Origin of the sequence: Burkholderia sp. LAS2 (assembly GCF_018417615.1) — a bacterium.
Classification (GTDB): Bacteria; Pseudomonadota; Gammaproteobacteria; order Burkholderiales; family Burkholderiaceae; genus Burkholderia; species Burkholderia sola.
Genome location: NZ_CP071054.1, coordinates 918,690 through 976,360 on the forward strand (window position 1 = coordinate 918,690; position 57,671 = coordinate 976,360).

Sequence of the window (57,671 nt, forward strand, 5' to 3'; positions counted from 1 at the left end):
GGCGCCGGTTGCGGCTTCGGCTGCTTCGGCTGCTTCGTCCGCGCAGGCCGCGCAACCGGCGCCCGCGACCGGTGCGCGCGACGTGCCGCCGCTGCGCGCGGCCGGCGTCGCACGCGCTGCTTCAACGCCCGCTCCGGCGCCCGCCCGCGGCTAACCCATCGACGACCACCCACGAGATGCCTGCCATGCGCCTTCTTCATCCGCTCCCGTTCGCTCGCCGCATCGTCGCGCTCGGCGCCGTCGCCACATTGACCGCCTGCTCGACGCTGCCGCCCTATTCGCCGCCCGCCGTCGCGGTGCCCGCGCACCGCGGGCGCGCCGGCCGCACCGGCCGCGCAAGCCGGCTGGCACGTCGCGATGCCCGCGGACGCCGCCGCGCGCGGCGCGTGGTGGACCGTGTTCGGCGATGCCGACCTGAACACGCTCGAAGCCCGCGTCGACGTGTCGAACCAGACGGTGAAGAAAGCCGTCGCCGATCTGCAGCAGGCACGCGCGATGGTCGACTATCAGCACGCCGGGTTCCTGCCGACGATCACGGCGGGCGTCGCGCAAAGCCGCTCGCGCGTGTCGCAGAACCGGCTCGGTTCGTCGCTCGCCGGCAAGACGACGCCCGACTACCAGGCCGGCGTGGCCGCGAGCTGGGAACCGGACGTATTCGGCCGCGTGCGCGACGCGGTGACCGGCGCGCAGGCGAATGCCGCCGCGAGCGCGGCCGACCTGCAGGCCGTGAAGCTGTCGGTCACGGCCGAACTCGCGACCGACTATTTCGCGCTGCGCTCGCTCGACACGCAGAAGCAGTTGCTCGATGACACGGTGCACGCGTACGCGGACGCGCTGACGCTGCTCAAGCAGCAACTCGCGGCCGGTGCGATCGACGCGTCGGCGGTTGCGCAAGCCGACACGCAGCTCGAATCGACGCGCACGCAGGACACCGACATCGACGCGTCGCGTGCGCAGTTGCAGCACGCGATCGCGACGCTCGTCGGCGAGAGCGCATCGACGTTCGCGCTGCCGCCGCGCGTGCAGGCGTTCCACGTGCCGGCCATTCCGGCCGGCGTGCCGTCGCAACTGCTCGAGCGGCGGCCCGACATCGCGGCGGCCGAGCGCCGTGTCGCGGCCGCGAACGCGCAGATCGGCGAGGCGCGCGCCGCGTTCTTTCCCGATCTGGTGCTGTCGGCGAGCGCCGGCCTCGAGAGTTCGTTCTTCGCGCCGTGGCTCGCCGCGCCGAGCCTGTTCTGGTCGCTCGGCCCGCAACTCGCCGGCACGCTGTTCGACGGCGGCCGCCGCAGCGCGTCGCTGCGCGGCGCGCATGCGCAATACGACGGCGCGGTCGCCGATTACCGGCAAACCGTGCTCGTCGCGTTCCAGCAGGTCGAGGATCAGTTGTCCGCGATCGGTGCGCTCGCATCCGAAGCCGGCAGCCAGCAACGCGCGACCGACGCAGCCGACCTGTCGCTGCGGCTGACGACGAATCGCTTCAATGCGGGCGCCGTCAGCTATCTGGACGTGGTGACCGCGCAGACGATCGCGCTGACGAACCGGCGCACGGCCGATCAGATCGACGCGCGGCGGATCGAGGCGGAAGTCGGGTTGCTGAAGGCATTGGGTGGTGGCTGGCAGACAGGGGCGAACGCAGGCTCTGGTGCGGAATCGAACACCGGCGTGAAGGAACACGCCGGGGCCGCGCAACCCGAACCCGCCGTCACGCCGCCGGCGGCTGGTTGAACCTGCAAGGAACGCGTGCCGCGCGCTATGCCCGCAAAAATCCTTTCGCGGCGCACTTGCGATGCTGTCTAGGGGAAACAAGCACTAGAGTCGCCCCACGGGGCTTCGGATGATGGTTATATTGTTGTGCACGCACCAATTTGTTGATCATCCGTTACGTGCACGCTATGCTTTTGTCACGAGTAGCGTTCCTCATTACGCCGCTCATGAACCAAATCCGACATTGCAAGCGCTTGAAGGCGCATTAGCAAAATCTTCGCGCATAAGTCCCCCGTTTTTTGCATGAGCGCAACGCGTGCAGACACAAAAAGAACGTCGCTCTCAGCCTTTGCTGACGGCACTACCACAAGTTTTCCCATTAGCCGTATCTGTGGTGACCGTTAGCAGAAACTTCGAACGGCAACAGCGATGGACCACGCTGTTGCTCGCCCCCGTTCAACCGGGCGCGACCGTCTGATGTGCGGCTTGGCTGGGCTGATTCGCTACGACGGCCAGGCGCCCGCACAGGTCGAGCGGGTGCTCGCCATGCGCGAGCGACAACGGCACCGTGGGCCAGACGGCCGGGGCTTATGGCATGACCAACACGCCGTGCTTGCTCACGACCGTTTGGCGCTACTCGACGCCGAGCATGGCGCGCAGCCGATGTGCAGTGCCGACCATCGTTACGTGCTGGTCTACAACGGTGAAATCTACAACTACGCTGAGCTTCGCCGCGAACTGAGCGCGCACTGGTCGTTCCGTACGAACACCGACACCGAGGTGGTGCTAGCCGCGTATGCGGTTTGGGGCGAAGTGTGTCTTCGGCGCTTCAACGGCATGTTCGCGTTCCTGGTGTGGGACACCCATCGTCAACGCGCCTTTGCCGCGCGCGACCGGCTGGGCGTCAAGCCGTTCGTTTACCTGCAACAGGGGCCGGAATTCCTGTTTGCGTCGGAGGCCAAAGGACTGCTGCCCGCGATGCAAGCGCCGCGTGCGAATATCGACGCCGTGCTGGAATACCTGGTGGCGCCGTTCTTCAGCGGCGTGGCGCAACCCATGTTCGAAGGCATGGCGTACCTGCCGCCCGGGCATCTGCTGCGCGTGGATCGCGATGGCTTGCAGCTGTCGCGCTGGGCGCCGGAGATTGCCGAAAACCCGGCCACCCGGGCCGACGATATCGCTCCCGCGCTGCGCGAGCGCCTCGCCGCAGCCGTCCAGCGCAGCTTGATCGCCGATACACCGGTCGGCCTGTTTTTCAGCGGTGGCCTCGACTCCACGCTGATCGGCGGCCTAGCGCGAGCGGCAGGTGCGACACCGCCCTGCTTCACCATTCGCTTTGAAGATCACCATCGCTACGACTACGCGCGTTCGCTGATCGTGGCTTCCGACGATCAACCTTTCGCCGAGCAGGCCGCCGATGAATTGGGTTTGCCACGTGAAGACGTCACACCGACGCGCTCGACACTCGCCCAGGATCTGCTGCAATTGGCCACGCAGAACGATGCACTGCCCGCGTGGGAACAGGAGCTGGCGCAACATTACCTGGCGCGAGCCGCCAGCACGCGCCTCAAGGCGGTATTGGTCGGCGATGCCGCCGATGAAACGCACTACGGCTATCACTTCTTGCTCGACCCGCACGCCACCCGTGACCCGACCCATATCCTGCAACGCTTGACCGCCGATCCCTATCTACGGCCCGGCCTGCTGGCGCAACCGTTGCAACACTACGGCGAGGTCTATCGCCAACTGGCGATCGCCGCCGGACACGATTGGCATACGCCCGCCTCACGTCTGCGCGCCACGCAATGGCTGGTGCGCCATCGTTGGTTGCAGCGGCTGTTGCATAACGGCGATATCCATGGGATGGCACATGGACTGGAAGCGCGCATCCCCTTCAGCGATACCGAAGTTCTGGACCTGGCTGCCACCATTCCGGCCGAACTGGCGCTACGTGATGGCGTGGAAAAGGCCATGTTGCGTGAAGCGTCGCGCGGTGCGTTGCCGGAAGCCGTGCGCCTGCGCAGGAAATCGGCCTTACCCAAGGATCAAGGCAACGGCGAGGCATTGCGCCAGCACACCCGCGAAATACTGGCTACGGACGCCGACCGCATCGCCGGCTTGCTCGACGTACCGCGGCTGCAGCGCCGCTGCGCCGATCCATCGCCGCTGAATGAGCAAGAACGCGCCATCATGTTTCGGGCGTGCTCGTTGGCTCACTGGTCGCGGGTTCACGGCGTGAGCATGCCATGAGGCGAGCCTCGTTTTGCGTGGTGCCCGAGAAGGAGCATCTCAATCTTTGTGTCGAACCCGCCGTCACGCTGCCGGCGGCCGGTTGAACGTGAGCACGAACCGCGTGTCGCGCGCGTCGCTTTCGACCTGCGCGGTGCCGCCGTGGAGTTCCATCACCGAGCGCACGATCGCAAGGCCGAGCCCGGCCGTGCCGCCCGGCACACCGCCGCTGCGCGCGGGGTCGCCGCGCACGAACCGGTCGAAGATCCGCGGCAGCAGCGCGGGATCGATCGGCTCGCCCGGATTCGCGACGACGACGCGCACCGCGTCCGGCGTTTCGTCGACAGCGAGCGTGATGACGCCACCGGCCGGCGTGTAACGCAGCGCGTTCGCGAGCAGGTTGCCCACCGCGCGACGAAACAGCTCGACGTCGGCGGTCAGTTGCCCGTGCCCGTCGACGCGCAGCGTCGAGCCCGCTTCGTCGGCGAGCCCCTCGAAATACTCGGCGATGCGCTCGAGTTCCTCGCGCACGTCGAATGCGCGCTGCCGCGTGACGAAGCTCGGGTGCTCGGCGCGCGCGAGAAACAGCACGTTCTCGATCATCCGCGCGAGACGGTCGTATTCCTCGAGATTCGATTCGAGCAGCGTCTGGTACTCGTCGACCGAACGCGGTCGCGCGAGCGCGACTTCGGTCGCGCCGCGCATGTTGTTCAGCGGCGTGCGCAAGTCGTGCGCGAGATCGGCGCTGAATTGCGACAGATGCGCGAACGCCTGCTGCAGGCGGCCGAGCATCGCGTTCTGCGCATCGACGAGCGCGCGCAGTTCGGGCGGCGCGCGCGACGCATCGAGCCGCGTGTCGAGCTTGTCGACCGTGATCCGGCCGGTGTCGTCGACGATCTCGCGCAGCGGCGCGAGCGCCTTGCGAATCAGCCAGTACCCGAGCAGCAGCGCGAACAGCGCGCCGAGCGCGCCGGCAAGCTTGAGCCGGTCGCGGTAGCCTTCGAGCAGATCGGCCCGGTCGTGCATGTTGCGCGCGATCGCGATGCGGATCGGCGTGCGGTCGCCGAGTGCGGCCTCGATCAGGACGCCGCGCATCGGCGTGCCGCCGCCGGCGGTCCATGTGACGAGCCGGTCGGCCGTGATCCGGTCGTTCGACGAAACCGGCACCGCGTGCGGCGCGAACAGCTGCGCGTCCGCCAGCGGAACGGATGCGGCCGCAGGCGCGTCGTCGAGCGCCGCGAGCCGGACGTTGTGGCGCGCGAGCACGTCGCCCTGCGCATCGACGACGACCATCGACAGCGCCTCGTTGCCCAGCACCTGGCTCGTGAGCCGCTCCGCGTGCGCGCGAACCGCGTCGAGCGACTCGAGTTCGCCCGCGAGCCGGCGCGTGTGACGCGCGGCCAGCACGATGTCGAGATCGTCCTGCGTGTTGACCTGTCGCTCGAGGCCCGCATACACGTATGCGCCGACGAGCGCGAACGCGGCGAGCGTGGTTGCGGCGAACGCGAGCGCGAGCGTCGCCGCAAGCGAGCGCGGGCGCGTCATGCGTCGTCCTTCGGTTCGAGCACGTAGCCCACGCCGCGCACGGTATGGATCAGCTTGACCGGGAACGCATCGTCGATCTTCGCGCGCAGGCGCCGGATCGCGACCTCGACGACGTTGGTGTCACTGTCGAAATTCATGTCCCACACGTACGACGCGATCTGCGTGCGGCTCAGCACCTCGCCCTGCCGGCGCGCGAGCAGCTGCAGCAGCGAGAATTCGCGCGGCGTCAGGTCGATCCGCGTGGCGCCGCGCTTCACGCGGCGGCGCACCACGTCGATTTCCAGATCGCCGACCACCAGGTGTTCGGTCTCGCGCGGCGGCCCGCGACGCGCGAGCGTGCGGATGCGGGCGAGCAGTTCGACGAACGCGAACGGCTTCACGAGGTAGTCGTCGGCGCCGAGTTCGAGGCCGTGCACACGGTCCTGCACGTCGTCGCGCGCGGTCAGGAACAGCACCGGCGTCGTGTGCGTTTCGCGCAGCCGCTTGAGCACGCCCCAGCCGTCGAGCACGGGCAGCATCACGTCGAGCACGATCACGTCGTAACGCTCTTCCTGCGCGAGCATCAGCCCTTCAGCGCCGTCCTTCGCGAGATCGACACTGAAGCCCGATTCCTCGAGCCCCTTCTTCAGGTACGCGCCCGTCTTCGGTTCGTCTTCGACTATCAGGATGCGCATCGCGGCTCCGTCGCATTCGTGGGGACATCCGGCGATGTTACCCGGAAACGGCGACACGGCTTCGCTCCGTGCAGGCGCGAACGGCGTAGATGACAAAACGGTAATCGGACGGTCAGCCTGGCGTGCGGTCGCGGCGCCAGACGGCAGATTCCCGCGCCGTCGGTCCTGACGCGCAACTTTTTCGACCAATTGCCGTGCGGTCGGCTATCGCAGGCGGTGCATCGCGCCCGTTCTCCGGCATTGAAAGGACTCGAGGAGATCCGGAAGGCCGCATGCCGAAGCAAGACCATTTTGATCGTATTAATAGATCAACATGTTCTCGGCGATCGCGTGCTTCAACTCCTTCAGAACAAGTGTGAGAAGACGAGATACCTGTATTTCGACATCGTCGCCGTCGAAAGTAACGAGCGCACTCACCCTGTTCCCTTCGATGCCGCCGAGCCAGTCGAGGTCTTGCGGGCGTGTCGACCACACCAGCAACGGCACGCCTCGCGGCAATCGACCCGATCGGCACTCCGCGCTCGTCTTCGCCGCATCGGGACCGTTACCCGGCATGAGCGACGCGCTCCATGCACGGTGTGCATCGACCGGATCGTCAATCTGGAGAAGCGCGACTTCCGGCATCGCCGTGAAGCACGCTACGGTCGCCAAAACCGCGGCAACGCCGAGGCTCGGATCAATGACGACACACACGCGGGCCCTCCCCGAAGGCGGCAACAGCCAATTCCACGTCGACGCGGCCGACGATACCGTGTCCAGTTTCCTTGCACTCATCCCGATCTCTCCTCGCATGTCGTCGAAACAGTCTCGGACCGCACCGGGCGAAGCAATCGCTCGACTGTGCGGGATTCTCTCGATGCGCCGCCTTATCGGAGATTCAATATTGATCGACAGCCGCGCAACGCCATCAAGCTCAGCACGCCGAGCAACATCAGGTAAAGCGCCGGCGATGCCAAATTGCCTGTCTGATGGATCAACGATGCGACGATCAGCGGCGCGAAACCGCCAAAAAGCGTGACGCCGATGTTGTAGCTGATGGCCATGCCCGTCGCTCGGGTTTCTGTCGGAAATACTTCCGCCATCAGCGCCGGCAGCGCGCCGAAATAGACCGCCTTCAGCGTCCCGATCCAGGCCATCATCGCAATGAGCCTTCCCAGATCGGGATGCGCGCCAAGCAATTTGAAAACCGGATAAATGGTCAGAATGAATGCCATCCCGGCCCAGATCATCAGCCTGACGCGGCCGATCCCGTCCGACAGATAGCCGACGAACGGCGTCACGAACGTCAGGATGGCGCCGGTCAACGTCGTTGCGATGAAGCCGAAACTGGCGGGCAGATGAAGCTCACGTACCGCGTAGGTCGGAATGTAAAGAATGACGTAGCTGGCGCCGGTGGAAAGGACGAGCGTACCGATCGCCAACAACATCCTGGCTTTCTGGTTGACGAACACTTCCCTTACCGGGAACGATTCGCGCTTTTCACGCGTTGCGCCGTCGGCCTCATGCACGTGCTTTCGCAGGTACAGGCCGACGGGGCCGATCAACACGCCAAAGAGAAACGGTATGCGCCAGCCCCATGCGTCGATGGCGTCTGCATCGAGCGTCAAGGTCAGGAGAACGCCGAAACCGGCCGCGAGCATATAGCTCAATCCCTGACTCGCGAACTGGAAGCTGGCGAACAATCCCTTGCGTTCGGGACACTGTTCCACCAGAAATGCAGTGGTACTGCCGAACTCGCCGCCCGCGGAAAAGCCCTGAAGCAGTCGAGCGCAGATGACCAGAATCGGTGCGATCACGCCGATCGACGCGTAACTCGGCGTCAGTGCGATCGTCGTCGTGCCGATCATCATCGTCACAATCGACACCATCATCGATGCCTTGCGACCGCGGCGATCCGCATACGAACCCAGCACGAGCGCGCCGATCGGCCTGGCCAAATACGAGATCGCGAACGTCCCGAACGTCAGAAGAAGGGAGACCCCGCTACTCGACGCCGGAAAGAAAGCCTTTGAAATCGAGATCGCGAAGAATCCATAAATCAGTATGTCGAACCACTCCAAGGCATTGCCGACCGTTGCGGCGGACACCAGTCGCAACACGTTTGGAGCCTGTTCTCTTGTGGGCGCGGCATCCACCATTTCCATCGTACGCATCTCATTCTCCGGTAACCTACGATAACAAGTGCATTAAAAATTGGCGTCTTATGCCTGGGCGACAAGCACTCCTTCCTTGCGCCGATCCCGGACGGCGGATGCCGACTCCCCGAGATCCCAAAATATGCCGGCCATGATCTGAAGCGCCTCACGCGCGACACTTCCAAGCAGGTGTTCGTTCGGTGCATGCTGCGAGCAGGCGCCGTATGAGTGCGGAATCCAGACCGTCGGAAGGCCCAGCACCTCGGAAAAGACGTCGTTGGGCAGCGACCCGCCAAGATTGGGCAGCAAATCCGGCTGCTTGCCGGTCGTCCGCTCGATCGAATCGAGCGCCCATGCGACCCACGGATCTTCCGGCGGCAGGCGCGTGGCGCCCATCCGCTCGCCGATGGCCACCTCGACCCGATCGAACCCGCATGCGTCGAGGCGATGCCGCAAGACTTCTTCGATACGCTCGCAATCCGTACCGACGACGTATCTGAGTTGGCAATGCGCGTGCGCAACGGGCGGAATCGCGCCGATCGGGCTGGTCGGGTTACCGGTGGTAAAGGCCAGTACTTCCAGCGCGTTCCATGCATAGACGCGCTCCTGGGCGGTCAAGCCAGGTTCGCCCCAATCGGCATCGACGTGAGGATCGTTGGGCCCGCCGCCGACGGCAATATGCTTCAGCGCAGTCCGCACCGCATCCGGAATATGCGTCGGCAACAGCGCGTCAACGAGGATCCGCCCCCGCCCGTCGACCAGCGACGAGATCGCGTTGGCGAGGACGGTGCCGGCATTGCCGAGCGCCCCGCCCCAATTTCCGGAATGATGTGCGCCCGACCGGAGCCGGACGGAAAGCGTGAAGTTGACGAACCCGCGCGACCCGAGAAAAACGCAAGGGACGTTCGATCTGGCCCGGGGGCCGTCCGAAGCGATCAGAATGTCGGCGGCGAGAAGGTCCTGGTTCTGCTCGCAGACCGCACGCAGCCCGGGCGATCCGGTCTCTTCCCCCATCTCGAGCAGCAGCGTCGCATTGAAACCCAGGCGTCGATGCCTGGCCGCGACGACTTGCTCCAGCGCGGCCAGGTTGATCGTGTGTTGCCCTTTGTTGTCCGCGGTGCCCCGCCCAAACCATCGGTCTCCTTCAACCGTGACGTTCCATGGCGACATCTGGTCCTTCCACTGTCCGTCATGGCCACGGACGACATCACCGTGCCCGTACATCAGGATCGTCGGAAGCGAGGGATCCTCGATACGCGTCGCAATCAAGAACGGCGCGCTCCCCGCAACCGGGTTCTCGACGATACGAGACTCGAAACCCATACGGTCGATCGACGGGACGATCTCGTCGGCGAGGTAGGCTCTGAGATCGTCGGCCCTTCCGGAATCCTGACTTTCCGTCATCATGTGGACGCGTCGCGCGAGATCTTTCAGGAAGCCCCCCGAATCGAAATATGTTGTGGCAGAGTCGATTGCTTGGCGGCGCGTCATGACGATCCTCGCGTGTATTGTGGAAGAGCGGTTTGTTCAAGCCTGATGGATCAAGCGTACGGAGCCAAAACGCGCACTACAATTGACTTTTTTGCGTGCCCTGCTTTCCAATAACGCAAACTTGGCGGCCGTCATGCACAACGCTGCACTCCGATACTTCCTTGCCGTTGCCAATACCGGTTCGCTGAGCGAGGCGTCCGAGAAGCTGCACGTTTCGATCTCGGCGATCAGCCGTCAGATGACGAAGCTCGAGGAGGAGGTCGGCTGCCCGCTGTTCGAGCGTCAGGCGCGGGGCATGGTCCCCAACAAGGCCGGGGAACTGTTGGCTGCGCATGTCCGACGAACCCTGCTCGAAGGTCAGCAGGTGATCGAGGAGATCAAGGCGCTGAACTCATTCGATCGGAGCACGATCCGCGTCTCGACGTCGGAGGCGTTTGCCCGGGATGTTCTCCCTCGCGCCATCACGCAATTTCTGGAAAAGTCGCCCGGTACCCGTTTCGAGGTGGCAGTGACAGCGCCGAAAGAGGTGACGGCACACGTCCGCACCGGCGAAGCCGATATCGGCCTGACGTTCGGTGTCGTACGAGAGCCGGAGATCAACGTCGAGTACACGCAGAGCGCACCCATTTGCGCGGTCATGCCCCGTTCTCACGCGCTGGCCGGGCGTGCGACGGTATCGATGGCGGAGTTGCGGAATTTCCCGATTGCGCTGCTTGACCGCGGCACGACGATCCGTCAGCTTTTCGATACGACGGCGAGCCTGGAGAATCTTCTCTTCGAGCCTGTCCTGACCTGCAACAACTCCAACATGCTGTATGCATTCACTCAAATGTCGGGGGTCGTGTCCCTGACGAGCCGCCTGACGGTGCAGGCGCGTCTGGCGACGGACGGTCTGGTAGCGATACCGATCGATCATCCGGGCATGTCGTTGCGTGCGATCCAGATCCAGACCTTGACCGGAAGAGTGTTGTCGACCGTATTGATCGACTTCGTTGGCGAATTGGTGAAGCAACTGCAAACGGCCGATTAGGTACACGGCGACGTCGCACTGTTGTCACGCCCAGTCCGAATCCCACGAACTGGGACAACAAAGAAACCACGACCCTGAGCAGGACCTCCTTTGCCGTCCGCCCAAGGACGCGCCTTTCTTTTGGTTACTTTTCTTTGGAAGACAAAGAAAAGTGACCGCCGCCCCGCGCAGGGGCGACGCTAGCAGACCGATAGCAAACAAATCCGCGGCGGAAGCATAGCTTGCAATGTGTCCGCCCAGTTCACCCTGCGCACGGTTGGCGCGAACCACCATCGCGAGCGCGTTCCACCGTATCAACGCCGCGATCCGCCGCTCGAGGTGCAGATCGCCCGGATAGGCCGGCTGCTCGTCGGGCGCCACGGTATTGACGTACGGCGTGACCAGCGGCGGCCGCCACGCGACGCGACGGGTGTGTGCATGCGCCAACAACGAGTCGAGAAGATGGCGTGCACGTGCGTTGCCTTGATCGCCGCCCCACGCATGCAACACGCCATCGAGCGCGTCGCACCATTCCCTGAGTTCCTCCGGGTCGGGATCCGTCATCGTGCTGGTCGGAAGTCGATTCTGCATGTCCATACTTGGCGCCCCGAATTGGCGATATGCACGCCGCGTTCCGACTTCACTTGCAGTCGTAACGCGGCCAAAGCCTCAACCGTTCTTGAACAGGAAGCTGTATGCGTTCAATGCGGGGACACCGCCGAGGTGCGCATACAAGACCCGGGACCCTTCCGGAAACTCGCCGCGGCGCACCCTATCGATCATTCCGTGCATCGACTTGCCTTCATAAACCGGGTCGGTCAGCATTCCCTCGGTCTTCGCGCACAGTCGAATCGCTTCGAGCGTCCCTTCCGACGGCAGGCCGTATTCAGGGCCGCCGTAGCGCGTATCGAGCACCACGTCCGCGTCCTCGATCGGCCGCTCGAGTTCCACGAGATCGGCGGTCTGGCGTGCGATGCGAAGAATCTGCTCGCGCGTCTGCTCGGGTTTGGCCGACGCATCGATACCGATCACGCGATCCGCGCGTCCATCCGCCGCGAACCCGACGACCATGCCGGCCTGCGTGCTTCCGGTCACCGAACACACGACGATGTAGTCGAACTTGAATCCGAGTTCAGCTTCCTGGGCGCGCACTTCCTCCGCGAAACCGACGAACCCGAGGCCGCCAAGCCGATGCTCGGAACAACCGGCGGGGATCGGATACGGCTTCCCGCCCGCGTTGCGGACACTCTCCAGCGCCTCTTCCCAACTCGGGCGAATGCCGATGTCGAAGCCGTCGCTGACCAGCCGAACGTCGGCGCCCATCATGCGGGACATCTGAATGTTGCCGACGCGGTCATACACAGCATCCGAGTAGTTGACCCAGTTTTCTTGAACCAGCACGCATTTCAGGCCAAGATGAGCCGCGACTGCCGCGACCTGACGCGTCTGGTTCGACTGGATGCCACCAATCGATACCAGCGTGTCGGCGCCGCTCGCCAGCACGTCCGGCACGATGTACTCGAGCTTGCGGGTCTTGTTGCCGCCGAACGCCAGGCCGCTGTTGCAGTCTTCGCGTTTTGCATAGAGCTGCACTTTGCCGCCCAGCGCCTTGCCGAGGCGCGGCAACTCATGAATGGGGGTGGGTCCGAAGGTCAGCTTGTGGCGGGGAAAGCGATCGAGGTTCACGGAGGTTCTCCGAAAGATGGGCGGTGGGTTCGGACGCCTGTCGTCAGGGCGACCGGGCATGAAGAAATTCTAGTGAAATACCCTCGAAACGTGGTTGCAAACATATTTCCTCCTCCGTGCTTTGAAATACAATTTTCCCCATCCCGACGAACGCAAATTTTTTCGAATCGATGAAATCGACAACAAAATTTCTCGACAAATCGCACCCGGCGGACGCGAGCCACGTCGAACTTGACCGTACGGACAAAGCGATCCTGCGCGCCCTTCAGAAGGACGCGTCGATCTCGAACGTCGCGCTGGCGGCGAAGGTGAATTTGAGTGCGCCGGCCTGTTTGCGCCGCGTCGAACGGCTCAAGAGCCTCGGTTTGATCCGAGGAATCGTCGCGTTGCTCAACGCGCCTGCCCTCGACGCGGGCATGGTCGTCATCATCGGGGTCGTGCTGGATCGATCGACGCCCGAATCCTTTGCCGCGTTTGAAAAAGCGGCACAGAACGTATCCGGCTGCATGGAATGCCATGTGGTGACCGGCGAGTTCGACTACTTCATGATGCTGCGCACCCGCGACAGCGAAAGCTTCAACCGGCTCCATGCCGAGCAACTGCTTTATCTGCCCGGCGTGCGTCAGATTCGGACTTTCATGGTGCTCAAGCAGGTTTTTTCTTCGACGCAGATCGCCATATAGCGGCTGAGACAGGCGGGCCCTTTCCTGTACACGCTGGAACGCACCGGCGACAATCGCGCGGAAGCGGGTCCGGCCGACTCGCGGCACGCGAAGGCGACACGCGGTCGCTCAGTGCGCCGCGGTTCGCGAGCGCCGGACGAAGCGGCGCGACCGACACCGGGCCGGCCAGCGCCGCCAACTCATGCGTTACCGCTCGCTCGAGCCGACGCGGTCGACCCACCCGCGGTAGAACGCGCGGTACTTGAGCACGAGCTTGTCGTACTTGCTGTAAGCGCCGCCGCCGTCCGGCTTCATCCCGTTCCAGATCTTGACGTCGTACCCCGCGGCCTGCCGGGTCTGGAGCCCGAACAGCACGTAGTCGGTCGCGCGGCGCAGGACGCCGCCCACCTTCCTGATCGAGATCAGCATGTGCATGACGTTCTTGCCGTCGCTCACCGGCGTCACGCACTGGAGCAGCTTGTACTTGACGTCTCCGTCCAGCGCGACGGTCATCACGCACCCGCCGGGGTAGCCGTCGAAGTGCAGGTTCATCTGCGACATGTTCAGGCCCAGCGCGCGCGACAGCATGCCGAGGGGCCCGAAGTACCGGTTTACGGTGAAGTCGATCCCGGCGCCGAACCACGCACCGGCCCTTGCCAGCGGCTCGACCTCCGGCCACGCGCGCCAATCGTCGAAGAGCTTGAGCTCGAAAGCCGAGATGGGGAGCGCGTGGACGGGGGTCGCGTGCTGCGCGTCGTAGAAGTTCTCGACGATCCGCAACACCGCCGTGGTCGTCTCGAACGCGAAGTGCACGTGCATGAAGTCGCCGTTGTCGACGTCGGCCGCGGCGATTTCAGGCAGCGGGTGCTGCGGCTGCGGAGAGCCGTACCAGACCCACACGTAGCCGTACCGCTCGACGGCGACCCACGTCGGCTGGCGCGCCCCGCGCGGCACCGGCTCCAGGCGCTGCACCGCCGCACTGTGGCCGGGAATGTGCGCGCACTGGCCGTGCTCGTCGTACCGCCAGTGGTGAAACGGGCACTGGATGCACCCATCCTTGATCTGCCCGTCGGCCAGGTTCGCGCCAAGATGCGCGCAGTGGCGGTCCATCACCACGGCGCGGCCCGTCGTGCCGCGCCACGCGACACATGGCCGACCGAAGAGCGTCAACGCGGTCGGCTTGTCCTTGAGGTCGTCCGAGCGCATCGCGACGTACCAGCTCGCGGCCACGCGCGTGGTCGCGTCATACGCCGCCGACGGATGCTCGCTGGCGCGCACTTGATTCAATTGAACGTCGTCTATCATTTTCATTCCGGGGTCGGTCGACTACTTCAGCGCCAGGCCGATGCGGGTCGTGACGTACGCCCTGAGCAGCGCGAACATCGGGTTGTAGTCGAAGTACCGCTTCACCTCCGCCGGCGCGCTGGTCTGCGTCCAGTGCAGCAGCTTCATCGCCGGCAGCAGGCTGTACTTCGAGTTGTTGAGCTGCGGTTTGGCGCCGGTGATGCAGTATCCGAAGCCGAACATCGGCTTCGCGAATTCACGTTCGTCGATGAGGGCGTGAATCCGCGCCGCGGCCTCCCCGGCCGGCTTCAGCCCCGCGCTCACGGCCTCGACCTCGGCTTTGGCGTCGTTGAACAACTGGTAGTACCCCTCCATGTCCGCGCACAGGTACCCGAGGTACGGGGGATCGTCGTCGAGATGATCGAGGGCGCGCTCGTCGCGCGACGCGCGGAACCTCGCGTGCGCCTGCACGAGCCGGAACTGCCCGAGGATCGTGCCGACCGCCCACAGCCGGTGGAACGCGTCCCACAGGCGGAAGTCCGAGAACGCCGTGTAGCAGCAGCTGACGAAGTCGTCGTTGTGGTCCAGCAGCTTCTGCTGCAGGCGCTCGATGTACTCGAAGCGTTCGGGGGAGAAGTCGTCGTCGCGCAGCGCCTTGATCAGGCGTGCCGCGAGCGCGTGGATGGTCACCGCGGTGTTCTCGAGTCCGCGGGAGAACAGCGGATCGATGAACCCGTTCGCGTGCAGCATCAGGCAGTAGCGGTCGCCGACGCACGCGCGCGACGAGAACTGCAGGCGGTCGGTCTTGACCCAGTCGCGCACCGGCACGGCATCCCGGAACTGCGCCGCGATGCTAGGGAACCGCGCGAGGAATTCGTCGAATTCCTGCTGCGCGGGGATGTCCGTTTTCGGGTAGACGCGCGGGTCGAGCTGCAGGCCGACGCTCACCAGGTTGTTGGTCGATCGCGGGTGGTTGTTGAACGGGATCACCCAGAGCCAGCCGCCCTCGAACATGTGGTGCAAGGTCCCCTCGTGCCAGCGCCAGCGCTGCCCCTTTACCTTGAAGATGTCGTCGAACGGCTTGACCCCGAGCATGTGCGTGTAGAGGCTGCGCGAGTGCGTCTTGAAACGGCACGGCTCTTCGCGCAGCCCGAACTTGGTCGCGAGCGGCGCGCGCGGCCCGCCGCAGTCGATCATGTAGCGGCCGGTGAAGCGTTCGCCCTGGGCGGTGGCCACCGCGACGCCGTCCTGGTCGGCGTGGTATTCGGTCACGCTCGTCTTCTGGCGAACCGTGCAGCCGTACTTGATGGCGGCTTGCAACAGGTACGCGTCGACGTCCTGCCGGTAATAGTGGCTCTCGGGCCCCCATGGCAGCTCGGGAATCACGCACTGCGTGAACTCCTTCGGGTCGTGCTCCTCGCCGGGCTTGTGGAACACGAAGCCGAAGTTGCGCTTGATGCCCGTGCTCGACGCGACGTAACGCTGCGTCGCATAGAACGACGTGATGTGGTCGAGCTCCGGAATGCCGTAGCGATCGGCGATGATGCGGTTCATCAGCGACGTCTCGGGGATCGACGATTCGCCGATCGTGAAGCGCGGATGCGACGATTCCTCGATGATCAACACGCGAAACCGTTGCTTGGCCAGGATGGCCCCCATCTGGGTGCCCGACATGCCCGAGCCGAGAATGATCACGTCGTAGTGGTTGCTGTCGCGCCCGTTCGCGGGGCTCTGCTGAGTCATGGGGCAAACTCTCCTGGTGAGATGGAACACATGGCCGCCGCCCGCGTCGCGCCGTCAGCGCGCGTCGAGCGCGGCGCGAACGCGTGACCGTGCCGCGCGCGTGAGCGTGAGCAGATCGCCGAGCATGCTCGGTGCGTACCCGCCGCTGCCGATCGTGGGGCCGCTTCGCCCGACTTCGTATGCACGCTCGGCCAATTTGCCGTGCGGCGCGCGAAAGCGCAGCAGGACCTCGAATACGCGGTCGAGGGCCGCCAACCCGACCTCGACCGGCTCGCCGCGCGCACGGGCCGCTTGCGCTTCGCCGAGCACGCGGTCGACGAGCGCCGGCCGCCCGGCGAACCGCGCGTAGACCGCCCTGAACGCGGGAAGCACGTAGGGCAGGTACGTCTCCTTGAATTCCCGATAACCCTGGTGGTCCGATTGCGCGCCCCACAGCACGTGCTCCAACACGAAGAGGGGCATTTCCACGGCACCGGGGCCGAGGTAGCTTTGGCCGTCGACTCGAATCGGTTCGTAGTACGGACGAAGCTCGTCGTAGAACACCTGCACCGAGATGAAGCGATACGCATAGACGATCGAGTCGACCATTTTTTGCAGATAGTCCGCCAGCGCGTCGCACCCTTGCGCGAACGCGGGCGAACGCAGCGGCACGTCGGTCAGCTCGACGGTCAACGCGATGGCCGCCTCGAGCGCGGCCATCGAGATGCGCACGCTCTCGAGCAGGTGCGCTTCGTCGCGCAGCCCCGTGTAGCTGCGCTGCGCGTCGGCCGCCGCGGGGTTCCAGACCGTCACGTGCAACAGCGTCTCGCGCGGCGGCAGGCCGGTCGCGCGCGCCAGGTCGAGCAACACCGGCTCGAGCCCGGGCACCGCGTCCACGGGCTCGTGTCCGTGCCGCTTGAGCGATCCCAGAAAGAACCCGATGTCCCGCATCGCGGCGGCGGCTTCGACGAAGCCCCAGCCCGAGGGCATGCCGCGCGCCGGGAGGAACTCGCGCAACAGCCCGACGATGCCCGGCACATCCTGTCGACGGTTCAGGCCCGGCAGCCGCAGGACGAGCGCGCGCGCCTGCAGCGGGTCGCAGGCCGCCACGGCAGCGTGCGTGGCCGCGATCGCGCGTACCCGGTCCGGGGCGCGGTCCACTACAGGATCTCCGGCGTCGCGAGCGTCGGCCCGGGCTGGCTGCGGGACAGTCCCGCATCGCCCGCGCGCAGCGAGCGCAGGTAATCGTAGTTCGTCGGCAGGGTCGCTCGCAGACGCTCCGCCTCGCGCCGGATCCGCGCGAACATCGCGTCGGCCTTGTCGATCGACTCCGGCCGGTGCCGCAAGAGCGGCAGCGACTGGTCGGGCAGCAGTCCCAGGCCGGCAAAAATGCAGTAGTAGTTTCCGTTCAACCAGAAGTTCTTGAATTCGTAATCGAAGGTGTCGTAGTACGTGGAATCGTCGAACGACGTGGTGGTCAGCGGCAGCCCCGCCTTGTAGCGTTCGACCTTCTCCTTGATCGCGTCCGACAGCCGCAGGTCGTGCCGGTTCGCGCGCCAGAACGCGGTGTCGTCGCGCGACGTGGTGAAATAGTGCGCCTGCACGAAATCCCGGCAGTCATCGAACATGTAGACGATTTCGGCGTTGAATGCGTCGGCCAACCGCGGGTCGAACGACGTATCGGGGAAGTGCTTCACGAGCTGGTAAAGCGCCGCGTAGATGAAGTAGATGCCCGTCGATTCCAGCGGCTCCAGAAAGCACGACGACAGCCCGATCGCGACGCAGTTGTTGACCCACGCGCGCCGGTTGCGCCCGACCCGGAACTTGATCTGGTTGAGCGGCTGCTTGTCCGAGAGCCCCCAAAGGTCGAGGAAGTCGGCGGTGGCCTGATCGCGCGACGTGAACTTGCTCGAGAACACATAGCCGCTGCCGAACCGGCCGAGCATCGGGATCTTCCAGGTCCACCCCGAGTTCATCGCGATCGCCGACGTGTACGGCTCGATCCCGTCGCGCGCGTCGTCGGCGGGCACGGCGCTGGCGACCGCGCTGTCGCACAGCAGGTGGTCTGACATGTCGATGAAGGGCTCCTTCAGCGCCTGGTTGATCAGGAGCCCGCGCATGCCGGAGCAGTCGATGAACAGGTCCGCTTCCAGCGTGCGCCCTTCCTTGGTGGACAGGCTGGCGATGTAGCCGCGATCGTTCAGGTGAACCTGCTCGACCTCGTCGACCACGCGCTTCACCCCGCGTTCGGTGGCCCAGCGCTTCAGGAAGTCGGCCACCAGGTGCGCATCGAAGTGCCACGCGTGGGACATCTGGCGGGTGCCGTCGGCCAGGCACGGCGCCAGCTTCGCGTCGAGCGCCTCGGTCTGCGGATAGCACGCGTACGCCATCGGCTGCTGGAAGCCCTGTTCGCGCTTGCGCAGCCAGTAGTGGGTCAGCGGCACGCCGTCGCAGTTCGGCACGTTGCCGAACAAATGGTAGAAGTGATCGCCGCGCGAACCATCGGGCGACTTCCGCCAGTTCACGAACCTGATCGCGGATTTGAACGCGCCGTTCACCTGGGGCATCCACTCCCGCTCCGGTATCCCGAGGAAGTCGAAGAACACCTTCTGCAAACTCGGGATGGTCGCCTCGCCCACGCCGATCCGGGGGATCGCCGCGGATTCGACGAGCGTGATGTTCGCGTGGTGCTGGAGCGCCCGGACGAGGTACGACGCGGACATCCAGCCCGCCGTGCCGCCGCCCACGATGACGATATTCTTGATCGGATTACTCATGAACGCTTCCCATGGGATTTGAAACCTGAATGGATAGTGCCGCCTTGTCGAATTGAACCAGCCACTCGTCCGGTAACGCGTAATGACGCGCCCGGTCCATCACGACAAATGACACCGAAAAGGCGTAGTGAATCGCAGCGAAGTCAGGCGACAACGCGAAGCCTCCATCGCACGCGGAGGCGCACCGCGTAATGGATTCTGCTTCGACAAATTGAATTTACGATACGGTGATTGCCATTAGTGCATTTACAAATTAAGTTTACCTAATTGTTTCCGGGATCGTCGTACCGCGCGCTTGACTGTCCGACACACAATAGCAGCGTTCATGATGGCACATCTCGAAAAATTTCATATCAATCCCCGGCTTTTCAGAGAAATTCTAAATACCTGAAAATATCGACCAAATACCTCACAACGACCGATTCAATTTTTTCGAAACAACAAAATTAATTTTTTCATTTTGCGCGCATGACTCGAGAATCATTTCTTCAAAAAATATGCGAAATGAAAGACGTAATTCACATGAAAGAAACAAATAATTCACCACTTCAAATATAAAGCTTCCGACCTTTTCGCATTTCGACGATCGTGATCTCGACCCAAAAATAATCCGACTCGTCGGCAGAGAAATTCGTCATCATGTGCCCGGGCGGACACGAAGGCCATGCGATGAAAACGGGCAAGTTCACGGAAGCGCAGATCGAACGGTCTGTGCATGAAGGTCAACCGCTATTTCAGCGGCGCGCCGCTTCGGCCGGACGCGAACCGCGACACTGACGAATCGAGGAGGCCGCGTGCCCATCCAGGAAGCGTTGCTGAAAATGTCGATGTACGTCTCGCTGGTGCTGATCGTGCCGGGGCCGACCAATACGCTGCTGCTGTCGTCCGGGTTGAAGGTCGGCCTGCGCGGCACGTGGCCGCTGGTCGTCGCGGAGGCGCTCGGCTATGCGATCGCGATTGCCGTATGGGGATTCTTTCTGTCCACGTTCGCTGCCGGCCGGCCCTGGCTGTATGACGTGGTCAAGCTCGCGAGTTCCGTCTACATCTTTTTCCTCGCGCTCAGGATGTGGACGCATAGCCGCGTGCTGCAGGACGTATCGGTCGCGCCGGTGCGCTTTCGCGACGTGTTCGTCGCGACGATGATGAACCCGAAGGCGCTGCTGTTCTCGAGCACGCTGTTTCCGCTGGAGGCGTTCAGGTCCGCACACTATTTCGCGTGGGCGCTCGTCGTATTTCTGGTCGTGCTCGCGCCGATCGGGGTGGGCTGGTCGTCGCTCGGCGGGCTGCTCACGTCGCAACGCGCGTGGGCCGCCCGTACGTCGACGCTGCTGCGCGGCGCGTCGCTCGTGCTGTTGATGTTCTCCGGCACGCTCGTGTACTCGGTCGTGAACCGCTGATCGACGCGGCGCTTCGCGGCGAAAACGCATTTCGCTCCGCAAGCGAGTTATTCAAGCGCTTGCTTGCCGCGTATTTAGGTTGTCACTATCCACCGCGTTGCGAAGACCGGCGTCGACTCTTTCGCGATACCGTTGTAGCGCTGGCCGTCGCGGCCGTGCGTTGTTCGAGAGCCGTTCAATTCCCCCCGGCGGTGGTCGGCACTCGCACGTTCAGTCCCGGCAGGTCCGCGAAATCCGCCACGTTCAGCGTCATCAGTGCGTAGCCGTGCTCGATCGCCTGCGCCGCGATCCATAGATCGTTGTAGCGCGGGCGCGGCGAGCGGCCGGCCTGCTTGACCGCGGCGGCCAGCACGCCGAACGCGGCCGCGGTGTGGCGCGTGACCTCGAGCACGGGGCGCAGCTCGAGCTGACGCAGATGGGCTCCCCGCCGCGCCCGCTCGGCGGCATCGGCACAGGACTGCACGCCGAACGCCAGTTCGCCCAGCGAGATCGTCGAGATGAACACGGGCGCGTCGCCGGCGGTATCGATCACGGCGCGCGCGTCGACGGTGCCGCCGGCGAGACCGACCCAGACGCAGCTGTCGATGATCACGCCCACGGGTCACGCACTCCGTCGTCGAAGCCGGCGCGGCTGTCGCGCAACCAGCGGGCCGCATCGTCGGCGCCGAGGCTCTGCGGCAGGCCCTCGAGCGCCTGCACGGCGTTCATGACGGGGTCGGCGGGCACCAGGCGCGCGATCACGGTCTGATTGCGCTCGACCACGACGGTCTCGCGGCGCTGGGCGACTTGATCGAGGATCTGGCGGGTGTGACGCGCCAGCTCGGTGGCGGTAATGGTGGGCATGGTGGCCTCCTCGGAGCAACGAATACGTATTATACGTATTTTACGCATTCGAACACAGATCGGGGCTTCGCCCCTGACGATGAAGTCGGTGACGCGCCGCGCGTTACGCTCGCCCGGGCGCGGCACCACGCGGTAGCAGTGGGAATCTCGGTAACCGCGGAATCCTGCCGCCCCCTAATCCTCTCCGCACCGCGGAGAGAATTCAGCCACCTTCCCGGCGAGGCTCTCGCCTCTCCCCGCGCTCGATCTGAGCGCTCGCAATTGTGCATCAGCACCGCCTGACGTGAAGCCGTCTCTCCGGCACGCATGGGGGAATTCCCACTCTCCCGCCAGCCCTAAAGTGACCATCCCAACATCATAGGATTGCATTTTCACAATCTATGTTATTTTATTATCACCTATCGCGACCCGCCGCCGCCCACGCGCGCGGTCGCACCCCATACCAAGGAAGAGACCCAGATGGAGACAATCGCCGTCATCGGCAGCAACATGGTCGACCTCGTGACCTACGTCGCGCGCATGCCCGCCCGGGGCGAAACGCTCGAGGCGCCGAACTTCGAGCTCGGCTGCGGCGGCAAGGGCGCGAACCAGGCCGTCGCGGCCGCACGCCTCGGCGCGCGCGTCGTGATGGTCACCAAGGTCGGCGACGACGTGTTCGCCGACAACACGATTCGCAACTTCGAGCGCGAAGGGATCGACACCACGCACGTGCGCAAGGTCGCCGGCGTGCCGAGCGGCGTCGCGCCGATCTTCGTCGAGCCCGATTCGAGCAACAGCATCCTGATCGTCAAGGGCGCGAACCGCCACCTGCGGCCGGCCGACGTCGACGCGGCCGCGCCGATGCTCGCCGAATGCGCGCTGATCGTGCTGCAGCTCGAGATCGAACTCGACACCGTCTATCACGCGATCGAATTCGGCGCGCGGCACGGCATTCCCGTGTTGCTGAACCCCGCGCCTGCCGTCGCCGATCTCGATTTCGAACGCATCCGTTCCGTCGAATTCTTCGTGCCGAACGAAACCGAGCTCGCGATCGTGTCGGGCATGCCGGTCGATTCGCGCGAGAGCGCTACGCGCGCCGCCCAAGCGCTGGTCGCACGCGGGCTCCAGCACGTGCTCGTCACGCTCGGCAGCAACGGTTCGCTGCTGGTGTCGCGCGACGGCGTGCACCACGTGCCGGGCGTCCCCGTCGACCCACGCGACACGACGGGCGCCGGCGACGCCTATATCGGCTGCTTCGCACGCTGCTACGCGGCGGCGCACGACGCGGTCGACGCGATGCGCTACGCGTCCGCGTACGCCGCGCATTCGGTCACGGGCCGCGGCACGCAGAAGTCGTACGCCGACGCCGCGACGTTCGAACGCTTCCTCCGCGACGCCGGCATCTGACCGGCGCCTTCATCGACGAGACATTGGGAAGGAGACACCCATGAGCCGAACCCGGATCGAACACACACCCGACGGCTATTACCTGAATCGCACGCCGCTTTTCGCGTTCACGCTGCTGTGCTGCCTGTTCGCGCTGTGGGGCACCGCCGCGAACCTGAACGACGTGCTGATCGCGCAGTTCAAGAAATCGTTCTTCCTGTCCGATTTCGAATCGGCGTTCGTGCAGTCCGCGTTCTATCTCGGCTACTTCTTCCTCGCGATTCCGGCCGCGACCGTCGTGAAGAAGTTCAGCTACAAGACGACGATCCTCGTCGGCCTGCTGCTCTACACGACCGGCTGCCTGCTGTTCTTCCCGGCCGCGTCGATGGCGAAGTACGGGATGTTCCTCGTCGCGCTGTTCGTGATCGCCGCCGGCCTGTCGTTTCTCGAAACGGCGTCGAACTCGTATTCGACGCTGATGGGCCCGCGCGACACCAGCACGCGGCGGCTGAACATCTCGCAGACGTTCTACCCGTTCGGCGCGATGGCCGGCGTCTACATGGGCAGCTTCCTGATCTTCAAGGAAGGCGATGCGTCGCATGCGCAACTCGCGGCGATGTCGGCCGCCGACGCGCATACGCACCAGCTCGCGATGATCCAGGCCACGCTCGAGCCGTACAAATGGCTGATCGTCGTGCTCGTCGCCGTGTTCATCGTGTTCGCGCTCACGCCGTATCCGGCCTGCAAGGGCAACGGCGCGAGTACAGTCACGCACCGGATCGACGCGCGCGGCACGCTCGCGCGGCTGTTCGGCAACCGGCGCTTCGTCGCGGGCGTCGTCGCGCAATTTCTGTATGTGGGCGCGCAGGTCGGCGTGTGGAGCTTCACGATCCGGCTCGCGATGCAGATCGGCGGCCTCACCGAGCGCGGCGCATCGCGCTACCTGCTCGCGACGTTCTTCGCGTTCTTCGTCGGCAAGCTGGTCGCGACGCTCGTGATGAAACGCGTCGGCCCGGCCAAGGTGCTGATCGTGTACGGCATCCTGTGCATCGCGCTGCTCGCGTACACGATCAGCGTGCACAACATCACCGCCGTGTATGCGGCCGTGTGCGTGAGCATCTTCCTCGGCCCGTGCTGGCCGACGATCTACGGGCTGACGATCGACGGCCTCGGCAAGGACACCGAATACGGCGGCTCGATCCTCGTGATGAGCATCGTCGGCGGCGCGGTCGTGCCGCTGATCCAGGGGCTGATCTCCGATCACACCGGCGGCAACATGCAGCTCGCGTTCGTCGTGCCGCTGCTGTGCTTCGTCGTGATCGTGTACTACGGCTTCTACTGCCTGCGTCACCTGCCGGCAGCGACGCCCGACGCTGCGACCGACGGTCATGCGTCCGCGCGCTACGCCGCGACGCGCAACACGTCGGGAGCCTGACCATGCGCGGCGAGATCGAACTGCGGCGCGACGACTTCCGCGAAGCGCCGCGCACGCTGTACCGCAGCGACAGCCTCACCGTCACCGCGTTCGCGTATCCGTCCGGCGTCGAGGCGCTGAAGCTCGAGAACCGCCGCGGTCATCTGGTCGTGCTGCCGTATCTCGGTCAGATGATCTGGGCCGCCGAATTCGACGGCCGCGACCTGACGATGAAGCACATGTTCCGGCAGCCGAAGCGCGCGGCGTCGATCATCGATACCTACGGCTGCTTCATGTTCCATAGCGGGTTGCTGCGCAACGGCTGCCCGGGGCCGGACGACACGCACGCGCTGCACGGCGAGATGCCCTGCGCGCCGATGGACCGCGCGAGCCTCGTCGTCGGCATGGACGCGCGCGGCGCGACGGTCGAAGTGACCGGCGAATACGAATACGTGCAAGGCTTCGGCAGCCACTACGTCGCGCGGCCGTCGGTGCGGCTGGCCGAGCACGAGGCGCGGATGACGATCGCGATGGACGTGACGAACCTCGGCGGCGCGCCGATGGACCTGATGTACATGGCCCACCTGAACTACGCATACGTGCCGGGCGGCCGCTTCGTGCAGTCGCTGCCGCGCGGCGGCATGCGGCTGCGCGACAGCGTGCCCGCGCACGTGAAGCCCACCGCCGCATGGCGCGACTACACGGCCATGCTCGCGCACGAACCGGCCCGGCTCGCGACGCTCGATGCGCCCGCGCTGTACGACCCCGAGATCGTGTTCTTCATGAACGACGCGGCAACGGACGCCGACGGCGTCGCGCATTTCCGGCTCGCGCATCCGGACGGCGGCGCGTTCCACACCGCGTATCGCCCCGCGCAATTCCCGCATGCGACGCGCTGGATCCTGCACAACGCGGATCAGCAGGTGGCCGCGTTCGCGTTGCCGTCGACCTGCGAGCCGGAGGGTTACGAAGCGGAACGCCGCAAGGGCCACGTCGCGGCGCTGGCGCCCGGCGCATCGCGCCGCTTCGAGGTGCTTACCGGCTACCTCAGCGCGGCGGAAGCGCGCGATGCGTGACGTGCCGAAAAGCGCGATGCACGGCGCCGCATCAGGTCACGAGCGCGATCCCGTGCTCGCGGATCGCCGTCTCGTAGCGGCGGCTCAGTTGCCCGTCGGAGATCACGTAGTTGAAATCGGTCAATTCGGCGAAATAGGCTGCGCGCACTTCGTCGAACTTCGTGTGGTCGACCAGCAGGAAGCGGTTCTGCGCGCGCGCCATCACCTTCTTCTTCGCATCGACTTCGTGGAAGTTGAAGCACGTGACGCCGCAGCGCTCGCTCACGCCGGCCGCCGAGATGAACGCCTTCGACACGCGTACCGAATCGAGAATGCCCGTTTCGGCGACCGATTCGAACACCATGTTCTGCCGGTGATACGCGCCGCCGCACAGGATCACGTTGCAATGCGGCTTCTGCTGCAACTTCGCGAACACGTTCAGCGAATTGCAGACCGCGGTGAATTCGAGGTCGTCGGCAATGAAGTCGACGATGAACGGCGTGGTCGACCCGCAGTCGACGAAGATCGTGTCGCCGGTCGTCACGAACTGCGCGGCCAGCTTGCCGATGCGGCGCTTTTCCTCGGTCTGCCGGTTGTTCTCGGCACTGATCAGATATTCGCCGATGTCGCTGCGCTGCGCGGCGAAATGGCGCGTCACGTAGCCGCCGATCAGGCTGAGGCCGTGCGGGTTGTCCGCGAGATCGCGGCGGATCGTCATTTCGGACACGCCGAACAGCTCGGCGACTTCCCTCAGATGAATCGCGTTCTGCCCTTGCAGCACGTTCATCAATGTCTTGATCCGTTCGCCCTTCTTTGTTTCCATGCCTGTATCCTGCGTGACCGCCGCGTGAGTCGCTCGTCGTGCCGGGCCCGCGGGCCCGGCCGGAATGTCGTATTTGTAACAAACCGATGTGAAAACATCAACTTTCCGTGTGCCCTTTCCGCACACGATCCGTGGAGCCCTGACACATGCCGCTTTCCAACGCCCAACTCGCCCAAACCATCGATCACACGCTGCTCGCGCCCGACGCGAGCGACGCGCAGATCCGCGAACTCTGCCGCCAGGCGGCCGAGCATCGCTTTTACTCGGTCTGCGTGAATTCGGCGAACGTGCCGCTCGCCGCGCGCGAGCTGGTCGATACCGGCGTGCTCGTCTGCGCCGTGGTCGGCTTCCCGCTCGGCGCGGGGCTGTCCGCCGCGAAGGCGTTCGAAGCCACCGCCGCGATCGCGGCGGGCGCCGGCGAGATCGACATGGTGATCAACATCGGCGCGCTGAAAAGCGGCCGCACCGACGACGTGAAGGCCGACATCGACGCCGTACATCGCGCTTGCGGCCCGGTGCCGCTCAAGGTGATCCTCGAAACGGGGCTGCTGACCGACGACGAGAAGGTGCGCGTGTGCGAGATGTGCCGCGATCTCGGCGTCGCGTTCGTGAAGACGTCGACCGGATTCGGCCACGGCGGCGCGACGCTGGCCGATGTCGCGCTGATGCGGCGTACGGTCGGGCCGACGCTCGGCGTGAAGGCGTCGGGCGGCGTGCGCGACCGCGCAGCCGCGCTCGCGATGCTCGAAGCCGGCGCGACGCGGCTCGGGACGAGTTCGGGGGTGGCGATCGTCAGCGATCAGGGCGGCGGCGGGTCGGGGTATTGACGCACGAAGCCCGGCCGTCGCCATGCGTCGCGCGAGCAGCACCGCGCGGGGTCGCCGGCGGATGTGCGCCCGCTCGGCTCAAGACACTTGCCGCGCATCTTCCCCGTATGCGACAACCCCGGCACAATGCCGCCCATGCGCCACGACAACGCCTTCGTCCATCCGTCCTCCGGCATCGCCGGCCGACTCGCCAACCGGATCGTCGCGAGCGGCCCGCTGCTGCGCGCACGTCGCGCGCTGCTGTCGCGGCTACCGTTCCTGCAGCTCGCAAGCGACGTCGAGCACGTCGTGTATTGCACGTGGGTCGTCGATGTCGCGGCCGTCGCGCACCTCGTGCCGCGCGGCGTCACGCTCGCGAGCCGCGGCGGCCGCACGCCGTTCACGACGCTCACCTACCGGCACCGGCATTTCGGCCCGCGTCTCGCCGGCCCGCTGCGGCGCGCGTTTCCGTCGCCGCTGCAAAGCAACTGGCGGCTCTACGTCGATGCGCTGCCGGGCGGCGCGCCGGCCGAGCGCACCGTGCTGTTCGTGAAGAACGTGTTCGATCACCCGCTCTATGCGCTCGGCAGCCGGCTGTTCAGCGACGCGCTGCCGTCGCATCTCGCGCGGCCCTTTACGCACGAGGCACACGACGGACGCTATGACACGCGGCTGGCTGGCAGCGGCGGCAGCGCGCCCGACTTCCGCTGCACGGCCGAAGCGTCGCACGACCGGACGTTGCCCGACGCATTCGCGCCGTTTTTCGACGACTGGCGCGCGGCCGTCGCCGCGCTGTCGCTGCAGCACGCGGCCGTCGCCCATGTCGAGGACTGCGACCGCCTCGCATATGCGTCGATCGACTTGCCGATCGACGTCGATGCGGTGCGGCCGCTGAAGACGGTCGGGCCCGCGGGCGGCGACTTCCTCGCCCGCATCGGCGCGACCGGCGAACCGCTGTGCTTCGTCGTGCCCGACGTCGCATTCCGCGTACTGTCCGAGCGGCTGCTGTAGCGCGATGTTCAAGCACGCGTTGCCGCGCAACCTGACGGTACTCGACGCGTAATCCCGCCGCACAAAACACACGGCCGCCCGAAGGCGGCCGCGCGAAACACCGTGGACGACCGGCTTACTTGCTGTAGTCGTACACCCCACGCCCGGTCTTGCGCCCGAGCCTGCCTGCCGACACCATCTCGCGCAGCAGCGGGCACGCACGATACTTCGGGTCACCGAAGTCCTTCAGGAACACGTCCATCACCGCGAGGCACACGTCGAGGCCCACGAGGTCGGCCAGCGCGAGCGGCCCGATCGGGTGGTTCGCGCCGAGCTTCATCCCCGCGTCGATTTCCTCGGCCGACGCGATGCCTTCAGCCAGCACGAAGAACGCCTCGTTGATCATCGGCACCAGGATCCGGTTCACGACGAAGCCCGGCGAGTTGCGCACGCCGATCGGCGACTTGTCGAAACGCTCGGTCAGCGCGCGCACGGCCGACGCGGTCGCGTCGCTCGTCTGCAGCCCGCGGATGATCTCGACGAGCGGCATCAGCGGCACCGGGTTGAAGAAGTGCATGCCGAGAAAACGCGACGGATCGGCGAGCGGCGCGGCGAGCGCCGTGATCGAGATCGACGACGTGTTGGTCGCGATGATCGCGTCCGGGCGCGCGACGGCCTCGATCTGCTTCAGGATGCGGCCCTTCAGCTCGACGTTCTCGGTCGCGGCTTCGATCACGATGTCGACCGCGGCAAGCTTCGCGTAATCGGTCGACGTCGTGATGCGCGCGAGCGCCGCATCGCGGGCGTCGGCCGCGAGCTTGTCCTTCGACACGAGCCGCTCGAGGCTGCCCTTCAACGTCGCGAGGCCCTTGTCGAGCGCGGCGTCGCTGACGTCGATCATCACGACGTTCAGTCCTGCAACGGCGGCGGTTTGCGCAATGCCGTTACCCATGGTTCCGGCGCCCACGACGCCGACGGTTTCGATGGCCATGACGATTCCTGTGTATTCGGAGGCTGAGCGGTCGATTATCAGATGTTCTCGAAGATCGCGGCAATCCCCTGGCCGCCGCCGATACACATCGTCACGAGCGCGTAACGCCCGCCGATGCGCTTCAGCTCGTACAGCGCCTTCACCGTGATCAGCGCGCCGGTCGCGCCGATCGGGTGACCGAGCGAGATGCCGGAGCCGTTCGGGTTGACCTTGGCCGGATCGAGGCCGAGCTCCTGCGTGACCGCGCACGCCTGCGCGGCGAACGCTTCGTTCGCTTCGATCACGTCGAGATCGGTGATCTTCAGGCCCGCGCGTTCGAGCGCCTTCTGCGTGGCCGGCACCGGGCCGATGCCCATGTACGCCGGATCGACGCCCGCATGCGCATACGCGACGAGGCGCGCGAGCGGCTTCACGCCCTGCGCGCGTGCGGTGTCCGCGCTCATCATCAGCACGGCGGCGGCCGCATCGTTGATGCCCGATGCGTTGCCGGCCGTCACGGTGCCGTTCTCCTTCGCGAACACCGGCTTCAGCTTCGAGAAGTCGTCCGGGCCCGCGTCGTGCCGCACGTGCTCGTCGGTGTCGAACGCGACTTCGCCCTTCTTCGTGCGGATCGAGATCGGCAGGATCTGGTCCTTGAAGCGGCCTTCGGCGATCGCGCGCGCCGCGCGACGATGCGATTCGAGCGCCAGCGCATCCTGCGCGTCACGCGAGATGTCGTATTTCTTCGCGACGTTCTCGGCCGTCACGCCCATGTGGATCGTCTGGAACGGGTCGTGCAGCGCGCCGAGCATCATGTCGACGAGCTTCGCGTCACCCATGCGCTGGCCGAAGCGCGCGGCCGGCACCGTGTACGGCGCGCGGCTCATGCTCTCCGAGCCGCCGCCGATCGCGATGTCGGCATCGCCGAGCATGATCGTCTGCGCGGCCGACACGATCGCCTGCAGACCCGAGCCGCACAGGCGGTTCACGGTCAGCGCCGGCGTGTGCTGCGCGACGCCGCCGTTGATCGCCGCGACGCGTGCGAGATACATGTCCTTCGGCTCGGTGTTCACGACGTGGCCGAACACGACGTGCCCGACCGCATCGCCCGGCACGTTCGCGCGCGACAGCACTTCGGCGACCACCTTCGCGCCGAGGTCGGTCGGCGAGAAATCCTTCAGGCTGCCGCCGAAATCACCGATCGCGGTACGGACACCGCTCACCACCACGACTTCCTTCGCTGCATTGCTCATCGTCTCACTCCGGTTCGTTCGCGCCCGCGGGCGCGGGGATGCGTTGCGTTACATGTTCGGGTAGTTCGGCCCGCCGCCGCCTTCGGGCGTGACCCACACGATGTTCTGCGTCGGATCCTTGATGTCGCACGTCTTGCAGTGCACGCAGTTCTGCGCGTTGATCACGAGCCGATCGCCGCCGTCGTCGTTCTTCACGAACTCGTACACGGCCGCGGGGCAGAAGCGCGCCTCCGGCCCCGCGTACGTGCGCAGGTTCACGTTCACCGGCACGCTCGCATCCTTCAGCGTCAGGTGCGCCGGCTGGTTCTCCTCGTGGTTCGTGTTCGAGATGAACACCGACGACAGCCGGTCGAACGTCAGCTTGCCGTCCGGCTTCGGATACGCGATCGGCTCGCACTGCGACGCCGGCTTCAGCATCTCGTGGTCCGCGTGCTGGTGATGCAGCGTCCACGGCACGTTGCCGCCCATCACCTTCTGCTCGAGCCCGACCATCAGCGTGCCCAGGTACAGGCCCTTCGCCATCCACTGCTTGAAGTTGCGCGCGCGGTACAGCTCCGTGTACAGCCACGATTGCTTGAACGCATCGGGGTACGCGTTCAGCTCGTCCGACTGACGGCCGGCCTGCACCGCGTCGAATGCGGCGTCGGCCGCCAGCATGCCCGTCTTGATCGCCGCGTGGCTGCCCTTGATCCGCGACGCGTTCAGGAAGCCCGCATCGTCGCCGATCAGCGCGCCGCCGGGGAACACCGTCTTCGGCAGCGACAGCAGGCCGCCGGCCGTGATCGCCCGCGCGCCGTACGACACGCGCTTGCCACCTTCCAGGAACGCGCGGATCGACGGGTGCGTCTTGTAGCGCTGGAATTCCTCGAACGGCGACAGGTACGGGTTCGTGTAGCCCAGGCCCACCACGAAGCCGACCACGACCTGGTTGTTGTCCATGTGATACAGGAACGAGCCGCCGTACGTGTCGGACTTCAGCGGCCAGCCGGCCGTGTGGATCACGAGGCCCGGCTTGTGCTTCGCGGGATCGATTTCCCACAGTTCCTTGATGCCGATCCCGTACGCCTGCGGATCGGCGTTCGCGTCGAGCTTGAACGTCGAGATCAGCTGACGGCCGAGGTGGCCGCGGCAGCCTTCGGCAAACAGCGTGTACTTCGCGTGCAATTCCATGCCGAGCTGGAAGTTCTCGGTCGGCTCGCCGTCCTTGCCCACTCCCATGTTGCCGGTGGCGACGCCCTTCACCGAGCCGTCGTCGTTATAGAGAATCTCTGCAGCCGGGAAGCCGGGGAAGATCTCGACGCCCAGCGCCTCGGCCTGCTGGCCGAGCCAGCGCGTGACGTTGCCCAGCGAAATCACGTAGTTGCCGTGATTCTTGAAGTTGTCCGGCAGCGCCCAGTTCGGCGTCGTGACGGCGCTCTTCTCGGACAGGAACAGGAAGCGGTCTTCGCTCACCTCGACGTCGAGTGGCGCACCGCGTTCCTTCCAGTCGGGAAACAGCTCGGTGATCGCGCGCGGGTCCATCACCGCGCCCGACAGGATGTGCGCGCCGATCTCGGAACCCTTCTCGAGCACGCACACGCCGATCTCGGTGCCTTTCTCGGCGGCCAGCTGCTTGAGCCGGATCGCGGCAGACAGCCCGGCGGGGCCGCCGCCGACGATCACGACGTCGTATTCCATCGATTCGCGCGGGCCGTATTGCGCGAGCAAGTCCTGTGTGGTCAAAATCCTGTCTCCTGCTGCGTCCCGACCGTCAGCGGTCAGAACTGGTCTTCCGTCAACGCGAGCACGCTCTCGTTGCCCTTCGCGCCGACGATCGACGCTTCGAGCGCACTCGCCTGCACGAGCACGTGCTCCGCATAGCATTGCGCGATCGCGATCTTCGCGTCGAAGAACGCGACGTCGCTCGCGCGGTTCGCGTGCGCAGCCAGCAGTGCGCGCGCCATCTGCCAGCCACACAGCACGACGCCCGCGAGCTTCAGGTACGGCACGCTGCCCGCGAACACCGCGTTCGGGTCCTGTTTCGCGTTCGCCAGCACGTAGTCGACCACCGCCGACAACGCGCGCGCCCCCTTCTCCAGTTGCGCCTTCATCGATGCGGCCGCCGCGCCGTCGAGCTTGCCGAGCGCCGCGACCGTGTCGCCGATCTCGGCGATCAGCGCCTTCGCGACCGCGCCGCCGTCGCGCAGCGTCTTGCGGCCGACGAGGTCGTTCGCCTGGATCGCGGTCGTGCCTTCGTAGATCGCGAGGATCCGCGCGTCGCGGTAGTACTGCGCGGCGCCGGTTTCCTCGATGAAGCCCATCCCGCCGTGCACCTGCACGCCGAGGCTCGCCACGTCGTTCACCATCTCGGTGCTCCAGCCCTTCACGACCGGCACCAGATATTCGTAGATCGCCTGATGACGCGCGCGCGTCGCCTCGTCCGAATGGCGGTGCGCCATGTCGCTGTGCGCGGCGGCCACGTAGGCGAGCGCGCGCGCGCCTTCGGTCAGCGCACGCATCGTGCCGAGCATCCGGCGCACGTCCGGGTGATGGATGATCGTCACCGACTGCTTCGCCGAGCCGTCCACCGGGCGGCTCTGCACGCGTTCCTTCGCGAATGCGGCGGCCTTCTGGTACGCGCGGTCGGCCACGCCGATCCCCTGCATCCCGACGCCGAAGCGCGCCGCGTTCATCATGATGAACATGTATTCGAGGCCGCGATTCTCTTCGCCGACCAGGTAACCGATCGCGCCGCCGTGATCGCCGTATTGCAGCACCGCGGTCGGGCTCGCCTTGATCCCGAGCTTGTGCTCGATCGACACGCAGTGCACGTCGTTGCGCGCGCCGAGCGAACCGTCTTCGTTGACCATGAACTTCGGCACGATGAACAGCGAGATGCCCTTCACGCCTTCCGGTGCGTTCGGCGTGCGCGCCAGCACCAGGTGGACGATGTTGTCCGCCATGTCGTGCTCGCCCCACGTGATGAAGATCTTCGTGCCGAACACCTTGTACGTGCCGTCGCCCTGCGGCTCCGCGCGCGAGCGCACCAGCGCGAGATCCGACCCGGCTTGCGGCTCGGTCAGGTTCATCGTGCCGGTCCATTCGCCGGAGATCAGCTTCGGCACGTAGCGCTGCTTCTGCTCGTCGGTGCCGGCCGTCAGCAGCGCCTCGATCGCGCCGTCGGTGAGCAGCGGACACAACGCGAACGACAGGTTCGATGCGTTCAGCATCTCGATGCACGGCGTCGCGATCAGCTTCGGCAGGCCCTGGCCGTCGTATTCGGCCGGATGCTGCAGCCCCTGCCAGCCGCCCTCGACGAACTGACGGAACGCTGCGCCGAAGCCCGGCGTCGCGGTCACGACGCCATCCTTCCAGCTGCTCGGGTTGCGGTCGCCTTCGACGTTCAGCGGCGCCAGCACCTCGCCGCAGAATTTCGCGGATTCGTCGAGCACGGCCTGCGCCGTGTCGACACCCGCATCCTCGAAGCCCGGCAACTGCGCGACGGCGTCGATGCCTGCGAGTTCCTTCAGCACGAACAGCATGTCCTTGACGGGGGCGTTATAGCTCATGGTCGATGTTCCATTCAGGCGGTGAATAGGGGCGCCACGGGGGCCGGTACGGCAAAACCGGCCAGTGCCGGGCGACGCGATGGGCCATCCTAACGCCGGGGATCCCGATTCCCATTGTCATATCCGGCCCACATGGTGACAAAACCGGCCACGTCGCACGCCGCACGCGGCCCTTGCGCGCGGCGGTGAAGCCCGCCGGGCGGGCGTCGGCGCCCGATCCGTCCGTCTCGACAATGGCGGCAACGCGCGCCAAAAAACGGCCCGTTGCACGCGCGGCTCCCCGGCTCGAAGCGGCAAAGGGAGCCGGTTATGGGAGTGTCCTCTGAAAAACCGGCCATGAATACCGCCAAGGAGCCGGTTATGGGATGCGATCCGTGAACCCGTGAAACCGCGAATCAGCGACACCCGGCCCCACTCCGGCGTCACGCGCGGCGCCGATACGTCCCCGGCGTACTGCCCGTCCAGTGCCGGAACGCGCGATGAAACGCGCTCGGATCGTCGAAGCCGATATCGGCGCCGATCGCCGCGATCGTGTCGGGCGTATCGGTCAGCCGCTGGATCGCGACATCGCGCCGCAGCTCGTCCTTCAGCACCTGGAACGTCGTCCCTTCGGCGGCCAGATGGCGGCTCAGCGTGCGCACCGAGCAATGCAGGTGCTCGGCCGCCTGATCGATCACGGGCAGATCCGGCAGCGCCGCCGACAGGTATTGCCGCACGCGATGGCACACGAGCTGTTCGCTGAACGATTCGAAGATCCAGTCGCCGGGCGCGCGCGCGAGGAACTTGCGCAGGTTGCGTTTGCTCTGCCGGATCGGCGCGTCGAGGTAATCGGCGCTGAAGCGCATCAGCGTGCGCGCGCAGTCGAACTGCACGGCCCCGGTGAAGAAGTACAGGTGATCGACCGCATGGCGCGGCCGCGGGCACGCGAACTCGATCTGCAGCAGCGGAATTTTCTGCCCGATCAGCCAGGAGCACACGCCGTGCACGAGCTTGAGCATCAGCTCCTGGCCGAGCGCGCCGATCGGTCCGATGGCGTCGTTCGGACGCAGCAGCACCTGCGCGACGAGCTCGTCGCGCTTCGATTCGACAAAGAAATCGTCGAGCAGGATATGGAAGAATTGCCCGAAACGATGCAGCGCCGTTTCGAGGTTGCGCGCATCGAGCAGGCTCAGGCACAGGTACTTCAGCGTGCCGCCGCGCAACGGGCGCGAGAAGATGCCGGGCATCTCGTCGTCGAGGTCGATCGCGAGCGTGCGGTACAGCGTCGAGAACTGCTCCTCCGTCACCCGCGCATGCGGCTCGCCGAGCAGCTCGATCGGAATGCCGGCGCCGCGCAGGTAGCGCTCGACCACGTCGCGCTGCACGCCCGCGCTCGCGAGAAAACCGTTGACGAGCGAGATCGGCACCGTCGCGCTCGGCGACGGCAGCGCACGCCCGGGCTGGGCGGAAAGTGAATCTGAGCCGGTCATCGCGTCCCCGTCGATCGAACCGACCGCATTGTACTTGAGCGGCCCGCGCGCCACCTTCGGGGCTTTCCACGCACACCGCGCCGCGCAGCCGCGGCCGCGCGGCGGGTCGCGGCGCCGTCATCAGTCGGTGCGGCTGAGTTCCCGGCGCAGGATCTTGCCGACCGTCGACTTCGGCAGCCGGTCGACGAAGCGCACGAGCTTCGGCACCTTGTACGCGGCCAGGCTCGCGCGGCAATGCGCGACGAGATGCGCTTCGGTCACGTCGGCGTCCGGCGCCAGCACCACGAACAGCTTGACGGCCTCGCCCGTACGCGGGTCCGGCACGCCGATGCACGCGCATTCGGCGACGCCCGGCAGCGCGGTCGCGACCGCCTCCACCTCGTTCGGATACACGTTGAAGCCGGACACGATGATCATGTCCTTCTTGCGGTCGACGATCCGCAGGAAGCCGGCCGCGTCGAACACGCCGACATCGCCGGTGCGGAAATAGCCGTCCGCGGTGAACGCGGCCGCATTCGCGTCCGGCTTCTGCCAGTAGCCGCTCATCACCTGCGGCCCCTTCACGCAGATCTCGCCCGCTTCGCCGATCGCCACCTCGCGATCCTGGTCGTCGAGCAGCTTCACGTCGGTTGACGGCAGCGGCAGGCCCGTGGTGCCCGTGAACCGGTCGATCGACTGCGGGTTGAACGACACGACCGGCGACGTTTCCGACAGCCCGTAGCCTTCGCGGATGAAATTACCCGTCACCGCCTTCCAGCGCGACGAGATCACGTCGATCACCGCCGCGCCGCCGCCGGCCGACAGCTTCAGCCGCGACCAGTCGACCTCCTTCAGCCGCGGATGGCCGGCAAGCCCCGCGTACAGCGTGTTCACGCCGACGAACACGGTCGGCCGCGCGGCCTTCAGCACGTCGACGAACCCGTCCATGTCGCGCGGGTTCGCGACGAGCCAGTTCTGCGCGCCGATCGCGAAGTAGGACAGGAAGTTCACCGTCAGCGCGAAGATGTGATAGAGCGGGATCGCCGTGACGATGACCTCTTCGCCCGGCTGGCGCGCATCCGGCACGATCGCCGCGAACTGCGCGACGTTCGCGACGAGGTTGCGATGCGACAGCGCCGCGCCCTTCGACAGGCCGGTCGTGCCGCCCGTGTATTGCAGCAGCAACAGGTCCGCGCCGCTTTGCGCAACCGGCTCGCACGCGAGCGATTCGCCGGCGGCGATGGCGTGCGCGAGCGCGGTCGAACCGGGCGGCAGCGCGTCGCACGCGCCGGCCGGCGCATCGACGACGCCGAGATCGTCGCGCCCCACGCTCAGCACGGTGCGCACGCGCGTGCCGCCGACCACGTCCGCGAACGTGCCCATCGACCCGCCGCAGACGATCGCCACCTCGACCCCCGCGTCGTTGAGCTGATGCTCGAGCTCGCGCGCGGTGTAGTGCGGATTCACGTTGACCTGGACCGCGCCGATCTTCGCGACGGCGACGAACACGACCGGAAACGCGAGCACGTTGGGCAGCATCACGGCCACGCGATCGCCCTTGCGCACGCCGACGACCTGCTGCAGATACGCGGCCAGCGCGCTCGACAGGCGCTCGACATCGGCATAGGTGAGCGTGCGGCCGAACGCATGGAACGCCGGACGGTCGGCGAAGCGGCGCATCGCGTCGTCCAGCAGCGCGCTGACGGAGGGATGGCGGTCGGCGTCGATCTCGGCGGGGATCGGGCCATACGACCCGGTCCAGTGTCTGTTCGTCATGTCTCACTCCTCTGGGGACGGCACGCCAGCCTGCGTGCCGTTCGCACGGCGGCCTGCACGCCGGAAGGACGCGGGCCGCCGCCTGATCGGCGACTATCGCGCGCACGACGCGCTTTGCAAATGATCCGGGCGGCCGAAAACATGATCGAAACGGACAGGCGAGGCGCGTGCCTGCGCAACATCGCACGGCGAACGCCTGTCCGCCCGGGCAGCTCCGTCGGCGCCTCAGGGTGAACCCGGTGGCGAATGGGACCGTTCCCGAGCAGAATTGCGTGCCGTCAACGATATCGATTCGGACGCAGGATCCCCGTCATGCCGCGCAGTGCGCTCTCGAAACCTCCCCATGCCCAGCCTACCGGGCTGCCGGACGCCGCCGCCGCCCACGCGTTGCGCGAGCAGCGCTTCACGCCGGCCAAGCTTGCCGTGCTCGTCGACGTGGCCGCGCAAGCCGGCCTCGACCCGGCGACGGTGCTCGCCGGCACCGGCCTCGCGCCGGCCGACGTCGCGGACCCGTTCACGCTCACGTCGCCGCTGCAGTTCCTGACGGCCGCGCGCAATGCGGTCGGCCGGTACGACGGCACCGACCTCGGCGTACGCGTCGGCCGCCTGCTGCGCGCGTCGAGCTACGGCATGTACGGCTACGCGATGCTGTGCTCGGAATCGCTCGCGCGCGCGTTCGATTCGGCCGTCAAATATCACCGGCTCGCGAACGGCATGCTGCCGATCCGCTGGGTCGAACAGGGCGATACCGCATCGTGGCTGTTTCCGGACCGCCACGAAGTCGCGCTGCCCGATCTCGATGAGCCGCTGTACCGTTTCCTGATCGACATGCAGTTCGCGCTGCACGTGACGATCATCAAGGACGTGATGGGTGCGTGGTGCGTGCCCGCGCGCGCGCAGTTCGCGCAGCCGCGGCCGCCGCACGGGGCGCTGCTGACCGACGCGCTCGAATGCCCGATCGCGTTCGACCAGCCGCATCACGTGCTCAGCTATCCGGCGGCATGGCTCGCGCGCGCGCCGCAGCTCGCGAATCCGATCACGGCCGCGCAGGTGTCGTCGCACTGCGCGCAATTGCTCGACGCATTACGCAGCCAGTCGGGCATTACGCGACGCGTGTACGAGGAGCTCACCCGCACGCCGGGACAATTCCCGGACATCGACGCGATCGCCGAGAGCCTGTGCATGACGTCGCGCACGCTGCGCCGCAAGCTCGAAGCCGAAGGCACGTCGTACAGCGAACTGCTGACGAGCGTGCGCAAGGCGCTCGCGATCGACTATCTCGGCACGACCACGCTCAGCACCGAGGATATCGCGCTGACGCTGGGCTTCAGCGATGCAGTGGGATTCCGCCACGCGTTCAAGCGCTGGACCGGCACGACGCCGAGCGACGTGCGGCGCAAGCGCGGCAAGTAGCGCCTGCCGAGCGCGGTCAGCGCGTACCGTCGCCCGCCGCCGGCGACGCGACCGCCAGCGCGAACTCGAACACCGCACCGCGCCCTTCCCGGTCGACGAGCCGGATGCCGCTGCCGTTGAGCGCCAGCATCCGGTGCACGATCAGCAGGCCCAGCCCGCCGCTCGTCGCGGTGCCGCCGCTCATCGGCCGCTGCGGCCGCTGGAACAGCCCTTCGCGCCGTGCGGCCGGAATCCCTTCCCCGGTATCCGACACGGTCACGATCACGCGATCGCCGTGCGTCTCCAGCGCGATCTCGACCTCGCCGTGCGAAGGCGTGTGCCGCAGCGCGTTGTCGAGCAGGTTGGTCAGCACGCGCTCGATCATCCCGAGATCGGCCGATACGACCGGCACGCGCGGCGGAATCCGCGCATGCAGCGCGACGCCGCGCGATTGCGCGGCCAGCTCGAATTTCTGGAACACGTCCTGCACGAGATCGACGAGCGAGAACGGCTCGCGCTCGGCCTGCACGCCGCCCGATTCGAGCCGCGCGAGTTCGAACAGCGCCTGCGCGAGCCGCCCGACCTTCGCGCTCTGCGCGAGCGCGATCGACAGGTAGCGCCGCCGCTCGGGCTCGGGCAGCGTGTCGGCCTTCAGCGACAGCGTCTCCAGATAGCCGTGCAGCGACGTCAGCGGCGTGCGCAGGTCGTGCGAGATGTTCGTGATCAGTTCGCGCCGCTGCTGGTCCTGACGCGTCAGCGCGCGCCACTGGTCGCCGATCCGGTCGGCCATTTGCGCGAACGCGGATTCGAGCACCGCGATGTCGTCGCCGCGGCGGCCCGGCGGCAAGTGCAGCACCGGCGGCGGCGTGTCGGGCGTGTTGAGCGTGTCGGCCCCACCCGGCGCGCGGGGCGCACCGTTCGCGTCGAAGTCGCGCATCGCGGCCGTCAGCCGGCGCAGCGGGCGCGTGATGAAGCCGAATGCGACGAGGCCCGCGAGCAGGCCGAGCAGCGCGACGATCGCCATCGACCACAGCGTCGTGCGCAGCACGTTGCCGGCGTCGACGCGCGCGGCGAGCCGGTCATGCGCCTCGCCGAGCAGCACCACGTAGATGTAGCCGGACGGCGGCTGCCCCGCGCGCTGCAGCGGCGCGGCGCTGAACACCTTGCGCGCGTCCGGGCTGCGCGGATCGTCGCCGAGGATCGGCAGCGGCTCGCCCGCGATGAAGCGCTGCACGGGCGCGAGATCGACGCGGTCGCGCTTCACGTGGCCGGGCGGCGCGTCGTCGCCCTTGATGCGCCCCGCGTTGTCGAGCAGGTACACCTCGACGCTCGGGTTCACGCCCATCAACTGGCCGAACAGCGTGCGCACGGCGTCGGGGCGCAGCCCGTTCGCGTCCATCAGCGGCGCACTGTTGGCGATGTTGGCGGCCAGGTCGCGCGACAGCGCCTGCACGACTTCCTTCTCGCGCATGTCGTTCGCGCGGATCTGCAGCCACGCCGACGCGCCCGAGCACGCGAGCAGCAGGATCGAGAACACGAGCGACAGCCGCCGGGTGAGCGTGAGCTTCATCATGCGTCCCGCTGGCCCGGCGCGGCGAGCTTGTAGCCGCGCCCCCACACGGTGAGGATCCGCACGGGCTCGGCCGGATCGGCCTCGATCTTCGCGCGCAGGCGGTTGATGTGGGTGTTGACCGTGTGTTCGTAGCCTTCGTGCTGGTAGCCCCACACGGCGTTCAGCAGATCCATCCGCGAGAACACCTTGCCCGGGTGCCGCGCGAAGAAATACAGCAGGTCGAATTCGCGCGGCGTGAGGTCGATGCGTGCGCCGTCGACGCTCGCCTCGCGCGCGATCGGGTCGATCGCGAGCCCCGCGACGTCGAGCGTGCCCGCGTCGATCCGCGAATCGCGCGCGAGCGCATCGACGCGCCGCAGCAGCGCCTTCACGCGCGCGACGAGTTCGAGCACCGAGAACGGCTTCGCGAGGTAGTCGTCGGCGCCGAGTTCGAGGCCGAGGATCCGGTGCACCTCGCTCGACCGCGCGCTCGTGATGATGATCGGCGTATAGCGCGTCATCGCCCGCGCGCGCCGGCAGATCTCGAGGCCGTCGACGCCCGGCAGCATCAGGTCGAGGATCAGCGCGTCCCAGTTGCCCTGTTCGAGCAGGCGCAGCCCTTCGGCGCCGTCCGCGCTGTGCACGACCTCGTAGCGCTCGTCGCGCAGGTGCAGGCTCAGCACGTCGGCGATGTCGGCGTCGTCCTCGACGATCAGGATGCGTTTCGGTTGGTCCATGGCGGTGGGCGGCGGCACGTAGGAGCGGGGCTCAATAACGGTGATCGGCGGGCGATCGGCCCGGATCGAAGCGCGGCGGGAGGCCGCGCTGCCGTCATTGTGCAAAATTTTGCGGCGGCGAGGGATCACATTTCGTTTAAGTTTGGATCGTGCGCGTGATGTGAGCCCCTATCCGCGAGGCTTCCCGCTCCGGCCCCTCAAACTCGATTCCACGCCCCCCCGCAATAGACACGAAAAAAGTGCGTGAGATGCCCCGTGCCGCCCTTTCCCTCGGCGCGGCGCGCGGCCGGCATCCGTGCGGCCGCCGCTGCAAGAACGAGCGCGGCGCCGAATGCCAGCCTGACCGAGCCGCTATCGGTCGATGATCGAAAAGGCGACCTCCGTCAGCCGGCCGCCCTGCCCCGCGTTACGCCGCGGCCGCTTCGGCCCAGGGCGGCCGGAAATCCAGACCGAGATGCTGGCTGATCGCCGCATCGAGCCGCTCGACCGCGTCCCGCTCGATCCGCGTGATGCCCGGATGCCAGATATCGACCAGCAGGCAAACCCGCGGCTCGTCGCTGTCGTTCCAGCTCTCATGTTCGAACGTATCGTCGAAAATGATCGCGCGCCGGTCCGGCCACTCGCGCGTCTCGTCGCCGACGCGCAGTCGCGAGCCATGCGGCACGATCAGCGGAAGCTGGCAGGTCAGCTTGAGATTGGTCGTGTCCGAATGCGGCGGAATCCGCGTGCCGCCCTGGATCACCGAAAAGATGAACGCGCCGCTCGGGCTGAGGAAATCCTGCACCTCGCGCATCAGCGCCGCGGTGCGCGGGCAACGGCGGCAATTCTCCTCGACCTCCGGCTCGCCCTTGCGCCTGAAATAGAACGACCCCCAGTCGTTGCGCCGGATCGACTCGAACCGTCCCGCCACCTGTTCTTCGTACGGCAGCAGCATCGACGTGGTGACCTGCGCGAGGAACTCCTCGCGCAGCACGTCGACCGACGCCTCGAGCGTCGACGTGAACGCCTCGAGCTCCGGATAATCGGACGCGTCGTACCACGGCTTCCCGTCGAGCCCCGGGAAATAGAACAGCAGCGGCCGCTGATGTTTCGGCAGCGCGGGCAACGGAACCCGCCCCGTATTGATGTCGACGAACGCGATCACGCGTTCGAGCGCCGCCCTCCCGTACTGCGACACGAGCGCATCCAGCGTGTCGTGAATCGCATTGCTCATCTCCTGTTTCAAAGTCGCTCTCCTTGGCTATCGTGGGGTGACAAACGAAAAAGATTGCCGCTACCGCATGACGCATCGCACCTGCATCGAACCGGCGCGCCCGGCCCTACACGCGCGCCGTCGCCTTTGCTTCTTCCACCGGGTCGGCGGCCCAGCCGCCGATCGTCGCGCCGTATCCGGACGCCGCCGCGACCAGCACGCCGACGCCGCACCACACCGCCTGCACGCCCCACTGGCTGACCAGGTAGCCGAGCAGGACCGACGCGATCATGCTGCCGAGCTGGAACACCAGCGAAAAGAACGAGACGGCGCGCGATCGCAGCGCATCGGGCGTGCGGTGATGCAGCACCGCGTTGACCACCGCGCCGGCGATGCCGAGGCACAGCGCGACCCCGCTCAGCACGATGCCGAACGCGACGACGTGATTCGCCCAGCGCGTCAGCACGAGGCTCACGGCGAGCCCGGCGAACGGCAGCGTCACGGCGAGCGCTGGCCGCGCGGCGCATTGCTTCATCACGCGATACGACACCCAGCCGCCCGCGCCCTTCACGACCAGCATCAGCGTGAGGAACAGGCCGAACGCCCAGGTCGCGCCATGCATCGGCACGAGCGTCTTCAACACGACCGGCCAGTAGCTCTCCAGCACCGACACGACGCCGCCGAGCAGCATGCAGAGCAGGATCAGCGGCCGCACCGCGCCGCCGTGCCACGTGAACCGGACCAGTTCCCGAAGATCGTCGAGGATCCTGCCGGCGGGCACCGCCTCGTGCGGCGCCTGCTCCGCCTCGGCGAAAAACCACGACGTGAGACCCAGCAGCACGACGAACAAGCCGCATGCGAGCGCGAGGCCGATCTTGTACGGGTTGTCGAACAGCCGGCTGCCGATCAGGTCCGGGAGCACGCCGCCGACCAGCGACATGCTCGCCAGCCCGAGCGCGGAAGCCAGCTCCGCGCGGCCGAGAAAATACGGAATCCGCTTCGTTTCGCCGTGCTCGCGCAGCAGGCCGACATACCACGCGTCGACGGTCCCGGAACTCATCGCGCGCGCGATGCCGAAGCTCGCCGCCGCGAGGTACAGCATCGGCTTCTGGCTGAAGCACAGCATCAGCGCGCAGCCGACGCTGTTCATCAGCAGCGATACGCGATAGGTCCGGATGCGGCCCACGCGGTCGGCCATCGCGCCGAACGGCAGCTCCAGCGCGATGGTCGACAGGCTGAACAGCGCCGCGTAAAGCCCGATCTCGAACAGCGTGAAATGGTTGTGCAGCAGGAACAGCGTGACGACCGGCAGCACGAGGCCGAAGGTGCCCCACAACGCCGCCTGCTGCAGGCAGTACCGCAGGTGGACGGTCATCGGCTGTCCTTGTCGCCGGACTCGAGCAGCAGGTACTCGCCGTCTTCCGCGCTGCCGGCGCCGATTTCGGCGAAGCCGCACGCCGCATAGAACGCCAGCGCCGGCGCGTTGGCGCGCAGGCACTTGAGCCGATAGCGGGTGGCCGGCCAGCCCGGCAGCGCGCGCAGCAGCGCGCGGCCGACGCCGCTGCGGTGGTGCGGCCGGGACACGTGCAGGTGGTGGATGAAATGGTCGGGTTCCCAGACCGACACGAAGCCGGCGAGTCGCCCGCTTGCGTCCTCGGCGACCCTCAGCCGCTCGCCTTCCGTCTGGGCGTCGAAGTCGGCCGGCTGGAACGCGCCGGCCGGCACCCAGACGAAGGTCTCGCGGCGCGAGTGCAGGAACAGCTCGCGCAGGGCCGGCGTATCGGCGGCCACTGCGTCACGTACGATGATCTTCATGATTCGCTTCCCTTGCAGCGGACGTGGTTGCCGGGTCGGCGCAGCCCGGCAGGCTCGCCATCACGTCGGCGACGAAGCGTTCGGTGTCCCAGCTGTGGTCCACCGTCGCGCCCAGCCGCGTGATGACCACGCGGCACGACGGCACGATCACCACCAGCTGGTGATTGAAGCCGTCCATCATCACCAGGTCCTCGGGCAGCGACGGAAACCGGCGCGCGCCGCCGGCGCCGGCATTCAGCCAAAGATGCGCACCGAGCCGGCCGTCGTGCCGGGTCGCCTCGGGCGTCGCCATGAAACGCACCCAGTCCTCATCGACGATGCGCGCGCCGCGCCACACGCCGTGCTGCAGGATCAACTGGCCGAGCTTCGACCAGTCCCGCGCCGATGCCAGCATGTAGCTGCTGCCGACCAGCGTGCCCGACGCGTCGGGCTCCATCATCGCGGTGCGGATGCCGAGCGGCTCGAACAGCCGCGCCCGTGCGAACGGCACGATGTCGAGCGGCCGCGGCGAGACCGCGCGCGCGATGATCTTCGCGACCAGCACGCTGCCGCCGCTCTGGTAGTCCACCTCGCGGCCGGGCGCGATCTTCAGCGGCCGGCTCGCGACGAAGCGCGCCATGTCGGTCGACTGGTACAGCATCTTCGTCGTGTCCGAGCCGGGCAGATAGCCTTCCCGGTAGTCCAGCCCGCTCGTCCATTGCAGCAAGTCGCGCAACCGGATCGCCTGGCGCGGGTCGCCGGACGACGCCCAGTCGTCCAGCAGGCGATCCTGCGCGAGCGTCAGTTTGCCGTCGCGGGCCAATACGCCCGCCAGCAATGCGGTGACGGTCTTCGTCATCGACCAGCCGAGCAACGGGGTATCGGCCGTGACGCCCGGCGCGTACCGCTCGCCGACGAGCTTGCCGTCCTGCCGCACGACCACCGCCAGCGTGTTGCGCAGCGATCCGGGCGCCGGCTCCGCCACCGCGCGATCCAGCACGGCGCCCAGCGCCGGCGGCGGATCGGACGGTATGACATCGTCGAGGTTGTCGGCCTCGGCCGACGCGCCCGGCAGCGCGAGGCCATCGCCCTCCACGCGCAACGCGTCGATCGCGTCGGCCGGCGCGATCGTGCAGCCGAGGCCCGGCCGGTACAACGCGACCGTCGAGCGCAGCACGCCGAGCCCTGCGGCCTCGACGGTCTGTCGCGCACGGTCGATCCGGTACGTGACGAAGTCGAACAACGGATTGATCGGCTGCACCTCGCGCGCGAACACGGCGCGCGCATCGCCGTCGCTACCGTCGCTACCGTCGCCGCCGGCGAGCACGCGCGCGCACAGGTAATGCGACGCATAGCCGGTCGCGGCGGGCAGCGCCCAATACAGCAGGCCCACGGCAGCGGCCAGCAACAGCATGACCGTGACGGCGAGAATCTTGACGGCGGTAGCGACACGGGACGGAGGACGATCCGGCATGGGGAGTGTTTTCCTCGTTCGACGATTCGACGAGACGATGCGGGCCGCCCCGCGGCCGCCCGCGCTCAAAGGACGATTTCCTTCTTCAGGTACAGCCGCTCGGACTGGATGTCGCGTGCGTGGCAGCGGGCGATCAGCTTGTCCGATTCGACGATCGGCAGCGAGGTCGGCGCGTATTCGATGCTGGAGATGAACTTGAGCCACGGCTCCGCGCCCATCGCATAGACGAACACCTGGCGCGGCGCGAAGCACTCGACCAGCGGCCACGCGCGCTCGCAGTCGGAGCCGTTCAGGCGGCGGTTCTGGTCGAACTGGCGCCCGAGCGGCTCGTTCAGGAGCGCGCCGTACAGCCAGGACATCGGCGCGCCTTCGCATTCCATGCCGATGAACAGCGTGCCGATCCGGCCGATGCGCTGCGCGATGCGCTGGTACAGCTCCGGCTGGAGATTGTTCGAGTCGGCCGCGAACAGCATGCTCTTGCCGTCCACCTTCAGCGCGAACGCCATCTTCGCCGCGATATGCAGATCGCCGTGCTCGCCGAGGAACGGCAGCGCGACGATCTCGCCGCCCGGCACGGGCACGCTGTCCAGTTCGCCGACCTCGATCACCCGCTCGAACCCGCATGCTTCGAGCGCGAGCCGGATCGACGGATCTTGCAGGAACCCGCCGTGGCTGCGCGGCACGACCAGCGTGCCGATCCGGTGCCGTAGCTGCAGCAGGCTCTCGAGCACGATGTGATCCTGGTGGTTGTGGGTCAGCAGCACGTAATCGATGCGCTCGGGCAGATCCGCGAACGTGAACGGATCGTCGCCCTGGCCGAGCGGATAGCCGACGATCGGATCGGTCAGCAGCGAGAATTTCGCGGTTTCGACCAGCACCGTCGCATGGTTGAAGTAGCGCACCCGCACCGGCGGCCCCGCGCGCGCCGGCGCCGCGGGGGGGCGCGGCGGCGGTGCGTCGGTGAACCAGGTTTCGAGCGCCGTGCGCCGCGCGGCGCCGCCCTCCGCGTGCGCGAGCAGGCGGTCGATCAGGTCCGGCGCGGCGCCCGTGTGGCGGGCCGCGAACAGCTCGTCGTACAGCGCGTCGCGGAACGGCAGGCGAATCTGCACCATGTGCTCGTCCGGAAAGCGCGGCGTGCTCAGCATGAAGCTCCGGTCGTCGCTGGTGGCGAGGAAGCCGTTCACGCTCTGCAGCGCGTCGAGATAGCCGGCGCTGTCGTACAACAGCCGCTCGAACAGCCGGTACGACGCGTGGCCGCGCAGGTCGTAGCCCAGCTCGACGAATCCCTTCAACGGCTCGGGCACCCGCGCATACAGCGGCGACAGCGTATCGCCGCCTCCTTCCCGCTCGAGCAGTTCGTCGAGCTCGCGCAGCGCGTCCGCCAGCGCCAGCAGCGGCGCGGCGCGCGTGCGGGTGTCGCGGATCAGCGCGTCGACCGCCGGCACGAGCTCCCGGCCGCCGTTGAGAAACGGGCCGCCGGCCATCTTCGCGGCGGAACGCCGATGCAGCTCCGGCGCGCGGATGAAGGATTCCATGATGCGCAGATGCACCTGCTTCATCACCAGCGCGCAGGTCGCCGGCTGCAGCAGGAAAGTCCACGCATACCATTGATTGATCAGCGGTTCGAAGACGACGTTGGGTTTCAGGTAGATCTGGGTCATGTCAGGAATGATCGTGTTCGACTACGGGAACGGCTGCGTCGGCGACATGCGCGAGCGCGGCCTCCATGTGTTCGCGCCACCGACGCAGCAACTGTTCGGCGGTGGCGCGCGTGTGGACGGCGTCGCTGTAGCGGCACTCGAACGCGAGTTCGCCGTCGCCCGCGACGCAGACGAGGTTCAGCAGATGGGAACGTTCGTCGGTTGCCGCGCGGTCCGTGCCCACCGCCTCGGTGGCGGCGGAGAACCACGCGGACGGACGCGCGGCGGCCGCCGACACGAAATCGATGCTGACCTGCGGCTGCACGCAGCGCCGCCACGCGTCGGGATCGACGCCGGCGGGCGGCGGCAGGTCCGCACCGCCCAGCGCCGCCAGCGGCAGCGCGGCCAGCGTCGCCTCCCACTCGCGCAGCGCGGCGACGCCCGGCACGCCGGCGCGATGCGGCAACAGCAGCGGCACGTCGCAGACGAAGCAGCCGACCGCGCGCTCGACCGCCGGCCCGTCGTCGAGCCAGTCGCGGCCGTGCCGGCCGAGATCGGCGACGACCGCGCCGCCCGCCCAGTCGGTGAGCGCGCGCGCCGCCGCCGCGATCGCGACGGTGGCGGCTTTCACGCGCAGGCGCTGCGGCACGACGGCCAGCAACCGTCGCGCCGCCTCGCCGGTCAGCCGGTCGCGCACGACCTGCTGGCTCGCCTCGGCGTTCGCGCCGGCTTCCGCGTGCCGATCCCGCGGCAGCGCGACGTTGGCCGCCATCGGCGCAAAGTACGCGGCGGTTTCGCCCGCCTGCCGCGCGGCCGCCATGCGTGCGTCGAGCGCGCGAAGATAGGCCGGGTACGCCAGCGTCGGCGCGGCCACTGCCGGCGTCCGGCCGTCCGCATGCGCCGCATACGCATTGGCGAGGTCGTCCAGCAGCACCGCCCAGCCATGGCTGTCCGCGACGAGACCGTGCACGACGAGCAGCAGCCGGTCGCCGGCCGCGCCGCATCGGTAGTGCGCGATCCGCACCAGCGGCCCGTGCGCGAGATCGAAGCCCTGCTGCAGCGTCGTGCTGTGCGCGACGATGAAGCGCGCCGCATCGTCCGCCACCAGGTCGTGGCTGCTGAAGCAGCGCTGCACGGCGTCCGTGTCCGCCGGCGCGACGCGGCCCGACAGCGCGCCGCGATCGAATACGCAGCGCAGCCCCGGATGCGCGTCGAGCAGCGAACGGAGCGCGGCCCGCAGCGCGTCGGCGTCGAGCGGTTGCGCCGCCCGAACGAGCAACGCGCGGTTCCAGTGGTGCGCGTGCGGGCGCTGCAGCACGCGCCTTTGATACGGCGTCAGCGGGAACGCGGACACATCGTGCGCGTCCGGTCGCGCCGCCAGCGGCCGCAGGCAATCGGCCAGGTCCCCGAGGGTCGGGCTCGCGAAGAAATCCTGCGGGTCGACCGTCCAGCCGGCCCGGTTCAGCTGCGCGACGGCGCGCAGCACCAGGATGGAGTCGCCGCCCAGCCCGAAGTAGTTGTCGTCGCGGCCGATCCGCTCCAGCCGCAGCACGTCGCGCAGCACCGTCAGCAGCGCGCGCAGCGGCGGCGTGTCGTCGCCGTCCGCGGCCGCGTCCGGCAGCACCGCCGTCGATACCCACTGGCGATCGATCTTGTCGCCGGACGTCTTCGGCAGCGACGGCACGATTGCCAGCGCATGCGGCACCAGATGCGCGGGCGCGACGCGGCGCAGCGCGCGCAGCCGCTCGCGCGCCGCCTCGCGTGACGTGTCCGCCGCGCCCGATGCGTCGGCGCCCACGACGATGAACGCCTCCAGGCGCGGCGCCGGCGCGTCGGGTCCGCCCGACAGCCGCACTGCGGCCTCGCGCACGCCGTCCTGTTCGAGCAGCAGCGCTTCCACTTCGGCCAGATCGACACGAACGCCGCGCACCTTGATCTGGCGATCGCTGCGGCCGAGGTAGATCAGCGCGCCCGCCCCGTCGCGACGCACGAGGTCGCCGGTGCGATACATGCGCGCGCCCGGCTGTCCGGCGAACGGATCGGGCAGGAACGCGGCGGCCGTCTGGCCGGGCCGGCCCGGGTAGCCGCTCGCGAGTGCGCCGCCGCCGAGATAGAGCTCGCCGCGGCACAGCGGCGGCACCGGTTGCAGGTGCGCGTCGAGCACATAGGCCGTGGTGCCGGGCAGCGGCGCGCCGATCGGCACGTCGCGTTCATCCGCGCGCGCGTCGGCCGGCACGTCGTGCACGACGGACGTGATCACGCTCTCCGTCAGCCCGTACGCGTTCATCAGCGCCACGCGGCCGCCCGTCACGGCGCGCCATGTCTGCACGGCCGCGAGCGGCACCGTCTCGCTGCCCGTCACGACCAGCCGCAGCCGCGCCGGCAGCGCGGCCTCGCCGAGCCCGATCGCACGCACCCATTCGCGCCAGAACGACGCGGGCAGGTTGAGCACGGTCGCACGCTGTGCGTCGAGCAGGCCGCTGAACGCGCCGAGCGTCGGCCACGCCGTGCGCTCGAGCAGCAGCAGACAGGCGCCGGCGGACAGCGTCGTGAAGATTTCCTCGATCGACACGTCGAACACGAGCGACGAGAACTGCACGACCCGGTCGTCGGCCGTCATGCGATACGCGGCGCACAGTGCCTGGATCTTCTGCGCGACCGCCCGATGGCTGACGTCGACGCCCTTCGGCACGCCGGTCGAACCGGACGTGAACAGCGTATAGGCGGCCCGTTGCGGATCGATACGTGCGGGCGGCGCGCCGGCGGACGCGTCGCCAAGCGCGGCGAACGCGATCGCCGCGCATCCGGGCCACGTCGGCGGCGGCGCCGTCGCGTCGTGCACGAGCAGCACCGGCGCCGCTTGCGACAGGATCGCGTGCTGCCGCGCGGCCGGCGCGGCGGGATCGAGCGGCAGGTACGTCGCCCCGATGCGCAGCACGCCGAGCAGCGCCACCAGTGCGTCGAGCCCCATCGGCAAGCACAGCGCGACGCGCTCGCCGGCGCGGACGCCGCGCGCGTGCAGCGCGCCCGCAACCTGCTCCACCCGGGCCCGCAGCGCCGCGTAACTGAGCGTCTCGTGCGCGGTGGCGACCGCCGGCGCGGCGTTGCCGTCCGTCAGCGTGCCCGACAGCAGCGACACGAGGTCGGACGCCGCCCACGACGACACGTCGGCCACCCCGGACGCCGCCTGCCAGGCCTGCCGCTGTGCGGCCGACAGCACGCCCGCGTCGCCGAGCGGCGCATCGTCCGGCAGCGTCAGCAGCAGGTCCAGCGCGGCCTGGAACTGTTCGATCACCTCGTCGGCCTCGCCACGCTCCAGCGCGCCGTCGCGCGTCAGCAGCACGCCGCCGTAGCCCGCTCCGTCGCGATGCAGGTTCATCGTCAGGTCGTATTCGGTTTCCGTTTCCGGCGTGTCCTCGAACGCGACGTCCAGCCCGCCGATCCGCACATGGCGGACCGGCGCCTCCTGCATCGAGAACACCACCTGGAACAGCGGCGTCAGCGACGTGTCGCGCGGGCCCGCGAAGCGCTCGACCAGCTTTTCGAACGGATAGTCCTGGTGCGCGTGCGCGGCCATCACGCAGTCGCGCACCCGTTCGATCCACGCCCGCGCGCGGCTGGCTGCCGGGAACGCCACGCGCAGCGCGAGCAGGTTGACGAAAAAGCCGACGAGCCCTTCGGTGCGGCTCGACGCGCGGTTGGCGACCGGCGACCCGACCACCAGGTCGCGCTGTCCGGTGCGCCGCGACAGCATCAGCAGGAACGCGGACAGGAACACGACGTACGGCGTCGTCCGCAAGCGCCGCGCCAGCGCGTCGACCTGCCGCGCACGCTCGGCATCCACCGCGACGCGGCCGCTGCGCGCGAGACGCCCCGGCGTGCGTGCGCGGCGTCGATCGGCGCCGAGGTCGAGCACCGGCGCGCCGTCCAGGTGCGCCCAGAACGCCTCGTGCGCCGCGTAGTGCCCGGCGGCGAACCGCGTCGCCTGCTCCTCGCTGTAGTCCGCGTAATCCCACGCGGGCGGTTCGGTATCCGGCGTGCCGCCCTGGCTCGCCGCACCGTACAGCGACGCGAGATCCTGCGCGATCAGCCCGAACGACCAGCCGTCGACGACGATGTGATGGAACGACATCAGCAGGCACGCGCGGCGCGGCCCGAGTTCGAGCAGCCGTGCGCGAAACAGCGGCGGCCGCGCGAGATCGAACGGCTCCGCCCGCAGCGCGTCGCGATGCTGCGCGATGAACGCGCGCAGTGCGTCGTCCGTGCCGCCTGCGTACGCATGGATCGACAGCGCGACCGTCGCGTCGGCATGCACGTGCTGCTCGCCGTCGCCGTCCGGTCCTTCGTGGAACGACGTGCGCAGCGCCGGATGGCGCGCGACCAGCCCCGCGAGCGCCGCGTGCAGCGCGGCGCGGTCGAGCTCGCCGTGCAGGTGCAGGCATTGCGGCAGGTGGAAGACCGAACCGCCCATGCCGAGCCGTTCGAGCGTCCATAGCCGGCGCTGCTGGAACGACATCGGCGCGCGGCGCGGCCCGGCGCCCGACAGGCCGTCCGGCGTCGTTGCCGCCTGCAGGGCAGGCGGCGTCGGTTCGGACTGCACGCGAATCGCGCGGGCCAGCCCGTCGATCGTCGGCGCACCGAAGAACGCGTCGAGCGTCAGCTCCGCATTCAGCCGCTCGTGAATTCGCGTGAGCACGCGCCCGGCCAGCAGCGAATCGCCGCCCAGCTCGAAGAAATCGTCGGTCGGCGCGATCCGCTCGTGGCCGAGGCACTCGGTCCAGATACGCGTCAATGCATGCCGCACGTCGTCGGTCTCGGCCGAAGCAGCGGGCGCGGTGTCGACCGAGGCCGGCGCGGCCACCGCTGCAATCGACGGCGGCAACGCGTCCGGCTGCACGCGCTCGATGTGCCGTGCCGGCAGCCAGTGACGCGTCCGCTCGAACGGATAGCCCGGCAACGGCAGGCGCTTGCGGCGCTCGCCCGCGTAGGCGTCGCGCCGTGTCAGCCGCGCGCCCTTCGCCCATAGCCGCCCGTAGCCGGCGAGCAGCGTGGCCATCGTGCGCGGCGCGCGCTCCGTGAAGCTCGCCAGCACCGCGTCGGCCGGCGCGCAGCGATGCGCGCGCACCAGCGCCGCCAGCACGTCGCGCGGGCCGATCTCGACCCACAGCGCATCACCCAGTGCCGCCAGTGCTCGCACGCCTGCCGAGAAGCGCACCGTGCCGAGTACGTGCGTGGCCCAGTACGCCGGATCGGTGGCGCGCGGCGCGTCCAGCAGCGCGCCGTCGAGGTTGGAGATCAACGGGATGCGCGGCGCATGCAGCGTCATCGTCGCGGCATGCGCGTGCACGCGCGCCGCCGCGTCCGTCATCATCGGCGAGTGGAACGCGTGCGACGACGCGAGCCGCGCATGCGCGACACCCGCGTCGCGCAGGTGCGCCGCGAACGCGTCGACCGCATCCACCGGGCCGGACACCACGCATTGCAACGGCCCATTGACCGCCGCGATGGCGAGCGTCGGCGGCAATTGCGCGGCCAGCTCGTCCTCCGCGATCGATATCGACAGCATCGCGCCGGCCGGCTGCGCCTGCATCGCCGCCGCGCGCGCCGCCACGAAGCCGACCGCATCGTCGAGCGAGAACACGCCCGCGCAGCACGCGGCGACCAATTCGCCGAGGCTGTGGCCGATCAGGTAATCCGGCGTCACGCCCAGCGCTGCCCACGCCTGATACAGCGCGTACTCGTACGCGAACAGCAGCGGCTGCACCAGCGCGGTGTCGGTGGTGTTCGCGTCGCCCAGCAGGTAAGGTTCGAGCGCGAGCCCGGCCGTGCTCGCGAACCGCCCGCACACCTGGTCGAGCGCCGCGCGGAACACCGGATTCTCGCGATGCAGGTCGCGCGCCATCCCCGCGGCCTGCGCGCCCTGCCCGGTGAACAGGAAGATCACCGGACGCGCGGACGGCGCGTCGTCGGCGACCGGCGACACGCCAGCCGCCAGCGCGTCGAGCGCCGTGTCGCGCGACTCGGCGACCACGAACGCGCGGCACGCATGGTCATGCCGGGCGGCCTGCAGCGTATACGCGACGTCGGCCAGCGCCCATTCGGGGTGGCGGCGCAGCGCGGCGGCGAGGCCGTCCGCCGCGCGCCGCAGCCCGTCGGGCGTGGCGGCCGACAGCCGCCAGGCAATGCGCGGCGGCGGCCGTCGGCGCGTCCGCCTCCGGCGGCGCGGCTTCCAGGATCACATGCGCATTGGTCCCGCCGATGCCGAACGAACTGACGGCCGCGCGGCGCGGCGCGCCGCCGTCCGGCCAGTCGGTCGCTTGCGCGGTGATGCGGAAGGCCGCGTCGTCGAGTTCGAGCAGCGGATTGGGCGTGTCGAAGTGCAGCGTGCCCGGCACCTTGCCGCGCTCGAGCGCGAGCGCCGCCTTGATCACGCCCGCGAGCCCCGCCGCGCTGTCCAGGTGCCCGACGCTCGTCTTGACCGCGCCGAGCAGGCGCGGCGCACGTGCCGGATGCTGGCCGTAGGTCGCCTTCAGCGCGGCCATTTCGATCGGGTCGCCGAGCAGCGTGCCGGTGCCGTGCGTCTCGACATAGCCGACCGACGCGGCGTCCACGCCCGCGTCCGCCAGCGCGGCGCGAATCACCCGTGCCTGGCCGGCAGGGCTCGGCGCGGTGTAGCCGGCCTTGTCGTGACCGTCGTTGTTGATCGCGGAGCCCTTGACGATCGCATACACGTGATCGCCGTCGCGGCGCGCGAGATCGAGCCGCTTGAGCACGACCGCACCCGCGCCGCTGCCCTCCACGGTGCCGCTCGCGGCCGCGTCGAACGCGCGGCAATAGCCGTCCGCGGAAAAGATCCCGCCGGTACGGTGCAGATAGCCCGGCACGCCGTCGACGCCGATCGACGCCGCGCCCGCGAGCGCGAGTTCGCAGTCGCCCTGCGCGACTGCGCGCGCGGCCATGTGCAGCGCGACCAGCGACGTCGAGCACGCGGTGTTCAGCGTGACCGCGGGGCCGGTGAGATTCAGCCGGTAGGCGATCTGCGTCGCGGCCTGGTTCAGCACGTTGATCTGGTACAGCCCGAGCGCGTCGACCGCGTCGCGGTTGCCGAGCACGTGGTTCGCGAGGTACTGGCTCGCGCCGACGCCGACGTAGACGCCCACGTCGCGCGCGGGCCCGGGCCCGGCGTAACCGGCGTCCTCGAGCGCGCGATAGCTTTCCTCCATCAGCTTGCGCTGCTGCGGATCCATGATCTCGGCTTCGCGCGGCGTATAGCCGAAGAACGCGGCGTCGAAACAGTCCGGATCGCGAATCAACCCGCGCGCGGCGACGAAGCGCGGATTGCCGAGCAGCTCGTCCGGCACGCCGAGCGCGCGCAGCCGCGCGTCGTCGAGCCGGGTGATGCCGTCCTCGCCCGCGAGCAACATGCGCCAGAACTGCTCGACGTCGTCCGCGCCCGAGACGGTCGCGCTCATCCCGATGATCGCGACGTCGCGGCTGTCGACCTGCGACGCGCGTGCGGCCTCGGCCGTGCCGCCGGCATCGGCCGCCGGCTCGCCGGACGCGGACAGCCAGCCGGCCAGCGTGCGTATCGTCGTATAGCGGAACAGGTGATCGATGTCGACGTCGCGGCCGAATTCGCTGCGCAGCCGCGCCTGGCACTGGATCAGCGCGAGCGAGTGGCCGCCGGCGTCGAAGAAGTTGGTGTCCGGATCGATCTCGGCGAGGCCGAGCACGTCGCGCCAGATCGCGGCGACCGCCGCTTGAGCATCGCCGGGCGCGCGGCGCGCGGCGTTGGCGGGGACGGCGCGATCGGCGACGCTCGCCGCATCGAGCGGCCAGTCGGCCAGCCTGAGGCGATCGATCTTGCCGCTGCCGGTCATCGGCATCGCGTCGAGCACGACGATCCGGTCGGGCACCATGTACGGCGGCAGCGCCTGTTGCGCATGCGCCTTCAGCGCGCCGTCCGGCAGCGTGCCCGCCGCCTGCACGAACGCACAGAGCACGGCGCCCGCGCTACCCGAACGCGCCAGCACCGCGACCTTGGCGACGCCCGGATGGCGGCCCAGCACCGATTCGACTTCGCCCGTCTCGATGCGGAAGCCGCGCACCTTGACCTGCTGGTCGTCGCGGCCCACGAATTCGATGTCGCCGTGCCGATCGAAGCGGGCCAGGTCGCCGGTACGATACAGCACGCGATCCGCGTCGCCCGTCGCATACGGGTTCGGCACGAAACGCTCCGCGCTCAGTTCGGGCCGGTTCAGGTAGCCCGACGCCAGCGCGCGCCCGGAGAGGTACAGTTCGCCCGTCACGCCGATCGGCAGCCGTGCGAGCTCGGGCGACAGGATATGCGTGCCGACGTCGCCCACCGCGCGACCGATCAGCACCGGGCCGCTCGCGCAACGCCACACGGTTGCGTAGATGCTGGCCTCGGTCGGGCCGTATGCGTTGAAGAGCGGCGCGTGCGGCAGCACGCGCGCCGCCAGCTCGACGGTCGCGGGCAGCAGCGGCTCGCCGGCGGCGAACACCGCGCGCAGCGGGCTCGCCGCGCCGGCGTCGAGCGATTGCAGGAACAGGTGCAGCATCGACGGCACGAAGTTGACCACCGTCACGCGATGCTGCTCGATCGCGCGCTGCAGGTAGCGCGGATCGTACTGGCCGTCCGGCCGCGCGATCACGATCGCGGCGCCCTTCATCAACGGCCACAGCATTTCGGTGAGCGACACGTCGAACGATTGCGCGGTCTTCCACAGCACGCGGTCGCCCGCGGCGAGCGGATAGGTGTCGGCAAGCGCATCGAACAACGCGAGGATGCCTTCCTGGCGGCACAGCACGCCCTTCGGCGTGCCGGTCGAGCCGGACGTATAGAGGATGTAGGCGGGCTCGCCGGGGCTGACGCGCGGCGCGGCGGCCAAGGTGGCGTGGCTCGCTTGCGCCAGCGCCGCCAGCTCGACGAAACGCACGCCGCAGGCACGCAGGCAGGCGGGCGCGGCGGCATCGCCGACGATCGCCGCCGGGCGCGCGTCGTCCACCATGAAGCGATGGCGCGCTTCCGGCAACGCGGGATCGAGCGGCAGATACACGGCGCCGATCCGGAACAGCGCGAGCACCGTCTGCAGCGTCGCCGCCGAGCGGCCCGCGCAGACCGCCACGACGTCGCCCTGCCGCACGCCCAGCGCGGCGAGCGCCGCCGCGCGCCGGTCGCACTGCTCGAGCAGCGCCGCATAGGTCGTCTCGCCCGCGTCGTCGATCAGCGCGACGGCGTCCGGCGCGGCGGCCGCGCACGCGGCGAGCCGCTCGCCGACGCTCGCGCCGACCGGCAGCCGCGGCTTCGGCGTCGCCCACTCGTCGAGCCGCGCGAGCGTGGCCGGCGGCAGCCACGTCGCCGCGGGCGCACCGGCGAGCCGCCGCAGCGCCTCGTGCTCGGCGTGCACGATGTCTTGCGCGTCGGCACGCCGCAGGCTGTCGGCCCGATAGCCGACGATGCAGCGCAGCCGCTGGTCGCTCGCGGAAACGGAGAAATCGACCTGCACCGGAAAACTGTTGACCGCGTGGCCGTCGCGGCCCGCCAGCATCCGCACGTCCGCGTCGTCCAGCTCGCGCAGCACGTGGAAGCTCGTGAAATTGAACAGCACCTCGCCGAGTTCGATTCCGCCGCTGTCCTGCCGGATCTGCTGCGACGGATAAAAACGATGCCGGAAAATGCCCGACTCGATCTCGAATACCTGCCGCACCTGCGCGACCGGCGATGCGGCGCCGTCGAGCGCCGCGCGCACCGGCACCGAATTCAGGAACAGCCCGACCGCACGCTCCGCATCCTCGGTCTCGGGCCGCACGTGCGTCACCATCGACGTCAGCACGTCGCGCCGCCCGCTCAGCGCCTGCAGCGCGCGCAGATGGGCGGCGAGCAGCACGCTCTTGAGCGGCACGTTCGCGTCGCGCGCGAGCGCACGCAGCGCCGCCTCCAGTTCGGCGGGGATCTCGACCTCCAGATAATCCACGCGCTCGTCTGCCGCGTCGGCCGTCAGAGGCGCGCGGCGCAGCGACAGCGCCTGTGCGCCGTCGAGCTGGCCGCGCCAGAAATCGCGCTGGGCCGGATCGGCGAGCGCGGCTTGTTCGCGCTCGATGAAATCGCGGTAACCGGCCTGCACCGGCTCGTCGTTCTGCCCGTCTTGCGCGCCCGCCAGGCCCGCCGTGTAGAGCCGGATGAATTCGGCGGTCAGCGCGGCCTCGCTCCAGCCGTCGAGTATCGCGTGATGGAAGCTCCATACCAGCTTGAAGCGCTGCGCCGCCAGCCTGAACACGAAGCAACGGAATAGCGGCGCGGCGGCGACGTCGAACGCGGCGAACCGCTCGCCGTCCATGAACGCGGCGATCCGGGCGGCCTGCGCCGCCGCATCGAGCGCAGTCAGGTCGGTGACCGCCAGCGGAATGCGCGCCGCGTCGAACACGAGCTGCAGCGGCACGCTGAACCCTTCCATCCGCAGCGCGGTGCGCAGCGCCGGATGACGCGCCGACAGCCGGTCGAGCGCATGCGCGACGCAGGCTTCGTCGCATGCATACGCGACCTCGTAGCCGATCACGTCGTGGTACAGGCTCGAGCGCTCGTGCCGCAGGCTGTGATAGAGCATCCCCAGTTGCAGGCGGCTGAGCGGATACGCGTCGACGACGCCGGCCGGCAGCCGCGCGCGGTCCGCGTCGTTCGTCAGCGGCGCCCGCCGTGCGGCGGCCTCGACCGGCGCGCCCGCGCCAACATCCGCATCCGCACCCGCGCCGGCCCCGCGCTGCCGCTCGATGTGCTCGCCCAGCGTACGCACGCTCTGGTGGGCGAACAGGTCCTGGATCTCGAATTCGAGCCCGTGGCGCTGCGCCTGCGCCTTCAGCCGGATCGCCAGCAGCGAATCGCCGCCGAGATCGAAGAAACCGTCGTCGAGGCCGAACCCGCTGCGGCCCAGCACGTCTTCCCACAACGCGCGCAGGATGCGTTGCGTGTCGGTCAGCGTCTCGGGCGCCGTTTCCGCGGCCGCCTGCGCCGGCGCGAGCCGCGCGAGCGCGGCCCGGTCCACCTTGCCGTTCGCCGTCAGCGGAATGTGCGGCACCGCGTGGAAACGCGCCGGCACCAGATGATCCGGCAGCGATGCCCGCAACTGCGCGCGCAGGCCGGCTTCGTCCGGTACGTCCGCGCCCGTGCCCGTGCCCGGACTGGCGGTCCAGTACGCGACGAGCTGCTTGTCGCCCTGCGGCGTCGCGTCGACCGTCACGACGGCGGCCTGCACGCCACGGCATG

37 protein-coding genes and 4 pseudogenes (2 of these 41 cut by a window edge) are annotated in these 57,671 nt (G+C 67.9%); 12 read left to right on the forward strand and 29 right to left on the reverse strand.

Annotated features, from left to right (window positions below; translation table 11 throughout):
- The 3 genes and pseudogenes from JYG37_RS33270 to asnB form a co-directional block, all read left to right on the forward strand.
- Positions 1-154, forward strand: a pseudogene (locus JYG37_RS33270) (efflux RND transporter periplasmic adaptor subunit) (it extends 1,255 nt beyond the left edge of the window).
- Between the two features lie 31 nt (positions 155-185).
- Positions 186-1,725 (forward strand): annotated as a pseudogene (locus JYG37_RS33275) (efflux transporter outer membrane subunit).
- Positions 1,726-2,133: 408 nt separating this feature from the next.
- Entirely contained in the window at positions 2,134-3,954 is a 1,821-nt protein-coding gene (asnB, locus tag JYG37_RS33280; protein ID WP_124557418.1) for an asparagine synthase (glutamine-hydrolyzing), read from the forward strand.
- A gap of 63 nt (positions 3,955-4,017) precedes the next feature.
- On the opposite strand, the gene JYG37_RS33285 is transcribed toward asnB, so the two are convergent.
- The 5 genes from JYG37_RS33285 to JYG37_RS33305 form a co-directional block, all read right to left on the reverse strand.
- Complete coding sequence (locus JYG37_RS33285) at positions 4,018-5,478, reverse strand: heavy metal sensor histidine kinase (protein WP_124631899.1); 1,461 nt, start codon at positions 5,476-5,478, stop codon at positions 4,018-4,020.
- The gene (locus JYG37_RS33290; RefSeq protein ID WP_050014215.1) at positions 5,475-6,152 is read right to left on the reverse strand and encodes a heavy metal response regulator transcription factor; all 678 of its coding nucleotides are present in this window, start codon (positions 6,150-6,152) and stop codon (positions 5,475-5,477) included. Before JYG37_RS33290 ends, JYG37_RS33285 begins: the two co-directional genes overlap by 4 nt.
- A gap of 300 nt (positions 6,153-6,452) precedes the next feature.
- Entirely contained in the window at positions 6,453-6,926 is a 474-nt protein-coding gene (locus tag JYG37_RS33295) for a hypothetical protein (protein ID WP_213346767.1), read from the reverse strand.
- A gap of 92 nt (positions 6,927-7,018) precedes the next feature.
- Positions 7,019-8,305, reverse strand: coding sequence for an MFS transporter (locus JYG37_RS33300; RefSeq protein ID WP_213346770.1), 1,287 nt, complete (start codon positions 8,303-8,305; stop codon positions 7,019-7,021).
- 48 nt (positions 8,306-8,353) lie between these two features.
- A complete protein-coding gene (locus tag JYG37_RS33305; RefSeq protein WP_089490270.1) occupies positions 8,354-9,778 on the reverse strand; it encodes a M20 family metallopeptidase in 1,425 nt (474 codons plus the stop codon).
- Positions 9,779-9,911: 133 nt separating this feature from the next.
- Between JYG37_RS33305 and JYG37_RS33310 the strand changes: the two genes are divergently transcribed.
- Complete coding sequence (locus JYG37_RS33310) at positions 9,912-10,808, forward strand: LysR family transcriptional regulator (protein ID WP_124557414.1); 897 nt, start codon at positions 9,912-9,914, stop codon at positions 10,806-10,808.
- Between the two features lie 186 nt (positions 10,809-10,994).
- Here JYG37_RS33310 and JYG37_RS33315 read toward each other — a convergent pair.
- Positions 10,995-11,384: pseudogene (locus tag JYG37_RS33315) on the reverse strand (pyruvate dehydrogenase E1 component-related protein); the annotation flags it as partial.
- A gap of 72 nt (positions 11,385-11,456) precedes the next feature.
- Positions 11,457-12,473, reverse strand: coding sequence for a 1-aminocyclopropane-1-carboxylate deaminase (locus JYG37_RS33320; RefSeq protein WP_050014211.1), 1,017 nt, complete (start codon positions 12,471-12,473; stop codon positions 11,457-11,459).
- Positions 12,474-12,643: 170 nt separating this feature from the next.
- Here JYG37_RS33320 and JYG37_RS33325 point away from each other — a divergent pair, with 170 nt between their 5' ends.
- A complete protein-coding gene (locus tag JYG37_RS33325) occupies positions 12,644-13,156 on the forward strand; it encodes an Lrp/AsnC family transcriptional regulator (RefSeq protein WP_050014210.1) in 513 nt (170 codons plus the stop codon).
- Between the two features lie 186 nt (positions 13,157-13,342).
- Here the strand turns inward: JYG37_RS33325 and prnD are convergent, their stop codons facing one another.
- Genes prnD through JYG37_RS33345 form a run of 4 tightly spaced genes read right to left on the reverse strand, consistent with a single transcriptional unit; the run spans position 13,343 to position 18,918 of the window.
- Positions 13,343-14,437 carry an aminopyrrolnitrin oxygenase PrnD gene (gene prnD / locus JYG37_RS33330; RefSeq protein ID WP_124631910.1) on the reverse strand — a complete coding sequence of 365 codons (1,095 nt, stop codon included), beginning with the start codon at positions 14,435-14,437 and terminating at the stop codon, positions 13,343-13,345.
- 24 nt (positions 14,438-14,461) lie between these two features.
- A complete protein-coding gene (prnC, locus tag JYG37_RS33335; RefSeq protein WP_124631901.1) occupies positions 14,462-16,162 on the reverse strand; it encodes a monodechloroaminopyrrolnitrin halogenase PrnC in 1,701 nt (566 codons plus the stop codon).
- Between the two features lie 54 nt (positions 16,163-16,216).
- Positions 16,217-17,302, reverse strand: coding sequence for a monodechloroaminopyrrolnitrin synthase PrnB (gene prnB, locus JYG37_RS33340; RefSeq protein ID WP_124631902.1), 1,086 nt, complete (start codon positions 17,300-17,302; stop codon positions 16,217-16,219).
- Positions 17,302-18,918: a tryptophan halogenase family protein gene (locus JYG37_RS33345; protein ID WP_213346774.1), complete on the reverse strand. Its 1,617-nt coding sequence runs from the start codon at positions 18,916-18,918 to the stop codon at positions 17,302-17,304. Before JYG37_RS33345 ends, prnB begins: the two co-directional genes overlap by 1 nt.
- A gap of 794 nt (positions 18,919-19,712) precedes the next feature.
- Between JYG37_RS33345 and JYG37_RS33350 the strand changes: the two genes are divergently transcribed.
- Entirely contained in the window at positions 19,713-20,315 is a 603-nt protein-coding gene (locus JYG37_RS33350) for a LysE family translocator (RefSeq protein ID WP_050014206.1), read from the forward strand.
- A gap of 175 nt (positions 20,316-20,490) precedes the next feature.
- Here the strand turns inward: JYG37_RS33350 and JYG37_RS33355 are convergent, their stop codons facing one another.
- Both JYG37_RS33355 and JYG37_RS33360 read right to left on the reverse strand, forming a co-directional pair.
- Positions 20,491-20,913: a type II toxin-antitoxin system VapC family toxin gene (locus tag JYG37_RS33355; RefSeq protein ID WP_124557409.1), complete on the reverse strand. Its 423-nt coding sequence runs from the start codon at positions 20,911-20,913 to the stop codon at positions 20,491-20,493.
- On the reverse strand, positions 20,904-21,158 hold the full coding sequence (locus JYG37_RS33360; protein WP_124595498.1) for a type II toxin-antitoxin system Phd/YefM family antitoxin: 255 nt from the start codon (positions 21,156-21,158) through the stop codon (positions 20,904-20,906). The genes JYG37_RS33355 and JYG37_RS33360 overlap by 10 nt, the downstream gene beginning before the upstream one ends.
- A 459-nt stretch (positions 21,159-21,617) precedes the next feature.
- Here JYG37_RS33360 and rbsK point away from each other — a divergent pair, with 459 nt between their 5' ends.
- Genes rbsK through JYG37_RS33375 form a run of 3 tightly spaced genes read left to right on the forward strand, consistent with a single transcriptional unit; the run spans position 21,618 to position 25,013 of the window.
- Complete coding sequence (rbsK, locus tag JYG37_RS33365; protein ID WP_124631904.1) at positions 21,618-22,544, forward strand: ribokinase; 927 nt, start codon at positions 21,618-21,620, stop codon at positions 22,542-22,544.
- Positions 22,545-22,584: 40 nt separating this feature from the next.
- On the forward strand, positions 22,585-23,958 hold the full coding sequence (gene fucP, locus JYG37_RS33370; RefSeq protein ID WP_176016151.1) for an L-fucose:H+ symporter permease: 1,374 nt from the start codon (positions 22,585-22,587) through the stop codon (positions 23,956-23,958).
- A 2-nt stretch (positions 23,959-23,960) separates the two neighbouring features.
- Positions 23,961-25,013 (forward strand): aldose 1-epimerase family protein, encoded by a 1,053-nt coding sequence (locus JYG37_RS33375; RefSeq protein WP_176016150.1) that lies wholly within the window; start codon positions 23,961-23,963, stop codon positions 25,011-25,013.
- A gap of 31 nt (positions 25,014-25,044) precedes the next feature.
- Here JYG37_RS33375 and deoR read toward each other — a convergent pair whose 3' ends face one another.
- Complete coding sequence (deoR, locus tag JYG37_RS33380; RefSeq protein WP_124557405.1) at positions 25,045-25,815, reverse strand: DNA-binding transcriptional repressor DeoR; 771 nt, start codon at positions 25,813-25,815, stop codon at positions 25,045-25,047.
- A 146-nt stretch (positions 25,816-25,961) separates the two neighbouring features.
- Here deoR and deoC point away from each other — a divergent pair, with 146 nt between their 5' ends.
- Together deoC and JYG37_RS33390 are read left to right on the forward strand one after the other, a co-directional pair.
- Complete coding sequence (deoC, locus tag JYG37_RS33385; protein WP_124631907.1) at positions 25,962-26,642, forward strand: deoxyribose-phosphate aldolase; 681 nt, start codon at positions 25,962-25,964, stop codon at positions 26,640-26,642.
- 126 nt (positions 26,643-26,768) lie between these two features.
- The gene (locus JYG37_RS33390) at positions 26,769-27,632 is read left to right on the forward strand and encodes a DUF2071 domain-containing protein (RefSeq protein ID WP_124631908.1); all 864 of its coding nucleotides are present in this window, start codon (positions 26,769-26,771) and stop codon (positions 27,630-27,632) included.
- Positions 27,633-27,747: 115 nt separating this feature from the next.
- Here the strand turns inward: JYG37_RS33390 and JYG37_RS33395 are convergent, their stop codons facing one another.
- The 6 genes and pseudogenes from JYG37_RS33395 to JYG37_RS33420 form a co-directional block, all read right to left on the reverse strand.
- Positions 27,748-28,602 (reverse strand): 3-hydroxybutyryl-CoA dehydrogenase, encoded by an 855-nt coding sequence (locus JYG37_RS33395; protein ID WP_050017772.1) that lies wholly within the window; start codon positions 28,600-28,602, stop codon positions 27,748-27,750.
- Positions 28,603-28,640: 38 nt separating this feature from the next.
- A complete protein-coding gene (gene bktB, locus JYG37_RS33400; protein ID WP_050017773.1) occupies positions 28,641-29,834 on the reverse strand; it encodes a beta-ketothiolase BktB in 1,194 nt (397 codons plus the stop codon).
- A gap of 48 nt (positions 29,835-29,882) precedes the next feature.
- Complete coding sequence (locus JYG37_RS33405; protein ID WP_124681709.1) at positions 29,883-31,511, reverse strand: electron transfer flavoprotein-ubiquinone oxidoreductase; 1,629 nt, start codon at positions 31,509-31,511, stop codon at positions 29,883-29,885.
- A gap of 80 nt (positions 31,512-31,591) precedes the next feature.
- The gene (locus JYG37_RS33410; RefSeq protein WP_124631912.1) at positions 31,592-33,382 is read right to left on the reverse strand and encodes an acyl-CoA dehydrogenase; all 1,791 of its coding nucleotides are present in this window, start codon (positions 33,380-33,382) and stop codon (positions 31,592-31,594) included.
- 422 nt (positions 33,383-33,804) lie between these two features.
- Positions 33,805-34,925 (reverse strand): annotated as a pseudogene (locus JYG37_RS33415) (AraC family transcriptional regulator).
- Between the two features lie 46 nt (positions 34,926-34,971).
- The gene (locus JYG37_RS33420; protein ID WP_050016029.1) at positions 34,972-36,606 is read right to left on the reverse strand and encodes an AMP-binding protein; all 1,635 of its coding nucleotides are present in this window, start codon (positions 36,604-36,606) and stop codon (positions 34,972-34,974) included.
- 312 nt (positions 36,607-36,918) lie between these two features.
- On the opposite strand from JYG37_RS33420, the gene JYG37_RS33425 reads away from it, so the two are divergent.
- Positions 36,919-38,019 (forward strand): AraC family transcriptional regulator, encoded by a 1,101-nt coding sequence (locus JYG37_RS33425; protein WP_124557484.1) that lies wholly within the window; start codon positions 36,919-36,921, stop codon positions 38,017-38,019.
- 16 nt (positions 38,020-38,035) lie between these two features.
- Here the strand turns inward: JYG37_RS33425 and JYG37_RS33430 are convergent, their stop codons facing one another.
- From JYG37_RS33430 to JYG37_RS33470, 9 genes are all read right to left on the reverse strand, one after another.
- On the reverse strand, positions 38,036-39,568 hold the full coding sequence (locus tag JYG37_RS33430; protein WP_124631913.1) for a sensor histidine kinase: 1,533 nt from the start codon (positions 39,566-39,568) through the stop codon (positions 38,036-38,038).
- Positions 39,568-40,287, reverse strand: a complete 720-nt coding sequence (locus tag JYG37_RS33435; RefSeq protein WP_050016036.1) for a response regulator transcription factor — start codon at positions 40,285-40,287, stop codon at positions 39,568-39,570. Before JYG37_RS33435 ends, JYG37_RS33430 begins: the two co-directional genes overlap by 1 nt.
- Before the next feature lie 406 nt (positions 40,288-40,693).
- A complete protein-coding gene (locus tag JYG37_RS33440) occupies positions 40,694-41,500 on the reverse strand; it encodes an aspartyl/asparaginyl beta-hydroxylase domain-containing protein (protein WP_050016037.1) in 807 nt (268 codons plus the stop codon).
- A 106-nt stretch (positions 41,501-41,606) separates the two neighbouring features.
- On the reverse strand, positions 41,607-42,854 hold the full coding sequence (locus JYG37_RS33445) for an MFS transporter (RefSeq protein ID WP_050016040.1): 1,248 nt from the start codon (positions 42,852-42,854) through the stop codon (positions 41,607-41,609).
- Complete coding sequence (locus JYG37_RS33450; RefSeq protein WP_050016042.1) at positions 42,851-43,294, reverse strand: GNAT family N-acetyltransferase; 444 nt, start codon at positions 43,292-43,294, stop codon at positions 42,851-42,853. The genes JYG37_RS33445 and JYG37_RS33450 overlap by 4 nt, the downstream gene beginning before the upstream one ends.
- On the reverse strand, positions 43,275-44,747 hold the full coding sequence (locus JYG37_RS33455) for a serine hydrolase domain-containing protein (protein WP_124631914.1): 1,473 nt from the start codon (positions 44,745-44,747) through the stop codon (positions 43,275-43,277). The genes JYG37_RS33450 and JYG37_RS33455 overlap by 20 nt, the downstream gene beginning before the upstream one ends.
- A gap of 65 nt (positions 44,748-44,812) precedes the next feature.
- Positions 44,813-46,408, reverse strand: coding sequence for an MBL fold metallo-hydrolase (locus tag JYG37_RS33460; protein ID WP_249746095.1), 1,596 nt, complete (start codon positions 46,406-46,408; stop codon positions 44,813-44,815).
- A gap of 1 nt (position 46,409) precedes the next feature.
- A complete protein-coding gene (locus tag JYG37_RS33465) occupies positions 46,410-52,535 on the reverse strand; it encodes an amino acid adenylation domain-containing protein (RefSeq protein WP_502776309.1) in 6,126 nt (2,041 codons plus the stop codon).
- Positions 52,438-57,671, reverse strand: partial view of a non-ribosomal peptide synthetase gene (locus JYG37_RS33470; protein WP_213346778.1) — the 3' portion only. Its footprint extends 2,761 nt past the window's final position; 5,234 of the gene's 7,995 nt are visible here — the last part of the coding sequence; the start codon falls outside the window, past its right edge — the gene reads right to left on this strand; its stop codon occupies positions 52,438-52,440. The genes JYG37_RS33465 and JYG37_RS33470 overlap by 98 nt, the downstream gene beginning before the upstream one ends.

Excerpts from the sequence above, each read along its gene's own strand:
- asnB (WP_124557418.1), top strand. The coding sequence starts at position 2,134 with ATGGACCACGCTGTTGCTCGCCCCCGTTCAACCGGGCGCGACCGTCTG.
- JYG37_RS33285 (WP_124631899.1), bottom strand. The coding sequence starts at position 5,478 with ATGACGCGCCCGCGCTCGCTTGCGGCGACGCTCGCGCTCGCGTTCGCC.
- JYG37_RS33290 (WP_050014215.1), bottom strand. The coding sequence starts at position 6,152 with ATGCGCATCCTGATAGTCGAAGACGAACCGAAGACGGGCGCGTACCTG.
- JYG37_RS33295 (WP_213346767.1), bottom strand. The coding sequence starts at position 6,926 with ATGAGTGCAAGGAAACTGGACACGGTATCGTCGGCCGCGTCGACGTGG.
- JYG37_RS33300 (WP_213346770.1), bottom strand. The coding sequence starts at position 8,305 with ATGCGTACGATGGAAATGGTGGATGCCGCGCCCACAAGAGAACAGGCT.
- JYG37_RS33305 (WP_089490270.1), bottom strand. The coding sequence starts at position 9,778 with ATGACGCGCCGCCAAGCAATCGACTCTGCCACAACATATTTCGATTCG.
- JYG37_RS33310 (WP_124557414.1), top strand. The coding sequence starts at position 9,912 with ATGCACAACGCTGCACTCCGATACTTCCTTGCCGTTGCCAATACCGGT.
- JYG37_RS33325 (WP_050014210.1), top strand. The coding sequence starts at position 12,644 with ATGAAATCGACAACAAAATTTCTCGACAAATCGCACCCGGCGGACGCG.
- prnC (WP_124631901.1), bottom strand. The coding sequence starts at position 16,162 with ATGACTCAGCAGAGCCCCGCGAACGGGCGCGACAGCAACCACTACGAC.
- JYG37_RS33345 (WP_213346774.1), bottom strand. The coding sequence starts at position 18,918 with ATGAGTAATCCGATCAAGAATATCGTCATCGTGGGCGGCGGCACGGCG.
- JYG37_RS33360 (WP_124595498.1), bottom strand. The coding sequence starts at position 21,158 with ATGCCCACCATTACCGCCACCGAGCTGGCGCGTCACACCCGCCAGATC.
- rbsK (WP_124631904.1), top strand. The coding sequence starts at position 21,618 with ATGGAGACAATCGCCGTCATCGGCAGCAACATGGTCGACCTCGTGACC.
- fucP (WP_176016151.1), top strand. The coding sequence starts at position 22,585 with ATGAGCCGAACCCGGATCGAACACACACCCGACGGCTATTACCTGAAT.
- JYG37_RS33375 (WP_176016150.1), top strand. The coding sequence starts at position 23,961 with ATGCGCGGCGAGATCGAACTGCGGCGCGACGACTTCCGCGAAGCGCCG.
- deoR (WP_124557405.1), bottom strand. The coding sequence starts at position 25,815 with ATGGAAACAAAGAAGGGCGAACGGATCAAGACATTGATGAACGTGCTG.
- deoC (WP_124631907.1), top strand. The coding sequence starts at position 25,962 with ATGCCGCTTTCCAACGCCCAACTCGCCCAAACCATCGATCACACGCTG.
- JYG37_RS33390 (WP_124631908.1), top strand. The coding sequence starts at position 26,769 with ATGCCGCCCATGCGCCACGACAACGCCTTCGTCCATCCGTCCTCCGGC.
- JYG37_RS33395 (WP_050017772.1), bottom strand. The coding sequence starts at position 28,602 with ATGGCCATCGAAACCGTCGGCGTCGTGGGCGCCGGAACCATGGGTAAC.
- bktB (WP_050017773.1), bottom strand. The coding sequence starts at position 29,834 with ATGAGCAATGCAGCGAAGGAAGTCGTGGTGGTGAGCGGTGTCCGTACC.
- JYG37_RS33405 (WP_124681709.1), bottom strand. The coding sequence starts at position 31,511 with ATGGAATACGACGTCGTGATCGTCGGCGGCGGCCCCGCCGGGCTGTCT.
- JYG37_RS33410 (WP_124631912.1), bottom strand. The coding sequence starts at position 33,382 with ATGAGCTATAACGCCCCCGTCAAGGACATGCTGTTCGTGCTGAAGGAA.
- JYG37_RS33420 (WP_050016029.1), bottom strand. The coding sequence starts at position 36,606 with ATGACGAACAGACACTGGACCGGGTCGTATGGCCCGATCCCCGCCGAG.
- JYG37_RS33425 (WP_124557484.1), top strand. The coding sequence starts at position 36,919 with ATGCCGCGCAGTGCGCTCTCGAAACCTCCCCATGCCCAGCCTACCGGG.
- JYG37_RS33430 (WP_124631913.1), bottom strand. The coding sequence starts at position 39,568 with ATGAAGCTCACGCTCACCCGGCGGCTGTCGCTCGTGTTCTCGATCCTG.
- JYG37_RS33435 (WP_050016036.1), bottom strand. The coding sequence starts at position 40,287 with ATGGACCAACCGAAACGCATCCTGATCGTCGAGGACGACGCCGACATC.
- JYG37_RS33440 (WP_050016037.1), bottom strand. The coding sequence starts at position 41,500 with ATGAGCAATGCGATTCACGACACGCTGGATGCGCTCGTGTCGCAGTAC.
- JYG37_RS33445 (WP_050016040.1), bottom strand. The coding sequence starts at position 42,854 with ATGACCGTCCACCTGCGGTACTGCCTGCAGCAGGCGGCGTTGTGGGGC.
- JYG37_RS33450 (WP_050016042.1), bottom strand. The coding sequence starts at position 43,294 with ATGAAGATCATCGTACGTGACGCAGTGGCCGCCGATACGCCGGCCCTG.
- JYG37_RS33455 (WP_124631914.1), bottom strand. The coding sequence starts at position 44,747 with ATGCCGGATCGTCCTCCGTCCCGTGTCGCTACCGCCGTCAAGATTCTC.
- JYG37_RS33460 (WP_249746095.1), bottom strand. The coding sequence starts at position 46,408 with ATGACCCAGATCTACCTGAAACCCAACGTCGTCTTCGAACCGCTGATC.